Annotated in this window: 48 protein-coding genes and 2 pseudogenes (1 of these 50 cut by a window edge); 33 read left to right on the top strand and 17 right to left on the bottom strand. The window is 65.7% G+C overall.

Features of this window, described 5'->3' with window-relative positions:
• Positions 1–5 precede the first annotated feature (5 nt).
• Together ABD243_RS04600 and ABD243_RS04605 are read left to right on the top strand one after the other, a co-directional pair.
• Positions 6–1,226 (top strand): pyridoxal phosphate-dependent aminotransferase, encoded by a 1,221-nt coding sequence (locus tag ABD243_RS04600; RefSeq protein WP_091248941.1) that lies wholly within the window; start codon positions 6–8, stop codon positions 1,224–1,226.
• A 70-nt stretch (positions 1,227–1,296) separates the two neighbouring features.
• On the top strand, positions 1,297–2,151 hold the full coding sequence (locus ABD243_RS04605; RefSeq protein WP_344362592.1) for a PPK2 family polyphosphate kinase: 855 nt from the start codon (positions 1,297–1,299) through the stop codon (positions 2,149–2,151).
• Between the two features lie 25 nt (positions 2,152–2,176).
• On the opposite strand, the gene ABD243_RS04610 is transcribed toward ABD243_RS04605, so the two are convergent.
• Positions 2,177–2,407 carry an exodeoxyribonuclease VII small subunit gene (locus ABD243_RS04610; protein ID WP_116767306.1) on the bottom strand — a complete coding sequence of 77 codons (231 nt, stop codon included), beginning with the start codon at positions 2,405–2,407 and terminating at the stop codon, positions 2,177–2,179.
• A gap of 158 nt (positions 2,408–2,565) precedes the next feature.
• Positions 2,566–3,852, bottom strand: a complete 1,287-nt coding sequence (gene xseA / locus ABD243_RS04615) for an exodeoxyribonuclease VII large subunit (protein ID WP_344362595.1) — start codon at positions 3,850–3,852, stop codon at positions 2,566–2,568.
• A 246-nt stretch (positions 3,853–4,098) separates the two neighbouring features.
• On the opposite strand from xseA, the gene ABD243_RS04620 reads away from it, so the two are divergent.
• Positions 4,099–4,959, top strand: a complete 861-nt coding sequence (locus tag ABD243_RS04620) for a hypothetical protein (RefSeq protein ID WP_344362597.1) — start codon at positions 4,099–4,101, stop codon at positions 4,957–4,959.
• A 9-nt stretch (positions 4,960–4,968) separates the two neighbouring features.
• Positions 4,969–6,057, top strand: a complete 1,089-nt coding sequence (locus ABD243_RS04625; protein WP_091248953.1) for a 4-hydroxy-3-methylbut-2-enyl diphosphate reductase — start codon at positions 4,969–4,971, stop codon at positions 6,055–6,057.
• 39 nt (positions 6,058–6,096) lie between these two features.
• On the opposite strand, the gene ABD243_RS04630 is transcribed toward ABD243_RS04625, so the two are convergent.
• Positions 6,097–7,335: a DNA recombination protein RmuC gene (locus ABD243_RS04630; RefSeq protein ID WP_116767309.1), complete on the bottom strand. Its 1,239-nt coding sequence runs from the start codon at positions 7,333–7,335 to the stop codon at positions 6,097–6,099.
• A gap of 230 nt (positions 7,336–7,565) precedes the next feature.
• Between ABD243_RS04630 and ychF the strand changes: the two genes are divergently transcribed.
• Complete coding sequence (gene ychF, locus ABD243_RS04635; protein ID WP_091249401.1) at positions 7,566–8,651, top strand: redox-regulated ATPase YchF; 1,086 nt, start codon at positions 7,566–7,568, stop codon at positions 8,649–8,651.
• A gap of 136 nt (positions 8,652–8,787) precedes the next feature.
• Here ychF and ABD243_RS04640 read toward each other — a convergent pair whose 3' ends face one another.
• Genes ABD243_RS04640 through ABD243_RS04650 form a run of 3 tightly spaced genes read right to left on the bottom strand, consistent with a single transcriptional unit; the run spans position 8,788 to position 13,357 of the window.
• The gene (locus ABD243_RS04640; protein WP_344362601.1) at positions 8,788–10,263 is read right to left on the bottom strand and encodes an aldehyde dehydrogenase family protein; all 1,476 of its coding nucleotides are present in this window, start codon (positions 10,261–10,263) and stop codon (positions 8,788–8,790) included.
• Between the two features lie 42 nt (positions 10,264–10,305).
• A complete protein-coding gene (locus ABD243_RS04645; RefSeq protein WP_344362603.1) occupies positions 10,306–11,760 on the bottom strand; it encodes a carotenoid oxygenase family protein in 1,455 nt (484 codons plus the stop codon).
• A 25-nt stretch (positions 11,761–11,785) separates the two neighbouring features.
• Positions 11,786–13,357 carry an FAD-binding oxidoreductase gene (locus tag ABD243_RS04650; RefSeq protein WP_344362605.1) on the bottom strand — a complete coding sequence of 524 codons (1,572 nt, stop codon included), beginning with the start codon at positions 13,355–13,357 and terminating at the stop codon, positions 11,786–11,788.
• 198 nt (positions 13,358–13,555) lie between these two features.
• On the opposite strand from ABD243_RS04650, the gene ABD243_RS04655 reads away from it, so the two are divergent.
• Positions 13,556–14,845, top strand: a complete 1,290-nt coding sequence (locus tag ABD243_RS04655; RefSeq protein WP_344362607.1) for a PucR family transcriptional regulator — start codon at positions 13,556–13,558, stop codon at positions 14,843–14,845.
• A gap of 384 nt (positions 14,846–15,229) precedes the next feature.
• Here the strand turns inward: ABD243_RS04655 and ABD243_RS04660 are convergent, their stop codons facing one another.
• A complete protein-coding gene (locus ABD243_RS04660) occupies positions 15,230–16,144 on the bottom strand; it encodes a DMT family transporter (RefSeq protein WP_344362610.1) in 915 nt (304 codons plus the stop codon).
• Positions 16,145–16,576: 432 nt separating this feature from the next.
• Here ABD243_RS04660 and ABD243_RS04665 point away from each other — a divergent pair.
• The 5 genes and pseudogenes from ABD243_RS04665 to ABD243_RS04685 all read left to right on the top strand — a co-directional run.
• A pseudogene (locus ABD243_RS04665) lies at positions 16,577–16,987 on the top strand (IS110 family transposase); the annotation flags it as partial.
• Positions 16,970–17,336 (top strand): annotated as a pseudogene (locus ABD243_RS04670) (cupin domain-containing protein). The pseudogenes ABD243_RS04665 and ABD243_RS04670, both read left to right, overlap by 18 nt.
• A 483-nt stretch (positions 17,337–17,819) precedes the next feature.
• Positions 17,820–19,601, top strand: a complete 1,782-nt coding sequence (locus ABD243_RS04675) for an ABC transporter family substrate-binding protein (RefSeq protein WP_116767310.1) — start codon at positions 17,820–17,822, stop codon at positions 19,599–19,601.
• Positions 19,602–19,778: 177 nt separating this feature from the next.
• Positions 19,779–21,320 carry an ABC transporter permease gene (locus ABD243_RS04680; RefSeq protein ID WP_116767311.1) on the top strand — a complete coding sequence of 514 codons (1,542 nt, stop codon included), beginning with the start codon at positions 19,779–19,781 and terminating at the stop codon, positions 21,318–21,320.
• Between the two features lie 26 nt (positions 21,321–21,346).
• Entirely contained in the window at positions 21,347–22,477 is a 1,131-nt protein-coding gene (locus ABD243_RS04685) for an ABC transporter permease (protein WP_344363113.1), read from the top strand.
• A gap of 27 nt (positions 22,478–22,504) precedes the next feature.
• Here the strand turns inward: ABD243_RS04685 and ABD243_RS04690 are convergent, their stop codons facing one another.
• Complete coding sequence (locus ABD243_RS04690) at positions 22,505–23,134, bottom strand: PH domain-containing protein (protein WP_116767313.1); 630 nt, start codon at positions 23,132–23,134, stop codon at positions 22,505–22,507.
• A 79-nt stretch (positions 23,135–23,213) separates the two neighbouring features.
• On the opposite strand from ABD243_RS04690, the gene ABD243_RS04695 reads away from it, so the two are divergent.
• From ABD243_RS04695 to ABD243_RS04715, 5 genes are all read left to right on the top strand, one after another.
• Positions 23,214–25,040 (top strand): ABC transporter ATP-binding protein, encoded by a 1,827-nt coding sequence (locus ABD243_RS04695; protein ID WP_344362615.1) that lies wholly within the window; start codon positions 23,214–23,216, stop codon positions 25,038–25,040.
• Positions 25,041–25,332: 292 nt separating this feature from the next.
• Entirely contained in the window at positions 25,333–26,973 is a 1,641-nt protein-coding gene (locus ABD243_RS04700) for a peptide ABC transporter substrate-binding protein (RefSeq protein ID WP_344362619.1), read from the top strand.
• Between the two features lie 224 nt (positions 26,974–27,197).
• Entirely contained in the window at positions 27,198–28,127 is a 930-nt protein-coding gene (locus ABD243_RS04705; RefSeq protein WP_116767316.1) for an ABC transporter permease, read from the top strand.
• Positions 28,117–29,109 (top strand): ABC transporter permease, encoded by a 993-nt coding sequence (locus ABD243_RS04710; RefSeq protein ID WP_344362621.1) that lies wholly within the window; start codon positions 28,117–28,119, stop codon positions 29,107–29,109. Before ABD243_RS04705 ends, ABD243_RS04710 begins: the two co-directional genes overlap by 11 nt.
• Positions 29,110–29,120: 11 nt before the next feature.
• A complete protein-coding gene (locus ABD243_RS04715) occupies positions 29,121–30,836 on the top strand; it encodes an ABC transporter ATP-binding protein (RefSeq protein ID WP_344362623.1) in 1,716 nt (571 codons plus the stop codon).
• Positions 30,837–31,047: 211 nt separating this feature from the next.
• Here ABD243_RS04715 and ABD243_RS04720 read toward each other — a convergent pair whose 3' ends face one another.
• Complete coding sequence (locus ABD243_RS04720; RefSeq protein WP_344362626.1) at positions 31,048–31,938, bottom strand: SGNH/GDSL hydrolase family protein; 891 nt, start codon at positions 31,936–31,938, stop codon at positions 31,048–31,050.
• A 293-nt stretch (positions 31,939–32,231) separates the two neighbouring features.
• Between ABD243_RS04720 and typA the strand changes: the two genes are divergently transcribed.
• The 3 genes from typA (at position 32,232) to ABD243_RS04735 (ending at position 35,681) form a co-directional block, all read left to right on the top strand.
• On the top strand, positions 32,232–34,160 hold the full coding sequence (typA, locus tag ABD243_RS04725; protein WP_116767320.1) for a translational GTPase TypA: 1,929 nt from the start codon (positions 32,232–32,234) through the stop codon (positions 34,158–34,160).
• A gap of 27 nt (positions 34,161–34,187) precedes the next feature.
• The gene (locus ABD243_RS04730) at positions 34,188–34,565 is read left to right on the top strand and encodes a hypothetical protein (RefSeq protein WP_344362630.1); all 378 of its coding nucleotides are present in this window, start codon (positions 34,188–34,190) and stop codon (positions 34,563–34,565) included.
• 306 nt (positions 34,566–34,871) lie between these two features.
• Positions 34,872–35,681, top strand: a complete 810-nt coding sequence (locus ABD243_RS04735) for a type IV toxin-antitoxin system AbiEi family antitoxin domain-containing protein (protein WP_344362633.1) — start codon at positions 34,872–34,874, stop codon at positions 35,679–35,681.
• A 555-nt stretch (positions 35,682–36,236) separates the two neighbouring features.
• Here ABD243_RS04735 and ABD243_RS04740 read toward each other — a convergent pair.
• Positions 36,237–36,485, bottom strand: a complete 249-nt coding sequence (locus ABD243_RS04740; RefSeq protein WP_344362635.1) for a putative acetyltransferase — start codon at positions 36,483–36,485, stop codon at positions 36,237–36,239.
• Positions 36,486–36,638: 153 nt separating this feature from the next.
• Here ABD243_RS04740 and fdxA point away from each other — a divergent pair, with 153 nt between their 5' ends.
• From fdxA to ABD243_RS04755, 3 genes are all read left to right on the top strand, one after another.
• Positions 36,639–36,965, top strand: coding sequence for a ferredoxin (fdxA, locus tag ABD243_RS04745; protein WP_091248992.1), 327 nt, complete (start codon positions 36,639–36,641; stop codon positions 36,963–36,965).
• Between the two features lie 12 nt (positions 36,966–36,977).
• Positions 36,978–38,126 (top strand): succinyldiaminopimelate transaminase, encoded by a 1,149-nt coding sequence (dapC, locus tag ABD243_RS04750; RefSeq protein ID WP_344362639.1) that lies wholly within the window; start codon positions 36,978–36,980, stop codon positions 38,124–38,126.
• 228 nt (positions 38,127–38,354) lie between these two features.
• A complete protein-coding gene (locus ABD243_RS04755; protein ID WP_116767324.1) occupies positions 38,355–39,638 on the top strand; it encodes a citrate synthase in 1,284 nt (427 codons plus the stop codon).
• Positions 39,639–39,735: 97 nt separating this feature from the next.
• Here ABD243_RS04755 and ABD243_RS04760 read toward each other — a convergent pair whose 3' ends face one another.
• Together ABD243_RS04760 and ABD243_RS04765 are read right to left on the bottom strand one after the other, a co-directional pair.
• Entirely contained in the window at positions 39,736–40,944 is a 1,209-nt protein-coding gene (locus ABD243_RS04760) for an IS30 family transposase (RefSeq protein ID WP_344363116.1), read from the bottom strand.
• Between the two features lie 522 nt (positions 40,945–41,466).
• Positions 41,467–42,120 carry a GntR family transcriptional regulator gene (locus ABD243_RS04765; protein WP_344362643.1) on the bottom strand — a complete coding sequence of 218 codons (654 nt, stop codon included), beginning with the start codon at positions 42,118–42,120 and terminating at the stop codon, positions 41,467–41,469.
• Positions 42,121–42,231: 111 nt separating this feature from the next.
• Between ABD243_RS04765 and ABD243_RS04770 the strand changes: the two genes are divergently transcribed.
• The 4 genes from ABD243_RS04770 (at position 42,232) to ABD243_RS04785 (ending at position 45,708) form a co-directional block, all read left to right on the top strand.
• Positions 42,232–43,242 carry a 1-aminocyclopropane-1-carboxylate deaminase gene (locus ABD243_RS04770; RefSeq protein ID WP_116768781.1) on the top strand — a complete coding sequence of 337 codons (1,011 nt, stop codon included), beginning with the start codon at positions 42,232–42,234 and terminating at the stop codon, positions 43,240–43,242.
• Positions 43,243–43,715: 473 nt separating this feature from the next.
• Positions 43,716–44,225, top strand: coding sequence for a hypothetical protein (locus ABD243_RS04775; protein WP_344362645.1), 510 nt, complete (start codon positions 43,716–43,718; stop codon positions 44,223–44,225).
• Positions 44,226–44,350: 125 nt separating this feature from the next.
• Complete coding sequence (locus tag ABD243_RS04780) at positions 44,351–44,899, top strand: RNA polymerase sigma factor (protein WP_344362649.1); 549 nt, start codon at positions 44,351–44,353, stop codon at positions 44,897–44,899.
• Positions 44,896–45,708, top strand: a complete 813-nt coding sequence (locus ABD243_RS04785; protein ID WP_344362652.1) for a serine/threonine-protein kinase — start codon at positions 44,896–44,898, stop codon at positions 45,706–45,708. Before ABD243_RS04780 ends, ABD243_RS04785 begins: the two co-directional genes overlap by 4 nt.
• Positions 45,709–45,804: 96 nt before the next feature.
• On the opposite strand, the gene ABD243_RS04790 is transcribed toward ABD243_RS04785, so the two are convergent.
• Genes ABD243_RS04790 through acs form a run of 4 tightly spaced genes read right to left on the bottom strand, consistent with a single transcriptional unit; the run spans position 45,805 to position 50,861 of the window.
• Positions 45,805–46,302 (bottom strand): CoA-binding protein, encoded by a 498-nt coding sequence (locus ABD243_RS04790; RefSeq protein WP_344362654.1) that lies wholly within the window; start codon positions 46,300–46,302, stop codon positions 45,805–45,807.
• The gene (locus tag ABD243_RS04795) at positions 46,299–47,648 is read right to left on the bottom strand and encodes an O-acetylhomoserine aminocarboxypropyltransferase/cysteine synthase family protein (RefSeq protein ID WP_344362656.1); all 1,350 of its coding nucleotides are present in this window, start codon (positions 47,646–47,648) and stop codon (positions 46,299–46,301) included. Before ABD243_RS04795 ends, ABD243_RS04790 begins: the two co-directional genes overlap by 4 nt.
• A complete protein-coding gene (gene sfnG / locus ABD243_RS04800; protein ID WP_344362658.1) occupies positions 47,648–48,841 on the bottom strand; it encodes a dimethylsulfone monooxygenase SfnG in 1,194 nt (397 codons plus the stop codon). The genes ABD243_RS04795 and sfnG overlap by 1 nt, the downstream gene beginning before the upstream one ends.
• A 10-nt stretch (positions 48,842–48,851) precedes the next feature.
• Positions 48,852–50,861: an acetate--CoA ligase gene (gene acs, locus ABD243_RS04805; RefSeq protein ID WP_344362660.1), complete on the bottom strand. Its 2,010-nt coding sequence runs from the start codon at positions 50,859–50,861 to the stop codon at positions 48,852–48,854.
• Between the two features lie 265 nt (positions 50,862–51,126).
• Between acs and ABD243_RS04810 the strand changes: the two genes are divergently transcribed.
• From ABD243_RS04810 to ABD243_RS04840, 7 genes are all read left to right on the top strand, one after another.
• Entirely contained in the window at positions 51,127–51,552 is a 426-nt protein-coding gene (locus tag ABD243_RS04810) for a CoA-binding protein (protein WP_116767160.1), read from the top strand.
• 95 nt (positions 51,553–51,647) lie between these two features.
• On the top strand, positions 51,648–52,541 hold the full coding sequence (locus ABD243_RS04815; RefSeq protein ID WP_344362664.1) for a polysaccharide deacetylase family protein: 894 nt from the start codon (positions 51,648–51,650) through the stop codon (positions 52,539–52,541).
• 108 nt (positions 52,542–52,649) lie between these two features.
• The gene (locus ABD243_RS04820; protein ID WP_344362667.1) at positions 52,650–53,072 is read left to right on the top strand and encodes an MmcQ/YjbR family DNA-binding protein; all 423 of its coding nucleotides are present in this window, start codon (positions 52,650–52,652) and stop codon (positions 53,070–53,072) included.
• Positions 53,069–53,686 (top strand): DUF1990 domain-containing protein, encoded by a 618-nt coding sequence (locus ABD243_RS04825; protein WP_344362669.1) that lies wholly within the window; start codon positions 53,069–53,071, stop codon positions 53,684–53,686. Before ABD243_RS04820 ends, ABD243_RS04825 begins: the two co-directional genes overlap by 4 nt.
• A 14-nt stretch (positions 53,687–53,700) precedes the next feature.
• Positions 53,701–54,303 (top strand): tetratricopeptide repeat protein, encoded by a 603-nt coding sequence (locus ABD243_RS04830; protein ID WP_344362672.1) that lies wholly within the window; start codon positions 53,701–53,703, stop codon positions 54,301–54,303.
• Between the two features lie 128 nt (positions 54,304–54,431).
• Positions 54,432–54,749: a putative quinol monooxygenase gene (locus ABD243_RS04835; protein ID WP_344362675.1), complete on the top strand. Its 318-nt coding sequence runs from the start codon at positions 54,432–54,434 to the stop codon at positions 54,747–54,749.
• 29 nt (positions 54,750–54,778) lie between these two features.
• On the top strand, positions 54,779–55,072 hold the full coding sequence (locus tag ABD243_RS04840) for a DUF503 domain-containing protein (RefSeq protein WP_091255616.1): 294 nt from the start codon (positions 54,779–54,781) through the stop codon (positions 55,070–55,072).
• Positions 55,073–55,149: 77 nt separating this feature from the next.
• Here ABD243_RS04840 and purL read toward each other — a convergent pair whose 3' ends face one another.
• Positions 55,150–56,961, bottom strand: partial view of a phosphoribosylformylglycinamidine synthase subunit PurL gene (purL, locus tag ABD243_RS04845; protein ID WP_344362677.1) — the 3' portion only. Its footprint extends 522 nt past the window's final position; the window shows 1,812 of its 2,334 coding nt (coding positions 523–2,334); its start codon lies off the right edge, out of view; it ends in the stop codon at positions 55,150–55,152.

A 56,961-nucleotide genomic window follows, 5' to 3' on the forward strand; every position in this document is an offset into this window, starting at 1 on the left:
GATGGATGGCAGAATTCAAGCAGTCCACCAAGCTTCATAATGTCCTTTACGACATCCGTGGACCGATTCTTCAGGCCGCCCAGCAGATGGAGGCAGAGGGTCACCGGATCCTCAAACTGAATATCGGAAACCCGGCCCCGTTCGGGTTTGAAGCGCCGGACGCGATCCTGGTGGACATGATCCGCCACCTGCCGCATGCCCAGGGCTACAGCGATTCCCGCGGCATTTTCTCCGCCCGCACCGCGGTCTCGCAGTACTACCAGACCCGCGGGATCCAGAACATCCACGTTGATGACATCTATTTGGGCAACGGCGTCAGCGAACTCATCACGATGTCGCTCATGGCCCTGCTCGACGACGGCGACGAAGTCCTGATCCCTACCCCGGACTACCCGCTGTGGACTGCCTCGGTCGCCCTGGCCAGCGGCAAGCCCGTGCACTACCTCTGCGACGAGGAGTCCGGCTGGCAGCCCGACCTCGAGGACCTGGAAGCGAAGATCACGCCGCGCACCAAGGGCATCGTGGTCATCAACCCCAACAACCCCACGGGTGCGGTGTATCCGGAGGCGACGCTGAAGAAGATCGTCGCCCTCGCCGAGAAGCACGGGCTGGTTCTCTTTGCCGACGAAATCTACGAGAAGATCCTCTACGAAGACGCCGTGCACGTAAACCTCGCCTCGCTCACGGGCGACGACGTCCTGTGCCTGACCTTCAGCGGGCTCTCCAAGGCCTACCGGGTCTGCGGCTTCCGGGCCGGCTGGATGGCCATCTCCGGGCCGAAGAAGGCCGCGGCGGACTACCTTGAGGGCATCAACCTGCTCGCCAACATGCGCCTCTGTGCGAATGTTCCGGCGCAGCACGCGATCCAGACCGCCCTCGGCGGTTATCAGAGCATCAATGACCTGATCCTGCCCGGCGGGCGGCTCCTGGAGCAGCGAAACAAGGCCTACGACATGCTCAACGCCATCCCGGGCGTCAGCACCCAGCAAGCCCGCGGTGCCATGTACCTGTTCCCGCGGCTGGACCCTGAGGTCTATCACATCCGCGACGACGAGAAATTCGTCCTGGACCTGCTCCGCGAGCAGAAGATCCTCCTCTCCCACGGCAGGGCGTTCAACTGGGTCCGGCCTGACCACTTCCGGATGGTGACGCTGCCCAACGTCAAGGACCTCGAGGAAGCGATTAACCGGATGGCGGACTTCCTGAGCCGGTACAAGGGGAACTAGGCTTCGGTCAGCAGCGCAATGGGGCACTCGCCCCCGCGGCCCGCGCTGCGCCAACCGGAAAGAGGCGTTGATGGCAGGCTCCGCGACATTCGATGACCACCCCTCGAAACTCCTGAAGGTCGGGAAGGGCTTTAGCCTGAAGGCGCTGGACCCCGACTCGACCCCCGGTTACGCCGGCGAGAAGCCCGACGGCGAGGAGCTGCTGGACAGGCTGGACGACAAACTCGCCCGTCTCCAGGAGCAGCTCTTCGCCGAGTCCCGGTTCGGCGGCACCAAACGGATCCTGCTGGTCCTGCAGGCCATGGACACTGCCGGCAAGGGCGGCATCGTCACCCACGTCATGGGCGCCATGAATCCGCACGGCGTCCAGCTGAAGTCCTTCAAGGCACCCACCCAGGCGGAAAAGTCGTACGACTTCTTGTGGCGGATTGAGAAGGAAGTGCCTGCGTCCGGGATGGTAGGGGTCTTCGACCGCTCCCACTATGAGGACGTCCTGATTCACCGCGTCCACCGCTGGGCGAGCCCCGAGGAGCTGGAGCGCCGGTACCGCGCCATCAACGAGTTTGAAGCACGGCAGACGGGGGCCGGGACCAAGATCGTCAAGGTGATGCTGCACATCAGCCGCGACGAGCAGAAGGCGCGCCTCCTGGCCCGTCTGGACGACCCCGCCAAGCTCTGGAAGTACAGCGGCGGGGACCTGAAGGAGCGGGCCTTCTGGGCGGACTACATGGACGCCTACCAGAAGGCCTTCGACAAGACCAGCACCGAGCTGGCCCCGTGGCATGTGGTGCCGGCCAACAAGAAATGGTACGCCCGCATCGCCGTGCAGCAGTTGCTCCTGGAAGCCCTCGAGAGCCTGAAACTTCAGTGGCCGGTTCCGGACCTCGACGTCGACATGGAACGCGAATTGGTGCTGCGGTCCTGAACTGCGGTCTCTCAGGGGCGGATTCCTAGCTCTCCTCCACGGCCTGGTCGCGGGCCGCGGCGAGCCGCTTGCGGGCGCCTTCGAGCCACTGTTCGCAGCGCTTGGCCAGCGCCTCGCCGCGCTCCCACAACGCGAGTGACTCCTCCAAGCTGGCGCCGCCGGCTTCCAGCTTGCCGACCACGCCGACCAGCTGCTCGCGGGCGTCCTCGTAGCTGAGGGCCTCGATGTCGGCGTTGGGGATTGATTCTGCTGCCATGCGGATGGTGCTCCTTGGTTAGTGCGGGGTCTGGTTTTGTGCGAAATCTGGCTAGTGCAATGTCTGATGATTGCCGTGTCTGCTGACAGCAATGTCGGGTTGTTCCGGGGCCCGGGGATGCGCTCTGCAGAGTCGCTCCGCGGAGTCGCTCCGGCGGGTCACTCCTCGGCCGGTACCTGGCCGCCGGTGGACTGTGCGCTGAAGCGGCCCCCGGCCACCCGGACCGTCAGGTCCGTGCCAGCGGGCGCCTGCGAGGGGTGCCGCACGACGTCCCGGCGGGTCCCGGGGGCTGCGCCGGCGTCGGCGAGCTGGACCACCGCGTAGCCGCGATCGAGCGTCTTCTGCGGCGAGAGTGCCCGCACCTGGGCCTTGAGGTGGACCAGCTGGTCCGCGGCCCGGACCACAGCTGTGCTGATGGCCGAGTGCGAGCGGAGTTTGAGCCGTTCGACGTCGTCGTGGCGCTGGGTGATCATGACGTCGGGGGACAGCAGCACCGGGCGGGAGCGCAGGGACGCCAGCCGGTCGCCCTCGCGTTCGACGAGCCGGACGACCCCGCGGCGGAGCTGATCGCGCGCCTGCCGGACCCGGGCAAGCTCCTCGACGACGTCCGGAACGATCCTCTTCGCCGCGTCGGTGGGGGTCGAAGCCCTGAGGTCGGCAACATCGTCGAGGATCGGCCGGTCTGCCTCGTGTCCGATGGCGCTCACCACGGGGGTGGACGCGTCCGCGACCGCCCGGATGAGTTCCTCGTTGCTGAACGGCAACAGGTCTTCGAGGGCGCCTCCGCCGCGGGCAATGACAATGACGTCGACCTCGGGATGGGCATCGAGCTCGCGCAACGCCGCTATCACCTGGGCGACGGCGGTGTTGCCTTGGACCGCGACTTCGCGAATCTCGAATTCAACGGCCGGCCAGCGCAGGGCAGCATTGCGAAGCACATCTTTCTTGGCATCGGAATCACGGCCGGTGATCAGGCCGATCCGGTGCGGGAGCAGCGGGAGCCGCTTCTTGCGGGAATCGGCAAAGAGCCCCTCGGCGGCGAGGGCCTGCCGCAGCCGCTCGATCCGGGCGAGGAGGTCGCCCAGCCCCACAGGCCTGATGTCCTTCACGGACATGTTCAGCCGGCCCGTCTTGAGCCAGAATTCGGCCTTGAGCAAGGCCACCACCCGGGACCCGCGTTCCAGCGGGGCGTCCTGGCGGTCCAGGACCGTGGTCCAGACCGACGCCGGCAACGAGATCTCGGCGTCGATGTCCCGCAGCGTCAGATAGGCATTGCTGCCCCGCCGGTTCAGCTCGATCACCTGCCCCTCAACCCAAGCCGAGGGTGCGCGGTCGATATGCATCTTGAGCTTCTGGGACAGCAACTGCAGCGGCCAGGGATTGTCCGGGCTGGTCTGGGCCGCGGTGGCCGGAAGCGTGGTGGCCGCCGCCGCTTCCTCAGGCATGCGTGGGCTCCGTGGCGGAGAGTGCCTCGTGGAATGCCTTGTGCATATGCGCGCGTGTCCTTTGCCCGGGCGGGACTGCCGGCACCCGCTTCCCGTCGGGGAGCGCCGGCCGGCAGCCGGAAGTTATCGCTTTCAACTCTATCCATAGCCTCACTGTCCATAGCTTTACCAGCGGGGCCTGACTTTATGGTCATGCGCGGGACCGCCATAGGATGGGTGGGACCCCAACGACCTCCTAGGAATCCCTTGCGCACTTTTGTCTCCGCTGCCGCCGCCCTCGTCGGGCTCTTGATGGCCGCCGTCGCCGTTCCTGCCATGTGGGTGGACCGGAACATCGTCCAGGAAGACGGTTTCGTTGCCCTGACCGCGCCGCTGGGCAAGGACCCGGCCTTCCAGCAACGGCTGGCCACGGCCGCCGTCGACGCCCTGGCCTCAGGCGCCAACATCCCCGAAGCCCTCACCCAGCTTGCCCGGCCGGTCCTGGACAACGCGGCACAATCGCTGACCGCGCTGCCCGGCTATTCCGAAGCCTGGGCAGAAACGTTGCGCAAGAGCCACCGCCTGACGTTCGCCGACCCCAGCACGGTGCCACCGGACGCGGACGTGACCTCGTCGCTGACTCTTGATGTGGCACCGCTCGTGGGACTCGTGGCACGTCAGGTTTCTGAGGCAACCACCCTGCCGCTGGAGGGCCCCGGCCAGGTGCTGATCCATATCGGGCAGTCCAACCAGCGCCAGCTCATCGAACGGGTCACCGTCTACGCCCCGATGGGATACGCCGTCGCAGTCGGCGCCTGCATCGCGTTCGTCATCGCGTTCGTTGCGGCCCGACGCCGATGGGCCGTTTTGGCAGGCATGGGCGTCGGGGCGCTGGTGCTCGCCGGGGTATGGAAACTTGCCAGCGACGCTGCCGGTACAGCCGTCGCCGCCACCTCGAGCGGCAACGATGTTGCGGAGCTCTTCAAGAGCGAGTTTGTCGCGGCGTGCTCAGCCGGTTTCGGGCAGTGGATCGTCGCTGCCGCCGTGGCCGGAGCGGCCCTGCTGGCCACGGGAATTGCCGTCCGCGTGACCGGGGCCCGCAAACGGGGCAACTTCGAACACCGGTAGCATGGGAGCATGACCTCCACCGCTGTATCCGTTCCGATGCCATCCGTTCCGCGCCGGCGGCGTTCACCGGAAGACGTTCTGGCAGCGGCCCCTGTCGCCGGCCCCAAAAAGGTTCTCCTGGCAGCCCCGCGCGGCTACTGCGCCGGCGTTGACCGCGCAGTCATCGCGGTGGAAAAAGCCCTTGAGCACTACGGCCCGCCCGTCTACGTGCGCAAGCAGATCGTGCACAACGTCCACGTCGTCAGCTCCCTGGAGGAGAAGGGTGCGATCTTCGTTGACGAAACCGACGAGGTCCCCGAAGGCGCCCTCGTGATCTTTTCGGCGCACGGCGTCTCACCGGCCGTCGTCCAGTCAGCGGAAGACCGCGGCCTTCGGACCATTGACGCGACCTGCCCGCTGGTCACCAAGGTGCACCGCGAAGCCGTCCGGTTCGCCAAAGACGACTTCGACATCCTGCTGATTGGCCACGACGGCCACGAGGAAGTGGAAGGCACCGCCGGCGAGGCGCCCGAGCACATCCAGATCATCAACGGCCCGCACGAGGTCGACAAGGTCACGGTCCGCGATCCGGAAAAGGTCATTTGGCTCTCGCAGACCACTCTCAGCGTTGACGAAACCATGGAGACCGTCCGCCTCCTCAAGGAGCGGTTCCCCACCTTGCAGGATCCGCCCAGCGACGACATCTGCTACGCCACCACCAACCGGCAGGTGGCCATCAAGAAGATCTCCCCCCAAGCGGACCTCGTGATCGTGGTGGGCTCCGCCAACTCGTCCAACTCCGTCCGCCTCGTAGAGGTGGCGCTGGAATACGGCGCCAAGGCCTCCTACCGTGTCGACTTCGCCAACGAGGTCGACGAGGCTTGGTTCGAGGGCGTCGCCACCGTCGGAGTGACGTCGGGGGCCTCCGTCCCCGAAGTGCTTGTCAAGGACGTGCTGCGGCTCTTGGCCGACTACGGCTATGGATCGGTCGAGGAAGTCGTCACGGCCGAGGAAGACCTCCTCTTCTCCCTGCCGAAGGAACTCCGAGCCACCCTGAAGCAGGCCGGCGATGTCTCCCGCGCCCTCGGCGGCCGCGGCACCCGCCCCGAGCAGTCGTAGGGTCCGGGCCCAGAACCCGGGCCCGGAACCCGGCCCGGCTCAGGCCGCTGACTCTTCCGACTCGTCACGGGGCTGCAGCTCGGGTGCTGCGACCGCCCGCGGCGTGACCTCGACGGCCGGGGGAGTGACCAAGCCGGTGGCTTCGAGGGAGTTCAGCTTCCTGGCGGTGGGCAGGACCCGGGCTTCGAGGGTCCCGACCATGGAGTTGTACCGCTCCACCGAGGTCTTCAGCGAGGACCCCAGCTTGGTGACGTTCTCGCCGAGTGTGCCCATGCGGTCGTAGAGCTGCCGGGCGAGCTCGAAGAGTTCCCGGGCGCTGTCCGTCAACACGTCCTGCCGCCACGTGAACGCCACGGCCTTCAGAACAGCCAGCAGGCTCCCGGGCGAGGCCAGGACCACGTTTTTCGACAATGCATAGTCCAGCAGCGCCGGATCCGCCGAAAGGGCGGCGGCCAGAATGGACTCTGCCGGAAGGAAGCAGATCACCAGTTCCGGGGAGTTGCCGGGGATGTCCCAGTACTTCTTGTTGCCCAGCGCGTCGACGTGGGCCTTGAGGGCCTTTGCGTGGGCGGCGAGGTGCGCCTGCTGGCTGCCGGACGGCTGGGCGGCCTGCCGGCCCGCGGGCGCCGCGCCGAGCTCCTGGGCGGCGAGATAGGACGCGAGGGGTACCTTCGCGTCGACGACGAGCTGCTTATCTCCGGGCAGCTGCACGACGAGGTCGGGCCGGAGGCTGCCGTCCGTCCCGGCGCTGTGGGCCTGCCCGCTGTGGACCTGTTCGTGGAAGTCCACGTGGCGCAGCATCCCTGCTGCCTCGACCACCCGACGCAGCTGAACCTCGCCCCACTGGCCGCGTGCGCTGTTGGACCGCAGGGCAGACTCGAGCGCATGCGTGGACCGCAGGAGCTGCTCATCGGACAGGCGGGCCTCCTGCAGCTGCTGGGCGAGCTGGCCGTACTGCTCCAGCCGGTCGCGTTCCAGCAGGGAGACCTGCTGCTGCACGGCCGTGAGTTTTTCCGCCACCGGTGCCAGCGCCCGGAGCACACTTCCGTCCTGGTTCCGGGACTCGCCCAGCTCCCGGTTCTGGGCCGCGAGAAGGCGCCGCTCGGCGTCGGCGGCGGCGAACTGCGCGCTGACCTCCGAAAGCCGGGCCGATACGCCGTCGAAGTCCTGTTCCACGGCGAGGTAGCGCCGGCGGAGCAGAACGAAAACGACGGCGGCGCCGGCAACGGCGCCCGTGAGCAGCATGAGCAGGGCAAGAATCAGTGCAAAAGCATCCATGACTTCACTGTTGCACGCCCCTGTGACAGTTTTAGCGCCGACGCCCGGATGACGCCCCGAACGGGCCCGTAAGACCGCCCGTACGACGCCAGGAAGGCACCCGGCAGGTGCCCGGAAGGCGCCCGGAAACGTTCCGGAACTGCGCTCCTGCCGGTTTCGGCCCGGCCGCCCTGACCCCCTGCCGGACCCGCCACGGCGATCCCCAGCCTGTGCGGGTAGAATATATGCTCGTGGCTCTTACTATTGGCATCGTCGGACTGCCCAACGTCGGCAAATCAACCCTTTTCAACGCACTGACCCGCAACCAGGTCCTCGCGGCGAACTATCCGTTCGCCACGATCGAGCCGAACATCGGCGTCGTGAACCTGCCGGATGCCCGGCTTGAAAAGCTGGCCGGCATCTTCGGCTCCCAGCGCCTGCTGCCTGCCGCCGTGTCCTTCGTGGACATCGCCGGCATCGTCAAGGGCGCATCGGAGGGTGAAGGACTGGGCAACCAGTTCCTCGCCAACATCCGCGAGGCCGAGGCCATCGCGCAGGTCGTCCGCGTGTTCGACGACCCGGACGTCATCCACGTCGACGGCAAGGTCGATCCCCGCTCCGACATGGAGACGATCAACACTGAGCTGATCCTGGCCGATCTGCAGACCATCGAAAAGGCCATCCCGAGGATCGAAAAAGAAGTCAAGATCAAAAAGCGCGAGGCGGCCGAACTGGCAGCCATCCTGGCGGCCCAGGCCGTCCTGGAACGCGGCGACACCATCTTCTCCTCGATCAAGAGCGACAAGCTGGAGATGGAGCACCTCAAGGAGCTCGGCCTCCTGACCGCCAAGCCCTTCATCTACGTCTTCAATGCTGACGAGGGGATTCTGGGCAGCCCGGAGAAGCAGGCCGAACTGCGCGCGCTTGTGGCCCCGGCGGACGCCATCTTCCTGGACGCCAAGCTCGAGTCCGATCTCGTGGAGCTCGACGAGGCAGAAGCCCGCGAGATGCTGGAAATGAACGGTCAGGATGAGTCCGGGCTGGACCAGTTGGCCCGTGTAGGCTTCCACACCCTCGGGCTGCAGACCTACCTCACGGCCGGTCCGAAGGAAACCCGCGCCTGGACCATCCGGCAGGGCGACACCGCCCCGCAGGCGGCCGGCGTGATCCACTCCGATTTCCAGCGCGGTTTCATCAAGGCCGAGGTCGTCTCCTTCGATGACCTGATCGAGGCCGGCTCCATGGCCGAGGCGAAGGCCCGCGGCAAGGTCCGGATCGAAGGCAAGGAATACATCATGGCCGACGGCGACGTCGTCGAATTTAGATTTAATGTATAGTTCCTGACCCGGTGGTGGCGCCTGCCTGAATATGTCCAATTGATTCAGTACCCCTCACCGACGGCTGCGCAGCACGAAAGTAGCCTGCCCGGACATGCTTGTCCCGGCAGGCTACTTTCGTATGTGCCCGCTTGGTTTAGAGGCGGGTGACGCCGATTGTGTGGTCGGTGGTGAACTCCTCAATGGCCCAGTCGCCGTTGAAACGACCCAACCCGGAATTGCGTTGGCCGCCGAATGCCACATGCGCTTCATCCTGGATTGTCATCTCGTTGATGAATGTCATACCGGCTTTGATCTTGTGGGCGAACTGCAGACCGCGGTCGAGGTTCTGGGTAAAGACCGCGCTGGAGAGGCCGAAGACGTGATCGTTGGCGAGCTGAAGGGCGTGAGTCTCGTCCTCGGCTCGCAGAATGGCGACCATGGGACCGAAGATCTCGTCGCGTGCGATCTCCATCTCGGCCGTGACGTCGGCGAAGACGTGTGGGGGCACGACCCTACCGTTGATCTCGCCTTCGACGACGGTGCGGGCGCCGGCCTCCCGGGCCCAGACGATTTTCTGCTTGAGTCCTGCAAGCTGGGAGTCGTTGACCACAGGGCCTACCAGGGTGCCTTCGGCGGCGGGGTCGCCGTATACAACCGACGCGGCAGCCTCGGCGAAGTGGGTGACGAACTCGTCGTAGACCGGGGCTTCGACGATGATCCGGTTGACGGACATGCAGATCTGGCCTGAGTGCAGGAAAGCACCAGGGACGGCGGCGGCTACGGCTGCTTCGAGGTTGGCGTCGTCGAGTACCACCAGTGGGGCGTTGCCGCCCAGCTCCAGAGCTACCCTCTTTAGGTGTTTGCCGCTGGTGGCGACGGTGCCTACGTTCTGTCCCACGGGGGTTGAGCCGGTGAAGGAAATCAGACCTGGGATAGGGTGGGCCACGAAGTCGTCGCCGATATCCGATCCGGCGCCGATAACAGTGGAGAGCACTCCGGCCGGCAGACCTGCTTCCTCGAAAATCCGTGCCAGGATGAGCGCGCCGGTAACAGGAGTGTCGCTGGCCGGTTTGAGGACCACGGCGTTCCCCAAGGCCAGGGCCGGTGCGACGGACCGCTGTGACAGGTGCAGGGGGAAGTTCCAGGGGCTGATGACGCCCACCACACCGATCGGTTTGCGGTAAACGCGCATCTCCCGGTTGGGGGTGTTGGAGTCGAAGATCCTGCCGTGGACGCGGGTGGGAAACGAGGCCGCTTCCTGGGTGATGCCGACGGCGAGTGAGACCTCGATGTTGGCCTTCAGCAGGGTGGAACCTGACTCGCGTACCAGCCAGTCAACTATCTCTTCGCGTCGCTCCTCGAGGATCTGCGCTGCACGGCGCATCACCTTCTGGCGTTCGGCCGGCGGCATGGCGGCCCACCCGGTCTGGGCTGCTTCGGCGGCGCGGTACGCCTCGTCGACGTCGTTGACGGAGGCCTGGCGGATGGTGGTCACTACGCTGTCGTCATAAGGGTTCGTCACGGTGAGTGTCTTCACGGACCGACCCTCACGCCATTGTCCGGCGATGTACTGGAGGGTGGTGTCCTGCCCGGCGAATCTCGCCGGTGCTTTGATGGTGGAGGTGGTCATGGGGTGTCGCTCCTGTTCAGATGTGCGGGACGTGCGGCTGGACTAGTTGGCATGTTCGCTGGCGAGGACCCGGAGGGAGTCTTCGATCTGCTCGCGGTCTGACCAGCTGCCGTGGAAGCCGAAGGGTACGCGGCCGGGCAGCTTCACCCGGGCGAGCGGGGTACGCCCGAATTCTGCTGTGTCATAGATGCACAGTTCGCTCAGCTCGGTCTGGCGGTTCCACCAGATGGAGAGCAGGTAGCCGTCGTCCTCGTTCACGGCCCCGGTCCGTGGGACGAAGATCGGTTCTGAGGGGTTGGTCAGGTCATCCAGCCCCTCGATCACCGTGACCGTTTCCTTAGTGAGGTCCGTCTTGGCCAGGCCGTCGCTCATGGTGTCGGCATCCCGGCCACGAGTGGTGGCGAAGTAGCCGAACTTGTGTTCCAGACCGACCTTGTTCGGGTTGATGGCCGGGAATTCACCCGCGATGTGGCTGGTGGCCTGGTTAGTGACGCGTCCGGTGTCGGTGTTGACGGTCCAGCGCCAGGGAATTGCGTTCATGAACCACTCGTGGGAGTCGACAGGGCGGGTGATGCGGTCCGCCGGCGTGCCAAAGCGCTCCTTGATGCGCGGAGCCTCAATGACGATTTCGTTGCCTCGCTCGTAGGCATTGAAGAAGTGGGTCGGGAAGAACGTCTCGTCGACCCGGTAGGTACGCACTTCATGGGTCGTCCGGTGCATGGTCACGATCTCGACGCCGTTGTTCGTGGCCGCGGGGTCCCACACCAGGCCCGGCTTGCCCTGGCCGATATTGGGTGCCAGGAACAGCCCCGGGGTTACAAAGAAGATCGCGTAGTTCTTGCTCACGGCGAAGTCATGGAACATCGACGGGGCGCTGGTGCTGAAGGCGAAGGTGTCGAGGACCTTTCCGTGCCGGTCTGCCTCGTACCAGGTGATGTTGTTCCCCATGTAGGAGTAGAAGAGCATGTTCCCGGTGTCCGGGTCGAGCTTGTAGTGGGCCGTGCAGGTGAATGGGACATCGCCGTTGAAGTCATATGTTCCGTACGTTTCCAGGGACTGCGGGTTCATCTGGTGCGGCAGTCCGCCCTCGAAGAAGACGAGCAGCCGGTCGGCGAGGACGCCGACGTTGGTGTTGGGAACGTTTTTCATGGGCGGGGCGCCGGCTGGAAGTGACGGGGCCGTGCCGCCGTTGACGAAACCGGAGTAGATAGCTTCTCCCGCCTCCATCTCGACCTTCAGCGCATCGGTCATGACCCATTTATTGCGGTATGCGGCCTTGCCGTCGCGGAGATATGTTGCGTAGACCATGCCGTCACCTTCGAACCAGTGGTAGCGGTCTGTGTTGCGGGGCTTGAACTTGGGGTTGGAGCCGGTTCGGAACAGGGCTCCGTCGAGGTCTTCGGGTATCTTGCCGATGACTTCGAGGTCGAAGGCGTCGGTTTCCTCGTGCCAGGGGGTGAAGGGGCCGTTGAGGAATTTGTTGTCTGTCTCCCACATGGTGGTGCCTTTCGGTGGTGGAGTTCTAGGATTTCTTGGCCGGGGAGGGCCAGATGCCGTGGTTGCCCGGTGAGAGCGTTCCGGCGGGATCCAGCGCGTCCTTGAGGGAGGTGTAGAGGCGGTTCAGGGCGTGGTCGTTGAAGTCGAAGTTCTTTGCCACGTGCCCGATCAGTGAGGGGTGGGCGCGGTATTCGCTCCAGCCCCATTCGGCAGCCTTTTGACACATGAGTTCGACGGCGGCGTGTGCGGCTGCCGCTTCGGCGGGGTTGTTCACGTCGAAGAAGACCATGCAGGCGCCCACGAGGCTGCGGGTGTTGGCGATCCAACCGAAGCCCGCGACCAGTCCGGCTTCTTCGAGGATGGTCCGGACCATGAGCTCGTGTTTGGCGGCGGATTCGCCGTCGAACGGGATCGCGGGCGAGAAGTCGATGTGGCCCACGTTTTCGCCCATGTGCTTCTTCATCATGTCCAGCAGGAACATGTTGGGAATGCCGGCCGGGACCAGGTCCAGGGGGTGAACATCCTCGGGACTGACGTCGCCGCGGTAGGAGCGTAGGTCGACGGTGACTCCGGGCAGGTGGGCCACGGCGTCGGTAACAATGCGGCGTCGCGCCTCCACGATGGCTTCGTGGCCGTAGAAGGCAATGCGGGCGTGCCAGCGTCCCGGCGGCAGCGTCGCGGACAGCTTGGCCGCCTTCGACATGCCGGCAGTGTCCTCCATCGGGTTGGCCCGGCCGTCCGCTGGTTCCGGTGAGCTTGTGATCAGCGGCAGGCCCTGGATGGTGCCATCCAGCACGAGGGGGCGGAGCGCGTCGATGAGCGGGGCGATGTCCTCGTCGTTGTGGCAGATGATTGCCCCGGTGGTGAATACCTCCGGTTCGGGCATGAGCCAGACACCCATTTTGGACACGATGCCGAAGTTGGACTGCATGAACAGGCTGTCCAGGGAGGGGCCGAAGCCGCGTTTGTGCCGCTGCCACATGGGGCTATTGCTGATTGCGCCCAGGCCGGTGCGGACCACTTCGCCGGAGGCGAGGACCACTTCCATGCCGCAGACGGCGCTGGCGTGGTCGCCGTTGACGGTGTAGCCGTAGCCGTGGTCGAGGGTGTTTCCGACGATGCTTCCCCAACCGAGGTCCGGGACGGAAATCCAGAGCTTCAGCCCGCGGGCCTTGATCTCGTTGTAGAGGTCGAAGAAGCTCACGCCGGGCTCGAGCAGGGCGTAGCCGGCAGCTTCGTTGATTTCCAGGATCTTGTTCATCCGGCGCAGGCTCAGGACCACGGAGCCGTTGACCACCGGCGCGGAGCCGCCGTAGCCGTAGTTGCGTCCGGTGGAGGAGGTCCAGAGCTGGATCTGCAGTTCATTGGCAATCCGGACCACAGCCTGGATTTCCTCAACGGTGGAGGGCTGGACCACGAAGGAGGGCTGGTAGTCCCCGGCGTCTGCGCCTTCGTAGGGGTCGTGGAACTCCTTGACCTGTCTCTCATCCAGCAGGACGGCGTCGGCGCCGAGGACGTCGGTCATGCGGGCGATGGCCTGGGTCAGGACCGACGGCGAAGATTTGAGTTCGGTGGATGTTGTCATGTGCTGTGTCACGCTCCGTTGCTTGACGGGTGTTCAACTCCGAACACCGGTTGCTTCAAGTGTGGTGTGGCACACAGGGTTGGCTCTTGGTGCCGGACGGCAAGAAAAGTCGCTTTGTATGGCGCCTGGGAGCAAAGACGTCCCGACGGATCCCTATACTTGGCTTCCGGTGGGCAAGACCAAGGGTGGTTTGTGACAGTGATGCAATGGATGGAAAGTCTCCGCCCGACAGGGGATGGTGCGGTGGATGGCCCGGCGTCGGATCCGGAGATCATTGCCAGCGCCGAGACGGAAATTGGCGCGCCAGCCACGGCATGGGCCGTCGAGGCTGCCGCGGAGATAGTCCGCCAAGTGGATGAGGACTTCAGGCTCGCCGGGACACCCGGCATGATGACCGGTACCGAGCGCGAGGGCTGTGAAGCGTCCCTCCTCACAACCTTGATCGGTTTGCACCGCGGCACCGCGGCAGCTGACATCGTGGCTCCGCGCGGCGCTCAGGAAAATGTGCGTTTGTCCGTGCGGCAAGGCGTCCCGATCGGGTCCGTGCTGCGCACCGTCTGGGCCTGCCACACCCGGGTCCAGGATGCGCTGCTGGCCGTCATCGAGCACGAAGTCCCAGCGGACCGCATGGTCGCTGAAGTGCGGGAGCTCAACGCAGCCCTTTTTTCTTACGTGAACTCCTACGTCAGCGACCTCATGCACGGCTACGAAGACGAACTCTCCCTGTGGCATGGCAGGCTTCCAGCCGAACGGCTGAGGGTTCTCACGGCAATCCTCGACGGCGAAGAGCCCGGCGCGGACGCCGAACGCATTCTCGGCATCCGGCTCGGCAGGCACCATCTGGTCGCCTTGGCCTGGCCCGCCACCAGCGGGCACATCCCGGACCGTGAGGCGGCGCGCCAGCGATTCGGCACCGACGCGGCGCAGGCGCTCGGCGCCGCCGGCTTCCTGACCGTCGAGTACCAAGGCACGACGCTCTTCTGGTGGGGGTTCAACACACGCCCGCATCCCTCAGTGGCGAATGTGCTTCGTGCTGTACCACGTGCCGATTGGATCCACCTCGCAGCCGGACGGCCCGGCTCCGGGCTAGCCGGTCTTCGGGACAGCCACTTTGAGGCACAACAGGCCGCGCGGGTCGCACGGCTTTCGCCGCGGCAGAAATTCTGGGACTACGACGACGCCGGCATGCTGGCCCTGCTCATTGCCGACCCGCAGGGGGCCGCAAGATTCGTGCAGGTCCAGCTCGGTGGCCTGCTGGGCACAGATCAAAAACTAACCGACGTCCGCGACACGCTACGCCACTTCCTGCTGGCTGGCAGCAGCCGCCTCGCCGCAGCCCAAGCCTTGCATTTGGCCACGAACACCGTGGCGTACAGGGTCAAACGAGCCGCCGAGCTACTCGGCCGGCCGATCAGCGAGAACCCAGCGGTGACCCTTGCGGCGCTGGAGATGGCGCATGCGTTCCCGCATCTAATGGACGCCCCGGCGCTTGGGCAGTGACGGAGCGGGCGGAGATACCGAGGTGGATGCCTGCTCGCAAGGTATGCGCCGACATCCACCTGACGTGATGGTTCTCGGCTACGTAACGTGGTGGAATTTAGACTGGCGCTCTAACGTCTGGCGAGACCTCGGCCCCCTCGGCGGTCGAGAGACCGAGTTCACTGCTGCATCTCAGGAGTGTGCGATCCGGCACGGGACGACACTATTAGGAGGCCGCAAAGCGCGCGGCGGCCATGCCCGGTTGCCATTACCTTAGGGTTCCGTTCACGCCCGACGGCGAAACGCACAAGGTGGGTCCGGCTCCGACCGTGGCAGACACCGCACTGATCTGCCCGGCCAGAGGCATCAAAGTCTCCACTCTGAAACAGTTGTGCCGGGTCCGGGCTATTTGGCCGTAGCGCTGGCCGGTGCTTTTTTGACAGTGGCCAGCAGGAGGACTCCGGCGACGGCTGTGGCGCCGGCAAGCAGGAATGCGATGAATGCTTCTGCCGGGGCTGTGTCGGCCTCACCGAGGACGGCAATGCCCAGGGTGACGGCGACGAGCGGATCGATTACTGTCAGGCCTGCGACGACGAGTTCGGATGTCCCTCGGGTGTGGGCGTTTTGGACCAGGAATGTCCCGAACAGGGCGGCGATGATTAGCCCTGCCAGACAGGTCAGGGACAGCCATTCGAAGTCGCCCTGGAAGAGCCGGGCAATGACGGTTTTGGCCAGGGCCGCGACAAACCCGAAGAGGATCCCGGCTCCGGCCGTGAACACGACGGCGCCCCAGCGGTGGCGCCAGAGACCGAAACCCGTCCCGAGCGCGGCGAGGACAGCGCCGAGCAGTATCAGAATAGTGCTGAGGTGCCGGTCGTTGATTTCAACATCCCGCGCGGAAACTGCAGCGACTGCAACGAACACCCCCACACCGGCAATGCACAGGGCCACGGATGTGAGCGCGCGGCGGCCCGGGGACCTCCGGGTCGTTCTGGCGGTAGCCAGGGTGGTGACCACAAGGGCGACCGCCCCGATGGGCTGCACAACGATCAGGGGTGAGAATCTCAGGCTCGTGAGCTGCAGGAGGATTGCCGCTCCCAGCATGGCTGTGCCGGCGAGCCAGGCCGGTTTGCCCAGGAGGGCTTGCAACCGGCCCCCGCCCATGCTCCCGGCTGCGCGCCCCGGTGCGGGCCCCTGCTCGTCTACGGCTTTGTGTTGGAAGAGGGTGCCGAGGGCCAGCAGGATCGCTCCGGCGAGGGCGATCGGGATGCCAAGCCAGTGATACGACGACAAGGTCGGCACGGCGACAGTCTGGATCATGATCCGACCCTACAGGTGGCTTGCCGCGCTGACCGCACCGTCTCAGCGTCTTCCTGTGAACGCGCCCGAAGATCCCGAAGCCCTTCCAGAGTTTCTTGAGCTGGCCGGTTCCCGCGTGAGAACGCCCTCCGCTTTTCTCAAGGGGCAGGAATGGACATGGCCGCCGGTGAGTCGGTTGGGGAAGGGACGGCCGTCCCGGACGGGCTCGAAGTCACGGTGTCTGCCGGCGTGGGCGTTGCAGTTGGCGACGGAGTCGGCCGGGGCGGAAGCGGGATTGGCACGTAGTCCGGCGGGTACTCCGGCAGCGGGACAGCGGACCTGGAGTCGCACTCGGGTACCCATTGGACGTGTCCATGAAGAATGTCGTCATCGATCTGTTCAATATGTATGCGGCCGCGTCGCTGCATTCTGGCCCTTTGGGCCGCTATGTAGGTGCGAGGAGCTTTGCCTGCAGGGATCAGCCACAAAGCCCATAATCGCTGCGTCGTGATCGACGCGGACGGAAACCGGCTGCTCTCGCAGAAAATCCCCAACGACGAACCCGCCCTGCTCGAACTCATCGCCACCGTACTGAAACTCGCCGAAGGCTACGACGTCATCTGGGCGACCGACCTGAACCACGGCGGACCCGCGCTTCTGATCGCCATCCTCGTCGCCCACGGCCAGACCATCCTCTACATCCCCGGCCGGATCGTGCACCACGCCTCCAAGCTCTACCGCGGAGAGGGCAAAACAGACGCGAAAGACGCAGCCGTCATCGCCGACCAGGCCCGGATGCGCAAAGACCTCCAAGCTCTACGGGCCGGGGACGAGATCAGAACGGGCCTGCGGATCCTCACCGCTGGCGACGTGTGGCTGGATCCGATCGCTCTTCCCCACGAGAGCAACCAGACTATGGTCGTCGCAACCGTCCGCTTCGCTCCCGGCGCGCGGACGGCCTGGCACTCCCACTAGCACGGCCAGTACTTGCGCGTCACCCAAGGCGTAGGACGTTTCGGTACCCGGGACGGAAGAATCATCGAAGTCCATCCCGACCAGACGCCTTACACCCCGCCCGGGGGAGGAGCATTGGCACGCCACCGCCCCCGGCTCCTTCATGGAACACATCGCCATGCTGCAAGACGGCGAGGACCCGGCCAAGACCACCACCTGGGGCGAACACATCACAGACGACGAGTACAATGGCCTCTAACCACCTACGCCATTCACGGCCCGAAAAGTTGAGGTCCGCATCTCACGTCGAAACGGCACCCCGCATCTAGGGCAGCTCTCGCATACGACAGTTGAGCAGAGGTTAGTCGGCTACGGAACGTGGCCGAATTCTGCTTCAACGTCTGATGTCCTCCGCCCGGCAGTGCGGTAATTCTGCCAAGTAAAGGCGGATTAACTGGAAGGCCCCGATTTTCGGATCGGGGCTTTTCCTGTGTCGGGATCTATTAATCTTTTCCATCCCGGCCGTCAATGTTTCTGTGGAACGATGGCCCTGCTGAGCCTGTCCAATGTTGCAGCTCGGTAACGAACTTTACAGTGAGTCAACTTTGGTGGCTCTTGGCCGCATTTGGGGTTTACGCTTCATGCCATGTGAGACGGCCCACACTGCCGCTGGGGGAGTGTGGACGTCTGTCCGGCGCTGTAGGCGCCGGTCTCACCCACACCACAGAAACAAGGAGGCGGAATGCGCTTGGGTCGTATTTCCAAAGCAGTGGGCGTGGCGGCAGTAGCTGCCATCGCCCTCAGCGCCTGCGCAGGCAACAGCGGCGGGACAACCCCGTCAACTGCGGCCGCAGCAGGCAAGCAAGGCGGATCGGCAACCGTAGTCGAGGTCAACGCGTTCAACACGTTCAACCCGAACACGGCTGACGGAAACACTGACATCAACTCAAAGATCAGCTACGCCACGCACTCAGGGTTCTTCTACATCGACAACAAGCTCAACGTCGTCCGCAATGAGAAGTTCGGCAAGATGGAAAAGGTCTCGGACGACCCCCTGACGGTCAAGTACACCATCAATGACGGCGTGAAGTGGTCAGACGGCACGCCTGTGACCTCGGCCGACCTCCTGCTGCAGTGGGCCGCCTTCTCCGGCTACTACAACGACGCCAATGCGGACGCCAAGACCGGAACGTCCTACTTCTCCTACGCCGGTGACCCCACCGGCCTGGCGCTTACCGACTTCCCGGAGCTGAGCGACGACGGCAAGTCCATGACGCTGAAGTACTCCAAGCCCTTCGCCGACTGGGAAATCGCCCTCGGCGGCCCCGGCGTCGACATCCCGGCCCACGTCCTCGCCAAGAAGGCGGGCCTGGCCGACGCCAAGGCATTCGTCGACCTCCTCAAGGGCACTCCCCGCGGCGACGCCAAGGCCCCCAAGCCGGCGAACGCTCAGCTCAAGGCCATGGCAGACCTGTGGAACACCGGCTTTGACACCAAGACCCTGCCGGCCGATCCGAGCCTCTACCTCTCCAACGGCCCGTTCATCGTCAAGAGCGTCAACCAGGACCAGTCCCTGACCATGGTCAAGAACCAGGACTACAACTGGGGCCCGACACCCAACCTCGACGAAATCACCGTCCGTTACATCGGTGAGGCCCCCGCCCAGGTCCAGGCCCTCAAGAACGGCGAAGCCGACATCATCGCCCCGCAGGCGTCCGCTGACACCGTGGAGCAGCTCAAGGCGCTTGAGAGCCAGGGCGTGACGGTCGACGTCGGCAACCAGCTCGCGTACGACCACATCGACCTGAACTACTCGGGCCCCTTTGCCGACAAGAACGTCCGTGAGGCGTTCATGAAGGCCGTCCCGCGCGCGGACATCGTCGACAAGATCGTCAAGAAGCTCGACCCGAAGGCTGCTCCGCTTGACTCGCAGCTCTTCGTCCCGGACCAGGCCCCCTATGCCGACTCCGTGAAGAACAACGGATCCTCCGCCTACCAGGGCGTGGACATCGACGGCGCCAAGAAGCTCCTCAACGGTGCCACCCCCACGGTCCGCATCATGTACAACAAGGACAACCCCAACCGTGTCGACGCTTTCTCCCTGATCAGCGAGTCCGCCACCAAGGCCGGCTTCAAGATCGTTGACGGCGGCCTCGGCAAGTCCGACTGGGGCAAGGCCCTCGGTGACGGCACCTACGACGCCACCATCTTCGGCTGGAGCAACTCCGGTGTCGGCGTGTCCGGCGTCCCGCAGATCTTCAAGACCGGCAACGACTCCAACTTCAACAAGTTCAGCGACCCGGCAGCGGACAAACTGATGGACGAACTGATTGTCACCACCGACAAGAGCAAGCAGGACGGCCTCGTAACGCAGATCGACAAGATGATCTGGGACTCGGCCTACGGCCTTCCGCTCTTCCAGTCGGTTGGCGTGGACGCATACAGCGACCGCATCACCGGTGTGAAGTACATGCCGAACCAGACCGGCGTTTGGTGGAACTTCTGGGAATGGGCACAGAAGTAGCCCGCGACCGCAAGTAACACTGCTGGCAAGGCGTCGGGACCACAGCTTTCGGTCCCGGCGCCTTTCTGGCGACCTCCCTGGCGATGCCGTGGTTCCGCCGCCACATCGGCGGGAACCGGCCAAACTCCGCGACCGGCCCGGGCAATCCCCGGGCCCGAACTCCGAGGTTCTATACCAATGGTGACCTACATCTTCCGGCGGCTTGTGACTGCCGCCCTCATACTTCTCGGCGCATCCTACTTCGTGTATCTCCTGACAGCGGCGTCCGGCGATCCCCTGGAGGAGTTCCGTGCCAGCAACTCGCCGCAGAAGCAGCAGCTCATGGACGCGAGAACCGAGCTCCTGCAGCTGGACACCCCCGCCCCGCTGCGGTATTTCAAGTGGTTCGGCGGCGCGGTCCAGTGCCTCGTTCCGTTCGCCAACTCCTGTGACCTCGGAAAGAACATCGCCGGCCAGCCCGTCACCGAGGCTCTCGGCTTCGCGCTCGTGCAGACCCTGACGCTCGTCACCGGGGCCACCGTGCTTGCCATCCTGATCGGCATCACCCTGGGCATCGTCACCGCGCTCCGGCAGTACAGCACGCTGGACTACGGCGTGACCTTCATGGCCTTCCTGTTCTTCTCCCTGCCGATCTTCTGGGTGGCCGTCCTGCTCAAGGAATTCGGCGCCATCGGGTTCAACAACTTCCTGCGAAACCCCGAGGTTCCGCTGCCGACGGCACTCGGCATCGGCGTCGTCGCCGGCGCGCTGACAACGGTCGCGGCGGGCGGGGCCATGAAGCGTCGGCTGCTGACCGGTGCCATCGTCTTCGCCTTCGTCACCGCGGTGCTGATCTACTTCTCCGCCACCGAATGGTTCAAGACCCCGGGCCTCGGTCCAGTGATCATCGCCATCGCCGGTGCGGGCATCGCCTTCGCCGTCACCCTGCTCTCCGCCGGACTGAAAAACCGCAAGGCCCTTCAGTCGGCCCTGATCTCCGTCGGCGTCGGCGTCGTGCTGTACTTCGTCCTGCAGCCGCTGCTCAACGATGCGACGTTCCTCATGATCGTGATCCTGGCGGTCGCCTTTGTCCTGATCGGCATGGGCATCGGCTACGTGGTGGGGGGCTACGACCGGGGGCAGTCCATGCGGGCCGCGGCGATCACCTCCTTCCTGGTCGGCTTCCTGATCCTGCTGGATCGTTACATGCAGGCCTGGCCCAGCTACTTCAACAACAGCCGTGTGCGCGGCCGGCCCATCGCCACTATCGGTGCCAGCACACCGAACATTGAGGGTGACTTCTGGGTCCTGAGCCTTGACTCCTTCACCCACCTGATCCTGCCCACCCTGGCCCTGATCCTCATCTCGCTGGCCAGCTACACGCGGTTCACCCGCGCGTCGATGCTGGAAATCATGAACATGGACTACATCCGCACGGCCCGGGCCAAAGGCCTGAGCGAGCGGACCGTCGTCATGCGCCACGCCTTCCGTAACGCCCTGATCCCGATCGCCACGATCGTCGCCTTCGATATCGGAGCACTGATCGGCGGTGCAGTCATCACCGAAACAGTCTTCTCGGTCCGTGGCATGGGCTTCCTCTTCCTGGACGGGATCGCTCATGTCGACCCCAACCCGGTCATGGGCGTCTTCATCTGCGTCGCCATCACGGCCATGGTCTTCAATCTGATTGCGGACCTGGCCTACTCCGCACTGGATCCGCGCGTAAGGGTAAAATCATGAGCCAGCCAAGTCAGCAGGAAGTAATCATGGCCGAAGACGGCTCGCGGATATCAGCCGCGGCAGGAATTGAGCCGGTCCTCGAGGCAAAGGGCCTCAGCCAGGGCCAGATCGTCCGGAAGCGGTTCCTCGGGCACTCCGGCGCCATCATCGGCCTCGTGGTCTTCGCCCTCATCTTTGTCATGGCCTTCACCTCGGTGGGCTACCTGGGCATTCCGGGCTGGTGGAAGTACACCCACGAGCAAGTCTCCCCGCTGGTCAACGACGGCGCACCGACGTCCTCGCTGTGGCCCCTGGCCTGGGGCGAACATCCGTTTGGCCAGGACAGGATCGGCCGGGACCTGTTCGCCATGACCATGCGGGGCGCACAGCAGTCCATCACCATCATGCTCGTGATCGGCCTCATCGCGGGCCTGATCGGCGCGGTGGTCGGTGCCATCTCCGGCTACTTCAGGGGCTGGGCAGAGGCCATCCTGATGCGCGTGACTGACGTCATCATCATCATTCCGGCCCTGCTGCTAGCCGCCGTCATGGCGCAGCTCGCCGGCCGCCGGGACCAGGGGAGCTGGTTCGCCTCCTTCGCCAGCACCAACGGCGTCCTGGCCCTCGGAATCTTCCTGGGCCTGATCAGCTGGGTGAGCCTGGCCCGCCTGATGCGCGGCGAATTCCTGTCACTGCGAGAACGCGAGTTCGTGGATGCGGCCAGGATTTCCGGCGCCAGCAATGCCAGGATCATCTTCAAGCACATCCTGCCCAACGCCGTCGGCGTGCTGATCGTGAACGTCACCCTGACGATGTCCGCGGCCATCCTCACCGAAACGGCACTGAGCTACCTCGGCGTCGGCGTCAAGGCCCCGGACACTTCCCTGGGCCTGCTCATCTCGCAGAACCAGCAGGCCTTCGCCACCCGGCCCTGGCTCTTCTGGTTCCCGGGCATGTTTATCGTGCTCATCTGCCTCAGCATCAACTTCATCGGCGACGGCCTGCGCGATGCCTTTGACCCGCGGCAGAAGAAGTTCAACGCCAAGAAGGCGGTGGACCACAGGGGGACTGCCGTGCAGGCAAGTGCTGTCACAGCCCCCGACGGTCCCGGGTATGAGCAATCCGGGCCCGAGGGATCACGGTACGACGGACCTGCCGACGGAACACAGGGCAAGTAGATGCCGGCCCCCTGCGGCAGGTCCGCGCTAGCCGGCGGTAACCGCCAGGTAGCTCGCCGCCAGAAGCAGTACGACGGCGCCAATCGCCACCCAGCGGACGGTGACGGTCGCATCGGTGGCGGCAGCGTCGTCTGCGGCGAGCTGTCCGCTTTCCACCAGCTCATGCCACCGTGCCCGCACCAGCATGGCGGCCTGGCCGGAGTCCGTGGTCTTCAGGTCGCCGGGGCGGACCGACCTGCCGGGTCCGTAGGTGGTTGCCGGCAGGCCGTGGAGGTCTTCCGGGCGGCCATTGCGACCGCCCCAGATTCCGGGAGCGGGCGCGGCCCAGGAGACGTAGCTCTTCCGGGCCGTCACCAGGGTGAGTGCAAAGCGGGTATCAACGTGCACCAGCGCGGCCCACGGAACCTCGATCGAGCGGAACGGATTTTCCAGGGTGACGCCGGAATCGTGCACCACCACGGACGGCATCCAGAACAGTTGCCAGCCCATGAACGCAATGAAGGCCAGCGGGGCGACGCCCGCCAGCGCTCCCGGCCCTGCCATGACAACCGTGGCGACGACACCGAACGCGGCCACCGTCCACGACAGCCAGGCGAACCATTTGTTCGTCCGTGCCTTGAAGACTTCAACATTTCCGGCGTGCGGCGCAGTGCTCATGCCCCCAATAATTCAGTATTCCGAGCCGCAGCACTAATTCCCGGTGCACCGGCGGCTCGGGCGGAAGGATGGCCCCATCATGACTGACTTCATTACCCTCGATCCGCCGGCGGCACCCGCGCACGGCAAGGGGGAAATCGTCCTGGAGGTCCGGGACCTCAGCGTGGATTTCGGCGTGGACAAGAAATGGGTCCCGGCTGCGATCGGCCTGAACTACGAGGTGCGGGCCGGCGAAGTGCTCGCCATCGTGGGGGAGTCCGGTTCCGGAAAGAGTGCCAGTTCAATGGCGCTGCTGGGCCTGCTGCCCAGTAACAGCCGTGTGACCGGAAGTGTCAAGCTCGCCGGCCGGGAGCTGCTGGGAACCAATGAGGCCAATATCCGGGCCGTCCGCGGCAAGGACGTCGCGGTGATCTTCCAGGAGCCGATGACGGCCCTGAACCCGGTCTACACCGTGGGGTCGCAGATTGTGGAAACTGTGCGTCTGCACAACGAAGTTTCCCCGGAAGAAGCGCGGCGCAAGGCCCTGCGCATGCTGGAACTTGTCGAACTGCCCGATCCCGAGAAAGCCTTCCGGTCTTACCCGCACCAGCTCTCCGGCGGGCAGCGCCAGCGCGCCATGATCGCGCAGTCGCTCTCCTGCGACCCGAAGCTGCTGATTGCGGACGAGCCCACCACGGCCCTCGACGTGACCGTCCAGGCCGAAATCCTTGACCTCATGCGCAACCTGCGCAACAAGCTGGACAGCGCCATTGTGCTCATCACGCACGACATGGGCGTGGTGGCCGACCTCGCCGACCGGATCGCCGTCATGCGCCGGGGACTCATCGTGGAGACGGGCACCGCGGCGCAGATCTTCCACAACCCGCAGCACGAATACACCCAGGCCCTGCTGGCCGCGGTTCCGCACCTGGGCCAGGGCGGTTCGGATTCGGTGTCGGACGTCGATGTCACTGCCGCCCTCGCCGCCGCCACCCACGCCGAGATCCTCTCCATTCCGGAAGACGAGCTGATCCGGCGGGAGCGGGAGAACGCCGCTGCCCTGGCCGCGGCCGAGGCCGCCAAGCCAAAGGGTGAGCCGGTCCTGGAACTCAACGACGTCGCCATCGAATACCCCAAGCAGGGCCGGGTGCCGGCCTTCCGGGCTGTGGAGGGCGCCAACCTCGTCATCTACCCCGGGCAGGTGGTCGGCCTGGTCGGCGAGTCGGGCTCGGGCAAGACCACCATTGGCCGCGCCGCCGTCGGCCTGCTGCCGGTGGCGGCGGGCACCATGCGCGTCGTCGGGCAGGACATTTCTGCCGCCAAGAGGAACGGCCGGCAGCTCCACGAGATGCGCCGGCATGTCGGCATGGTGTTCCAGGACCCGTCCTCGTCCCTGAACCCCAGGCTTCCCATCGGGGAAAGCATCGGCGAGCCGATGTTCCTCGCGGGGGTCGCGAAGGGCGCCGAGCTGCAGCACCGGATCGAGGCACTCCTGGACCAGGTCGAGCTTCCGCGGGACTACCGCAACCGCTACCCGCACGAACTCTCCGGCGGCCAGAAACAGCGCGTCGGGATCGCGCGCGCACTCTCGCTCAAGCCGAAGCTCATGGTCGCCGACGAGCCCACCTCGGCCCTGGACGTCTCCGTCCAGGCCAAGGTGCTCGATCTCTTCCAGAACCTGCAAAAGGAACTGGGCTTCGCCTGCCTCTTCGTCACCCACGACCTCGCCGTGGTCGACGTGCTCGCGGACCGGATCTGCGTCATGCAACGCGGCAGAATCGTCGAACAGGGGACCCGGGACCAGATCCTGCGCAACCCGCAGGAGCCCTACACCCAGCGGCTTCTGGCCGCGGTTCCGCTGCCGGATCCGGACAAGCAGCGCGAGCGCCGCGAGCTGCGCGCGCAGCTGCTCTCGGGGGCCAGCTAAGGTGTGCCCCCGGGGCTGAAAACCGCCTACTTCGAGTTAATCCGGAGTAACCCGGATCACACTTCGGGCGAATACTACCAGCCGGTAGCGTGTGACTTGAAATACTTTGCGCGTGACGCTAGCAGTCATGAGGTTGTCGGATCACGGTTTGGCAACGGAGTTCCAACATTTGGACATTTTGGGGCTAGGCTACTTCCTTATGTAGGCCACGTCACAGGGGATACCCCTGTGCCTGCCTTCGGGGAAGCACAAGTTTTTCCCTCACGAACTCCCACAACTCATAGGAGGCGGAATGCGTTTTTCGCGCACTTCCAAAGCACTGGGCATGGTGGCTATCGCCGCCCTCGCCCTGACCGGATGCGGTGCCAGCGGCTCCGCAACCGGTAGCGGCAGTAACGGCGGCGACACCAGCAAAGTGATCCTCGCCGACGGCTCCGAACCCCAGCGTCCCCTGATGCCGGCCGACACCAACGAGGTCGGCGGCGGCAAGGTCATCGACATGATCTTCGCGGGTCTGGTCAGCTACGACCCCAGCGGCAAGCCGGTCAACGAGCTCGCCGAGTCCATCGAGGGCAAGGACGGCCAGCACTTCACCATCAAGATCAAGAAGGACCAGAAGTTCACGAACGGCGAGGCCATCACGGCCAAGACCTTCGTCGATTCCTGGAACTTCGGGGCCGCAGCAAAGAACGCACAGCTCAGCGGAGGCTTCTTCGAAAGCATCAAGGGCTACGACGAGGCCAGCGCAGAAGGCTCCACCGTCGACACCATGTCCGGCCTGAAGGTCGTTGACGATCAGACGTTCACCGTCGAACTGAAGCAGCCGGAATCCGACTGGCCGCTTCGCCTGGGCTACACCGCGTTTGTTCCGGTTCCCTCCGGCGCCCTGAAGGACCCGAAGGGCTTTGGCGAGAAGCCGGTCGGCAACGGCCCCTACAAGCTTGCGGACGGCGGCTGGCAGCACAACGTGCAGATCCAGCTCGTTCCGAACCCGGACTACAACGGCCCGCGCAAGGCCAAGAACGCCGGCGTGACCTTCAAGATCTTCCAGAACGACGACGCCGCCTACCAGGACCTGCTGTCCAACAACCTGGACATCCTGCAGACCATCCCGACCAGCGCGCTGAAGAACTTCAAGTCTGACCTCGGCGACCGCACCATCAACAAGCCGTACGCCGGCAACCAGACCATCGCCATCCCGGAATACCTGCCGGAGTGGAGCGGCGACGCCGGAAAGCTCCGCCGCCAGGCGATCTCCATGGCGATCAACCGCGACGAGATCACCAAGGTGATCTTCAACGGTGCACGCCAGCCCGCCAAGGACTTCACCGCTCCCGTGCTTGACGGCTACAGCGACGCGATCCCGGGTGCTGACAACCTGAGGTTTGACGCCACCAAGGCCAAGGAAGCTTGGGCCAAGGCCGACGCCATCCAGAAGTGGGACCCCAACGAGACGTTCACCATCGCCTACAACGCCGACAAGGGCGGACACAAGGCGTGGGTTGAGGCTGTTGTCAACCAGCTCAAGAACACCCTCGGCATCAAGGTTGAAGGCAAGCCGTACTCCACCTTCAAGGAAGCCCGCAACGACGCCACCGCCAAGACCCTCACCGGCTCCATCCGCGCCGGCTGGCAGGCGGACTACCCGTCGCTGTACAACTTCCTCGGCCCGATCTACAAGACCGGAGCCGGCTCCAACGACGCCAACTACGCGAACCCGACGTTCGACAAGGCCGTCTCCGACGGCCTGAACGCCTCGTCCGTCAGCGATGGCAACAAGGCCATGAACAAGGCCCAGGAAATCCTCCTGAACGACCTGCCGGCCATCCCCCTGTGGTACCAGGTTGCCCAGGGCGGCTGGAGCGACAAGGTCACCAACGTTGACTACGGCTGGGACGGCGTCCCGCTGTACTACAACATCACCGGTAAGTAACACCTGAGCGACGGCGGGGGCCGCCCACACTGGGGCCTCCGCCGTCGTCGTGCTTTTCGCACGCCTAATTTTTCTTGGTGCCCGACTCTTCGGGCGAACTTTTCGCAGCCCTGCCGCCGTGAGTGAACCGGCGCCGGTCTGCATCCATAGTGAAAAGGTTCTTTGATGAACAACTCCGCCGCATCCCTGGACAGGATGCCTGCCAACGAGGGTGTGACTCGCTGATGTCGACCTACATCCTCAAGCGTTTCCTGCAACTGATTCCCGTCTTCCTCGGCGCCACACTGCTGGTCTACTTCCTGGTCTTCAGCCTCCCCGGCGACCCCATCGTGGCACTGTTCGGCGACAAGCCGGTCAACGTGGCCGTCGCAGCCAAGCTGCGGGAGCAGTACCACCTGGACCAGCCGTTCTGGATGCAATACCTGCTCTACCTCAAGAGCATCTTCACGTTCGACCTCGGCCAGGACTTCTCCGGACGTCCCATTGCAACAGTGCTTGGCGAGGTCTTCCCCGTCACGGCGCGGCTGGCCATCATGGCGCTGATCTTCGAGGGTGTCTTCGGCATCGTCTTCGGCCTCATCGCCGGACTGCGGAAGGGCAAGTTGTTTGACGCCACGGTTCTGATCGCTTCACTGATCGTGATCGCTATTCCGATCTTCGTCCTGGGATTCCTGCTGCAGTTCACCATCGGCGTCCAGCTGGGCTGGGCCAAGCCCACAGTTAGTTCCGCCGCTACAATCCCGGACCTCATCCTGCCCGCGATCGTGCTGGGACTGGGATCCTTTGCCTATGTGCTGCGTCTGACCCGCACGTCGGTCATCGAAAACATGAACGCCGACTACGTGCGCACCGCCACCGCCAAGGGCTTGTCCCGGTTTCAGGTGGTCCGCGTCCACATCCTGCGCAACTCCCTGATTCCCGTCATTACTTTCCTGGGCGCCGACCTCGGTGCCTTGATGGGCGGCGCGATCGTGACCGAGGGCATTTTCAACGTCCCGGGCGTAGGCAACCGGCTCTACCGGGCCGTCCTGTCGGGCGAAGGCCCCACCGTGGTCTCGATCGTCACCGTCCTGGTGCTGATCTACTGCCTGTCCAACCTGCTCGTTGACCTGCTTTACGGCTGGCTTGACCCGAGGATCCGTTATGACTCCTGAGAACACCACCGCACGCCACGCCGTCGCCACCCGTCCGGCCCGCCGGATGGAGCACTTCGTGGCCGATGTCTCCGAGACTCCGCTCCAGGCAACGGACCGGGTCAAGGACGAAGCCGCACCGCTGAGCCTTTGGGGCGAGGCCTGGAAGAACCTGCGCAAGCAGCCGCTCTTCCTCATCTCCGCATTCCTGATCCTGGTGGTAGTGGCGGTCTCCCTCTTCCCTGCGCTCTTCTCGCCGATCGACCCGACGTCGGAGGCATGCCAGCTGGCCAACTCCGACGCCGGCCCCGTCGCGGGCCACCCCCTGGGCTTCACCCAGCAGGGCTGCGACGTCTATGCCCGCGTCATCTTCGGCACACGCTCCTCGGTGACGGTGGGCCTCTTCACCACCATCGGGGTCCTCCTCATCGGCTGCATCCTGGGTGCTGTGGCCGGCTACTACGGCGGTTGGGTCGACTCCATCCTTGCGCGCATCAATGACATTTTCTTCGCGCTGCCGCTGATCCTGGGCGCAATCGTGCTCATGCAGCTGCCGATGTTCCGGACGAACCGGACGGTCTGGACACTTGTGCTTATCCTGGTGGTCTTCGGCTGGCCGCAGATCGCCCGCATCACCCGCGGCGCCGTCATCGAGGTCCGCAATGCCGACTTCGTCACGGCCGCCCGGTCACTCGGCGTCTCGAAGTTCGGTGCCCTCATGCGCCACGTCCTGCCGAACTCGCTGGCTCCGATCATCGTCGTGGCCACGATCTCTCTGGGCACGTTCATCGTGGCCGAATCCACGCTGTCGTTCCTCGGCATCGGGCTGCCGCCCAGCGTCATGTCCTGGGGCAACGACATCCAGGCGGCGCAGTCCTCGCTCCGGTCCAACCCGATGCCGCTGCTCTACCCGGCCATCGCGTTGTCCATCACCGTCCTGAGCTTCATCATGCTGGGCGATGCCCTGCGTGATGCCCTCGATCCCAAAGCCCGCAAGCGATGAAAGGGGACACCATGAGCGCCTCTGTTGAACTCCAGGAAGCGGAATACGCCACTGAGCTCCCGCTTCTTGAAATCAAAGACCTGGCAATCGGCTTCACCACCAGCAACGGCGAGGTCAACGCTGTCCGCAACGCTCACCTCACCATCATGCCGGGCGAAACCGTCGCGATCGTGGGCGAGTCGGGTTCCGGCAAGTCCACCACCGCCCTGGCCGCAATCGGCCTGCTCCCGGGCAACGGCCGCGTCGCGGCAGGCCAGATCCTCTTCGACGGGGAGGACATCTCCAACGCCAGCGAAAAGCGGATGATCGAACTCCGCGGCAACAGCATCGGCATGGTCCCGCAGGACCCGATGTCCAACCTGAACCCGGTCTGGAAGATCGGCGACCAGGTGCGCGAGACGCTGAAGGCCAACGGGCTGCCCAACGGCCCCGACGACGTCGCGAAGGTCCTGTCCCAGGCCGGGTTGCCGGACGCCGCCAGCCGCGCCAAGCAGTACCCGCACGAGTTCTCCGGCGGCATGCGCCAGCGCGCGCTGATTGCGATCGGGCTCTCCTGCCAGCCGCGGCTGCTCATCGCGGACGAGCCGACGTCGGCGTTGGACGTCACCGTGCAGCGACAGATCCTCGATCACCTGGACAAGATGACCACCGAGCTAGGCACCGCCGTGCTGCTGATCACGCACGACCTCGGCCTCGCCGCCGAGCGCGCCGACCAGGTAGTGGTCATGTACCGCGGCCAGGTCGTCGAATCCGGGCCGTCGCTGGAGCTGCTGCAGAACCCGCAGCACCCGTACACCCAGCGGCTGGTCGCCTCGGCGCCGTCGCTGGCGTCCCGGCGCATCCAGGCCGCCAAGGAACTGGGCGTGGAAACGGACGACATGCTCGCCTCCGCCGAGACCGGCGTGGTTGAACCGTCAAAGACCGACGAGATCCTGCAGATCCAGGACCTCAAGAAGGTGTTCAAGCTGCGTTCGGGCCTGGGTAAGTCCACGGACTTCACCGCCGTTGACAACGTCTCCTTCAGCGTCAAGCGGGGAACCACGACGGCGATTGTGGGGGAGTCGGGGTCCGGCAAGTCCACGGTGGCGCAGATGGTCCTTAACCTCCTGTCGCCGACCTCGGGCAAGATCATCTTCGACGGCGTGGACACCTCCACGCTGAACAGCAAGGAGCTCTTCGCCTTCCGGCGCCGGGTGCAGCCGATCTTCCAGGACCCGTACGGTTCCCTGGACCCGATGTACAACATCTTCAGGACCATCGAGGAGCCGCTTCGGACCCACAAAATCGGGGACAAGGCGAGCCGCGAGAAGAAGGTCCGGGAACTCCTGGACCAGGTGGCGCTGCCGCAGTCCACGATGCAGCGGTACCCGAATGAGCTCTCCGGCGGCCAGCGCCAGCGCGTCGCGATCGCGCGGGCACTGGCACTGGACCCCGAAGTGATCATCTGCGACGAGGCCGTCTCGGCACTGGACGTGCTGGTGCAGGCGCAGGTGCTGAACCTGCTCGCCGAACTGCAGTCCCGGCTGGGCCTGACCTACCTGTTCATCACCCACGACCTCGCGGTGGTCCGGCAGATCGCGGACCACGTGTGCGTCATGCAGAAGGGCAAGCTGGTGGAGACCGGTTCCACGGACGACGTCTTCGATGCGCCGCAGCAGGAATACACCATGGCCCTGCTCAACGCCATCCCCGGTGCCGGCCTCATCCTGCCGCCGGAAGTCGCCTGAGCCTTTAACACAGCTGACAGGTCCGGGCAGCAGATGCGCCTGGTAACAGCAAGCCTGCACCACCAAGTGCGCCTGTACGTCTGTAACAACAAAGGAGCCGGTGTCCGCCCGTAAAGGCGCGCACCGGCTCCTTTGTCGTGCAGGTTCCCTTGGTGCTTGCTGCTTGGTGCTTGCTGCTTGGTGGTCCGGGCCGCCCTGACCCGGGCCGGCGTTAGTGGGCCAAGCCGGAGACAAGGCCGGCGTCCTGGTATTCCAGTCCCATGGACTCAAGCCGCTGGCCGAAGACGGCGCCGAGAGCCGCATGGCCCTGCCTGTTCAGGTGAACCCCGTCCGCCATCGAACCCGTGAGGTTGTAGCGGGTGAGCCAGTCTCCGGCGCTGACGAACGGCAGTCCGTGCCGGCTCGCCACGGTCCCCAGCAGCGTGTCCACCTGGCTCCGGCGTCCTCCGCCGAAGCTGGCGCCGCGCGCGAGCGTGCCGACCATGAGCATCCGCGCCGCAGGATAGCGCTGACGGATGCTGGCGATTAGCCGCTCGGCATTGGCGACGATCTGCGAGTCAGTGGCGCCGCGTGCGGCGTCGTTTCCGCCGCCTTCAATCACCACTAGGGGAGGGGTGCCGTAGGGGAGCTTCCAGTCACCGCGCTGGAGCGCGTCAATGTAGTTGCCGGTCTTGCCGTTCGACGCCACGTAACCGGTGCCGCCCCGGCCGCAGAAGAAGACTTTGTACCCCGCCGCGGCCAGGCCCTGCCTGGGCCAGCCGAAGGACGGCTCCGATTGGGAGTCGCCAATCAATACCGCGGTGTTGCTGGTGTCCTTGACGATCACCTCGTCGCGGCCGTTGGCAGGATTGCGGTAGATCGAACCGCCGGCCAAGTCTGCGGGATTGATTCCGGAACCGACCCGGGTCTTTCCCGGCGAGCCTGCAGCCACCGGCACGCCTGCGCCGTTGGCTGCGCCACCGGCCTGGGCGGCCGCCCGTGGCGCGGCCGAAGTGCCCGCGTCGGACGCAGGTGACGAAGAAGCCTGCCCGCAGCCGCCAAGAACTACGCCTACGGCGATCATCGTTGCGACAAAGCGGGACAGAGCCGAGGCGTTTCGCATGAATGTCTCCGGGCTTGCTTGCTGCTATGAGAGCAATGATGGGGCATGGGAGCGGGAAAATCCAGTGACTTTACTCACAGGTAACAATCGACTTTCGTGTGTCCTTCCGGCGCTGTCCACCTCGGCAGGGTCGGCCGCCGGATCATCGGGCGTTCGCATTTTAGGCCAATAAATAGCCTAGCCCTTAGACTTGTATCAGGTGCCCTGTGTCGAAAGGGCGTATCCGTCGTGCGTTCCGGTTGGAAATGTCGCGATACCACAGCTGACTTCACCACTGAATCGAGCAATAACGCATGTCTGAAACCACCACCAACACCGCGGTAGCCACTGCATCGCGCAGTGACCTGCGCAACGTCGCGATCGTGGCCCACGTTGACCACGGCAAGACCACTCTGGTCGACGCCATGCTCAAGCAGACCAACTCCTTTGCCGAGCACAACCACCTCGAGGACCGTGTCATGGACTCCGGTGACCTCGAGCGTGAAAAGGGCATCACCATCCTGGCCAAGAACACCACGGTGGCCTACAACGGACCGTCCTCCCAGGGCGAGACCATCACCATCAACGTCATCGACACCCCCGGCCACGCCGACTTCGGTGGCGAGGTTGAGCGCGGTCTGTCCATGGTCGACGGCGTCGTCCTCCTCGTCGACGCATCTGAGGGCCCGCTGCCCCAGACCCGCTTCGTGCTGCGCAAGGCGCTGGCCGCGCACCTGCCGGTGATCCTCCTCGTCAACAAGACCGACCGCCCGGACGCGCGGATCGAGGAAGTTGTCCACGAGTCCATGGACCTGCTCCTGGGCCTGGCCTCTGACCTCGCGGACGAAGTTCCGGACCTGGACCTGGACAAGATCCTGAACGTTCCGGTCGTTTACGCCGCCGCCAAGGTCGGCCGCGCTTCCCTCGAGCAGCCCGCCGACGGCACCGCCCCGGAGAACGAGGACCTCGAGCCGCTCTTCAAGGCCATCATCGAGCACATCCCGGCTCCGACCTACAACCCAGACGGTGTCCTGCAGGCGCACGTCACCAACCTGGACGCCTCGCCGTTCCTCGGCCGCCTCGCGCTGCTGCGCATCTACAACGGCACCCTGCGCAAGGGCCAGACCGTGGCCTGGGCCCGTGCCAACGGTGAGCTGAAGAGCGTCAAGATCACCGAACTGCTGGCCACCAAGGCACTGGACCGTGTTCCGGCCGAATCCGCCGGCCCCGGTGAGATCGTCGCCGTCGCCGGTATCGAAGACATCACCATCGGTGAGACCCTGACCGACGTCGACAACCCGCAGCCGCTGCCGCTGATCACTGTTGACGACCCGGCCATCTCCATGACCATCGGTATCAACACCTCCCCGCTGGCCGGCAAGGTCAAGGGCGCCAAGGTCACGGCCCGCCAGGTCAAGGACCGCCTGGATAAGGAACTGATCGGTAACGTCTCCATCAAGGTGCTCCCCACCGAGCGTCCTGACGCCTGGGAAGTCCAGGGCCGTGGCGAGCTCGCGCTGGCCATCCTGGTCGAGCAGATGCGTCGCGAAGGCTTCGAACTGACCGTAGGCAAGCCGCAGGTTGTGACCAAGACGGTCGACGGCAAGATCCACGAGCCGATGGAGCACATGACCATCGACGTGCCGGAAGAGTACCTCGGCGCCGTCACGCAGCTCATGGCAGCCCGCAAGGGCCGCATGACCAACATGGCCAACCACGGCACCGGCTGGTGCCGCATGGAGTTCATCGTTCCGGCGCGTGGCCTGATCGGCTTCCGCACCAAGTTCCTCACGGACACCCGCGGCGCCGGCATCGCGGCCTCCATCTCCGAAGGCTACGAGCCGTGGGCCGGCCCGATCGAGTACCGTACCAACGGTTCGATGATCGCCGACCGCGCCGGTGTTGTGACCCCGTTCGCGATGATCAACCTGCAGGAGCGCGGCTCCTTCTTCGTCAAGCCCACCTCCGAGGTTTACGAAGGCATGATCGTGGGCGAGAACTCCCGCGCCGACGACATGGACGTCAACATCACGAAGGAAAAGAAGCTCACCAACATGCGTGCAGCTTCCTCGGACACCTTCGAGAACCTGACGCCGCCGCGCGACCTGACCCTCGAAGAGTCCCTCGAATTCGCCCGCGAGGACGAGTGCGTGGAGGTTACCCCGGATTCCATCCGTATCCGCAAGGTCATCCTGGACACCAACGAGCGTGCCAAGGCCAACCGCGCCCGCGCCAAGGTCTGATCCCGGTCTCCGGGCTTCGGCTGACACGTGACTAAGAGAGCTGCCGGTATGGCAGGCGGCATTGCCGCCGCCGTGCCGGCAGCTCTTTTTGTTGCCCTGGCCGGCACCGCCCTGCACCGGCACGATCTGCTTCTGGGCGGCCTGCAGGTTCCGTGGGGCGCGGCCGCGGCCCTGCTCCTGCTGGGCTCGGCCGAGGTCTGGCTCGGGGCAGCGTTCCGTTCCATCATTCCGATAGCCGTCTGCGGACTTCTCTGCTACGCACTAACCGGCTGGTGGTCCACCCTGGAAACGGGCAAGCGCCTGGTCATCGGCGACACCGCGGGCAACATCTGGATCTTCGGCATCGCCGGCATCACCGTGGCCATGCTCGCCTGGTGCCGACGCTACCGGCTGCCTACGGGCTAAGCGCGACCCTCCTCGCTCCCTGCAGCCGCTCCATCCACCCGCTTCATCCACCCGCTTCATCCACTGGACATGCTCATTTTTCGCCCGCTCGAGTGGGCACAACGGCATCATGTCCAGCGCAAAGCTGGTTCGCGGGACATGCCTAGTCCTCACCGGTGGACATGCCCTGTGCTACTTCCGGTGCACGGACATGCCCACCGTCACTCCTGGTCGACGTCCTGGCAGCAATGGCTCTGCGGTTCCAAGTTCTCCACATAGCGCTGGATCGGACTTCTCGGGCGCGACGTGCGACTCCACCATGGGTGGATGGCCAACATCATCGAAGTCCTTTCCAAATACGACGGCGTCGCCCGCGCCAAATACATTGCAGCGGCGGGTGTCTCCGATTTCCAGCTCAAGTCCGCGATGGCCTCGGGAGCCGTATCCCGCGTCGCCCGTGGCGTCTATGCGCTGCCCGGGGCGGACGAGCAGCTGATTTCCATCCGCTCCCTTCCGGCAGAACCGGCCTGCACCACAGCGGCCCACTTCGGCGGCCTATGGGTTCTCTCGGCCCCTGCCCAGCCGCACGTAGCCCTCACCCACAGCCGGAGCTACCAGGGCTTCGTCTGTCACAGATCGGCCACACCGCCGACTCTCCTGGACACGGTCATCCAATGCCTACGCTGTTTGCCGGAACCCGAGGGGCTGATCATCGCCGAGTCCGCCGTCGTACTCAAGGGACTTCAGATTGGTGCCCTGCGCCGCCGGCTGGATGGCCGGAACGACGCCCGGGAGCGGCGGTTCGTGTCGGCCATCGTTCCGCAATCGCAGTCGCTGATTGAGTGCTTGGCCCGGTTTCATCTGCGGCGTGCCGGCTTCCACGTCGAATCACAGGTCAACGTTCCGGGCATGGGGCATCTGGACCTGATGGTCGACGGCCGTCTTGGGATCGAGACCGACGGGGCTGGATACCACATGGACAAAGCCAGCTTCGAGGAGGACCGACGGCGCTGGAACGTCACCACTCGCCGAGGAATCCCGACACTGATCGTAAGCTACCCGCTGCTGCGGGACCATCCCGAAGAATTCATCGCGATGGTCCGTGAAACCCTCAACAGGTTGTCCGCAGCCGCTTAGAGCCGGAGGCAATTTCCGCCTTCATGCGTCCTGCAGGGCGCCCTTGAGATACGTCCTTCCATCATGGGACATGTCCTGCGCCGTGCCAGTCCGTCACTGGACATGTCCTGCGCCGTGCCAGTCCGTCACCGGATATGTCCCTGGCTGCCTCGTTCCGCCGTTGGACATGTCCCGCACTGGCCGTCAGTGATGGACATGATGCCGGGATGTCCATGGCTGGCAACAAGGGGAGAGCATGTCCATCGGTTGCGGGCAATCAGAGGGGGCATGTCCGGTGGTCGGAGCGAGGGGAAGACATGTCCACGGGGTGCGGGCAGGTGAGAAGCGCGTGTCCACTGCCAGAGCCCGGGGGAGGGCATGTCCATTGGTAGAGAAGCTATGGCCGGATATGCACGCGGCTGGCAACAAGGGGAGGGCATGTCCATCGGTTGGGGCAATCAGAGAGGGCATGTCCATTGGTTGGAGCGTGGGGGGCACATGTCCATCGGCTGAGGTGTGGGGAGGGCATGTCCATGGGCTGAGGTGTGGGGAGGGCATGTCCACTGGCCGGGCCGGTCAGGGCGCCTGCACCCGCGGGGCGCGGCGTGGCGGGGCCGGGGGGACTTCCTTGGCCGCCACGACGAGGGGGAGCGCAATGACGACGTCGGACCGGCGGGTGCGGACGGTGCACGCGCCGTCGGCCCGTTCCACGAGCTCGCCGAGCGCATCCGTCAGGCCGCCCTCGATCCGGTAGCGGACCACAACCCGGGTGCCGAGCGGGGCGCCGGAGAGGAATTGCTGGGGCAAGGGCAAAGGCGAGCTCATCAGATCATAGTAAGACGCGGACCGTGTATGACGTCCCGCTAGGTTCGCGGGAACAGGCTGGGAGATAATAGGCTCAGAAGTCAGCAGCCCGGCGCTCAGGCCGGGCAAACCATCCGGCCGGTCGCCGGGAACCAACGTGGAGAGGCCAGGGACGTGACGTACGTAATCGCGCAGCCGTGTGTAGATGTCAAAGACAAGGCATGTATTGAGGAGTGCCCCGTCGATTGCATTTACGAGGGTGAGCGTTCCCTGTACATCCACCCGGACGAGTGCGTGGACTGCGGTGCCTGCGAGCCGGTCTGCCCCGTCGAAGCGATCTACTACGAGGACGACACCCCGGACGAGTGGGCCGATTACTACAAGGCCAACGTCGAGTTCTTTGACGAGCTCGGCTCGCCGGGCGGAGCCGCGAAGGTCGGGAACACCCACACGGACCACCCCATGATCGCCGCCCTGCCGCCGCAGAACCAAGACAACTAGGGCGGCGCTGCAGTGGCATCCGCGGTGCGCACTTTCGGCCTGAGCCTGCCCGACTACCCGTGGGAGGCCATGGCGCCCTATCTCGCAACGGCGTCCAGGCACGCGGCAGGAACCGTCAACCTGTCCATCGGCACGCCGGTGGACGCGACGCCGGCCCTCATCCAGGACGCGTTGCGCGCCGCCGCGGACGCCCCCGGTTATCCCACGGTGCACGGAACGCCGGCACTGCGGGAGGCGATCGCCGGCTGGTTTGAGCGCCGGCGCGGCGTGCCCGGGCTGGATCCGCAGAACGTGATGCCGACGGTGGGATCCAAGGAACTCGTCGCGTGGCTGCCGTTCCTGCTCGGCCTGAAGCCGGGCGACGTCGTGGTCCGTCCCACGGTCGCTTACCCCACCTACGACATCGGCGCCACCTTCGCCGGTGCCGAGCACATCGCCGCCGACGACCTCGACGAGCTCGACGCCGGGACCCGCGCCCGCGTGCGGCTGGTCTGGGTCAACTCTCCGGCGAACCCCACCGGCAGCGTCCGGGACATCGCTTCGCTGCGACGGATCGTCCGGCAGGCCCGCGAGCTCGGCGCCGTCGTCGCATCCGACGAATGTTACGCCGAACTCGGCTGGGGGGAGTGGGACGTCCAGCGCGGCGGCACCCCGGTCCCCAGCATCCTGGATCCGCAGGTCGCCGAAGGCTCCCATGATGGTCTGCTCGCCGTCTATTCGCTCAGCAAACAGTCCAACCTTGCCGGTTACCGGGCCGCCTTCGTCGCCGGCGATCCGGCGATCATGGCGAATCTGGTCAACAGCCGCAAGCACGCCGGCATGATCGTCCCCTACCCGGTCCAGGAAGCCATGCGCGTCGCACTGGGCGACGACGCCCACGTCACGGCGCAGAAGGACCTCTACAGGGGCCGGCGGGAGCGGATCGTCCCCGCGTTGGAGAGCTTCGGGCTGACGATTCATGAGTCCCGCGCGGGCCTCTATTTGTGGGGCACCGCCGGCGAAGCGACGTGGGACACCGTGGGCAGGCTCGCGGACCGCGGAATCGTCGTTGGCCCCGGGGTTTTCTACGGCGACGCCGGCAACGGATTCATCCGGGTGGCGCTGACCGCAAGCGACGAGAGGATCGACGCCGCCGCGGCGCGGCTGGCCAGCGGAGCGTAACAATGCTGTGACGCCTACCACATGTGGCGTCTTTTCGGCGCTTTGGAGTCCTCTCGGATTAGTACCACCCGCGAAGTGACGGTACTTTTTAACTGACGATCAATGGTGGCTTTCCACAAGAAGGCAGCGCAGCCTTTGGAAATCCTGTCCGCACAGGATCCGCGGGCAGCTTCACCAGATGTTGGACCAGCTTTCGACAGAGGCCCCGATGCCTCATGAGGAGACTCCATGACTGAAACCACCAGCGCAACCCTGCGCCATGCCGGCGGCGAGCTCGAGCTCCCGCGCATCAAGGTTGTAGAAGGAAACGAAGGCTACGACGTTTCCAAGCTGCTGAAGCAGACCGGCGCCGTCGCCTTCGACCCCGGTTTCATGAACACCGCGGCCACCACCTCGGCCATCACCTACATCGATGGTGACGCCGGCATCCTGCGCTACCGCGGCTACCCGATCGAGCAGCTGGCTCAGCACTCGAGCTTCCTGGAAGTTTCCTATCTGCTGATCTACGGCAACCTTCCGACCCCCACGGAGCTGGAGTCCTTCGACCAGCGGATCCGTCACCACACCCTGCTGCACGAGGAGCTCAAGGGCTTCTTCAGCGGCTTCCCGCGTGACGCCCACCCGATGCCGGTACTGTCCTCGGCCGTGTCCGCGCTCTCGACGTTCTACCAGGACTCGCTGGATCCGTTCAATGCCGAGCAGGTGGAGGTCTCCACCATCCGCCTCATGGCCAAGATGCCGGTCATCGCCGCCTACGCCCACAAGAAGTCGATCGGCCAGCCCATGCTGTACCCGGACAACTCGATGAACCTCGTGGAGAACTTCATGCGCCTCAGCTTCGGCCTGCCGGCCGAGCAGTACGAGGTTGACCCGGTTATCGCCAAGGCCCTGGACCTGCTCCTGATCCTGCACGCCGACCACGAGCAGAACTGTTCCACCTCCACGGTCCGGCTGGTCGGCTCCTCCAACGCCAACCTGTTCGCGTCCGTCTCCGCAGGCATCAACGCCCTCTTCGGACCCGCCCACGGCGGCGCCAACGAGGCCGTGCTGAAGATGCTGCGCCAGATCCAGGCCGACGGCATCAAGCCCGAGGACTACATGGAGAAGGTCAAGAACAAGGAAGACGGCGTCCGCCTCATGGGCTTCGGGCACCGCGTCTACAAGAACTACGACCCCCGCGCCAAGATCATCAAGGCCACCGCCCACGAGGTCCTCAGCAAGCTGGGCGGCAATGACGAGCTCCTCGACATCGCCATGCGCCTTGAAGAGAAGGCCCTGGGCGATGACTACTTCATCCAGCGCAAGCTCTACCCCAACGTGGACTTCTACACCGGCCTGATCTACAAGGCCATGGGGTTCCCCGAGAAGATGTTCACCGTGCTGTTCGCAATCGGACGCCTGCCGGGCTGGATCGCCCAGTGGCGCGAGATGATCAGCGATCCCAACACCAAGATCGGCCGTCCGCGCCAGCTCTACATCGGCGAACCGGAACGGAACTACCCTTCGGTGTAGCGCACCGGCCGGTTACGGCAGCGCCGCACAGCAAAGTACGACGCCGGCCGCGCACCTCTCGCTGGCGGTTTCTAGGGGTCGTTGCAACACCTGTTGGTTAGGTGGTTAGTAGTAAATCACGTAGGCGCTCGGCTGGAGTTTTCCAGCCGAGCGTTTTGCGTGGGCGTCCGTTGAGTTCCTGGGCGACGTGTTCGAGGTCTTCGGGTCCGTAGACGGAGAGGTCGGTGCCTTTGGGGAAGTACTGGCGCAGCAGCCCGTTGGTGTTCTCGTTCGAGCCGCGTTGCCAGGGGCTTCCGGGGTCGCAGAAATAGACCTGCATATCGGTGGCGAGGGTGAAGGATTTATGTCCTGCCATTTCCGCGCCCTGGTCCCACGTCAGGGAGCCTCGCAGGTGCTCCGGCAGGGTGGCCATGGTCTTGATGAGTCCGTCACGGACGGTTTCGGCCGTGTGGTCATGTGGCAGGTGGACGAGCATCACGTAACGGGTGGTGCGTTCGACCAGGGTCGCGATCGCTGACTGGTTGTAGGCGCCGGTAATAAGGTCCCCCTCCCAATGGCCTGGCACGGCGCGGTCCTCGATCTCGGGCGGACGCTCGGAGATCATGACCATGGGGTCCACGAACCGGGGAGTGCGTTGTTCCCCGGTGTTGTGCGGTTTGCGACGTGTCCGGCCGCTGCGCAGGGCTGCCTGTATCTCGCGTTTGAGTCCGCCTCTGGCCTGGACGTAGAGGGCTTGGTAGATCGTCTCTGGGCTCACGCGCATCTCCGGGTTGTCGGGGAACTCCTCGACCAGCGTGTGGCTGATCTGCTCCGGTGACCAGCGTAGGAGCAGTTTGTTCTTCACGTAGTCACGCAGATCCGACTCTCCCGCGAGTTTGGCGGGTTTGGGCCGCGCCCGCCGGGCAGTGGCCTTCCGGTGCGCCGCGTGGGGCAGGTAGCCCATCCGTTGATCGGTATTCCGGCCCAGCTCGCGGCTGATCGTGGAAGGCGATCGTCCCAGGGTATGGGCAATCGCCCTGATCGATGCACCGGAGGCCGTCAGGTCCCGGATCATCTCCCGCTCCTGGACGCTGAGGTATCGCGGATCGATAGGTTTCTCAAGGGCCGGGATCGATACCGGCGGCCGGGCAGGCGGTTTCCCGGCGGGACGGGCAGAAGCAGTCAAAGAGTCCACGTCTTGGTTGTAGTTCATTCCGCGTCCGGTCGGATAAATGCGTCGCCCGCCGGATTTCCTGACACCCAGATCCCATTCCCGGGCCTGGCCACGGGGAACGTCCAGAGCCTTAGCGGCCTCGCGCCGGCTCAGTCCCGTAGCACGCAGCCGCACGTATTCTTCTCGTCGGCGGTGGCTCACGGGCCGGCTGGCAATGCCCGCCTCGCGTGCCCAGCGGGACGCGGTGTCTACGTTCAGGCCGAGCTCGGTGGCAGCAACAGTGGCGCTCCCTTCCCGCTCGAGAACGGAGAAGAACTCCCTTTTCTGTTCAAGCGTGTACTTGGCTCTGACCGCGGAAGTCAGGCCGGCCTTTCGAACCCACTGATAGCAGGTGTTCCGGTTCAATCCGAGCTCTGCCGCGGCGTCCGTCACACTTCCAAGTCGATCAAAGACCCGGAAGAACTCTTCCCTCTGCTGAACAGTCGATCTCGCATACTTCCGGAACTCCGATGAAGCGTCGCTTAAATGCGGCACGGTCGTTGCAACTCCCAAAATCTATGGGTGTTGCAACGACCGCTAGAAACCGCCTGGCAGGGTGGGCCGCCGCCGTCGCTGTTACGGCCCTTGTTAGGGCCGTGCTGAGGTTCACGGCTAAGACGGGCTTACTCCGAGGGCCTACTGCGAGGACGTGAAGCGCAGCGAAAGCCAGTTCTCCCGGCATGCCCTGGCGGTGGCGTCGGCGTCGCGGAGGCCGGCGAGCCGGATGATTTCGGTGTGCTGGGCCACGGATCCCCGGGCGGCAAAGGAGCCGAAGCGCATCCGCTCCACCCGGCGCAGGACCGGGGTGGTTTGTTCCAGGAGGTCCCGGAGCACCGGGTTGCCGCTGACGGCGACAAAGACCGCGTGGAAATCGTCATCGGCCTGCAGTGCCGACTCGACATCGGCGTTTTGCAGGGCCTGTTCGAAGCGCGAGTTGGCCTCGGCCATGGCGGAAATATGGTCCTCCGTCAGGAGCGGGACGGCCAGGCGCGCGGCCAGCTCGTGCAGGCCGCCCACCACCTGCTGCGTGCTCTCGGTCGATGCCTGGTCGTAGGGGGCCACGATGGTCGCCTTGCCCGGCAGTGCGATGACCAGGCCGGCGTGTTCCAGCCGGAGCAGCGCCTCCCGGATGGGGGTCCGGCTGACGCCCAGCCATGCCTCCAGTTCCGTGTCCTTCAGCCGTTCGCCGGGCTCGAAAGTGCCGTCGACGATCGCGTTCCGGATCGATTCGAAGACGTTGTCCCGGAGCAGCGGCCGCTTGTGGACTCCGGAGAGCGAGGGGACGGGCATGCAACATATCGTATATCCCTCTTGTCCTCCCGGAGCCGTTATCGGACAATGCAATATATTGCATGTTGGATGTTTACCATGCCCTTTCCCACCACGAGCGAAGGACCGTCGATGGCCATCACCGATTTTGAGCGTTACCCCCTGATGTTCGGACCGAGCCCCGTCCACCCGCTGCCGCGGCTCAGCGCGCATCTGGGCGGTGCCCGGATCTGGGCGAAACGGGAGGACGTCAACAGCGGCCTCGCATTTGGCGGCAACAAGACCCGCAAGCTGGAGTACTTCGTCCCGGAGGCCCTGGCTCAGGGCGCGGACACCTTGGTGTCGATTGGCGGCTACCAGTCCAACCACACCCGCCAGGTCGCGGCGGTGGCCGCGAAACTCGGCCTCAAAGCCCGCCTCGTCCAGGAAAACTGGGTCGACTGGCCGGATCCGTTGTCCGACCGTGTGGGCAACATCCTGCTGTCGCGCATCATGGGGGCCGATGTCCGGCTGGATAGTGCGGGCTTTGACATCGGCATCCGCAGCAGCTGGGAAAACGCCATCGAAGAGGTCAAGGCCGCCGGCGGCAAGCCGTACGCCATCCCGGCCGGCGGGTCCGACCACAGGCTGGGCGGGCTGGGCTTCGCCAACTGGGCCTACGAGGTGGAACAGCAAGAGCGCGAGCTCGGCATCTTCTTCGACACCATCGTCGTCTGCACGGTCACGGGCTCCACCCACGCCGGCATGATCGCGGGCTTCGCCGGCCAGGACAAACCGCGCCGGGTAATCGGCATCGATGCCTCCGCGACGCTGCAGAAGACCCGTGACCAGGTGGAACGCATCGCCCGGAACACCGCCGAGCTGATCGGCCTGGGACGGGACCTCCGCGACGACGAAATCACCGTCATGGAAGGCTGGGCCGGGGATCTCTATGGCATTCCCGTCGACTCCACCCTGGAGGCCATCCGCCTTGGCGCCTCGCTCGAGGCCATGATCACCGACCCCGTTTACGAGGGCAAGTCCCTTGCCGGGCTGATCGACCTCGTGAAGAGCCGCGATATTCCGGCCGGAAGCAATGTCCTTTACGCCCACCTGGGCGGGCAGATCGCTCTCAACGCCTACAGCGGGCTCTTCCGGTCCTGATTGCTGTTGCGCTATCACTTAGGGTCCTTCTGAGCGCTGAGAACGACCCTAAGTGATAGCGCAACGGTTGGGAGCCCAACGGTTCCGACGGTGGCGGGTCCCCTGAAACCGCCGCCTGGCGAGGAGCCCGCCGTCGTCAATCCGCCGCTAAAATCGCCCGCAGCGCCCGGCCCGAAGAAAGAAATAAAGAAATCTCCGATTGGTGCGTAACCTTTCGGGTCACCCCGACGATTACTCCTTTGTAAGCGCCTCCGGAGCTCGGACCCCCCATCGGGTCTCCGGTCGGCCTTCCACCGTAAGCGCAGGCCGGCGCCTTCCCCCCATTTGGTCTCCGGTCGGCCCTTTACCGTAAGCGCTTGCCGGCGCCTGCCCCCATCGGGCGCCGGCCAGCCTTCCACGGCGAGAGCGGGCCGTCGACGGCCCACGAGGCCTCAGCCCGCCTTCCACCAAAAAACAAAGGATGTATGTCTGTTATGAAGAGTGTTAGCAAGACCACCAAGATTGCTGTCGGCGCCGCCATCCTCGCAGTCGGAGGATTCTCCGGCATCGGACTCGCCAACGCGGCCCAGATGTCCAGCACCCAGCAGTCTGAAGTGACCCACGCTACGCCCGCCACCCCCGCAGTTCCCGCGGTCCCGGCTACCCCGACCCTCCCGGCAAAGCCTGCCGTCCCCGCCACCCCCGCAGTTCCCGCGGCACCGTCGGCCGATGGCTCGGCCAAGGGCCACACCGCCGCCGACGCCGACGTCAAGGGCACCGAGGGTGCAGGCGAAGGCTCCGTCGATGCTGACCAGGACGGCGCCACCGTCAAGGGCGACGCCAGCGTGAAGGGTGCTGCCGCTGAAGCGCGCGCCAACGCCAACGTCAAGGCCGCGGTCCCCGCAGTTCCTGCTGTCCCCGGAGCCAACGGCGTTCCGGCCACCCCGGCCGTTCCCGCCGTGCCGGCAACGCCGTCCGTCGAGCTGCCCCAGCACGACAAGTAATCTCCGGCTCTTGAGCCCGGACCCGGTTGGGTCCGCAAGCAGGAACCCCTCGCTTTGAGGGGCCCGGGGGTGCGGCCGCTAGACTTTTGGGGGCCGCACCCCAGCAGTAACGGAAGGACAGCCTCTTGGCACAGCAGCTAAGCGACGACGACTTGTCAGCCGCTTTAGCTGGCGACCCATCAGGCTTCAGCGCGGTGTACGTGGCTATTTCCCCCGCCGTGCTGGGATATTTCCGGGCCAGGGGAGTGGACGACGCCGAGGCCCTGACCCAAGATGTGTTCGTGGACGTCCTGCCGAAACTGGCCGGCGTCACGGGCGGCCACACGGGTCTGCGGACTTTTATTTTCTCCGTCGCCCACGCCCGGCTGGTGGACTACCGGCGGCGCGAGGAGCGCACGCCGCATCTGGCCGAATACGACCCCCTGAACGACGCGCGGTCCTCGGCATCCGCCGAGGACGAGGCGCTCGGCTCACTGGGCGGTATCTCTGCCACTCTCGCGAGGCTCAACGAGGAGCAACGGGAAGTTCTGGTCCTGCGCATCGTCGCGGACCTTTCCATCGAACAGGTGGCCGGCATCATGGACAAGACACCGGGTGCCATCAAACAGCTTCAGCGGCGCGGGCTCAGTGCCCTGCGCGAACTCGTAACCGAAAAGGACCACGCAGCATCATGACGGGCACCCGCGACCCCCAGCAGGATGGCAGCATCCACGCGATGCTGAGCGACTCCGGCCTCGAAACCGCGGCCGAACTCCGGAGCGCGCTCAAACAGCTCCACGCCCTCGTCCCGGAGGCGGCGCCGGCACCCCGCGCCGACCTCGCGGCACTGCTCGCGTCCGGAACAGCCGGGGTGGTCGGAGCAGCCGGTCCGGGCGCAAGCGCGACGACGGCGATGCCCACCCGCGCGATGCCCACCGCAGCAGCCGGGCCGGACGCCGTCGTCGTCAATCTTGCTGATCGCCGCAGGGCACGGAACCGCCGCCTCGCGATCGTGGGCGGCGCCGTGATCGGTGCCATGAGCCTGGGCGCGGGGGCCGTGGCGGCCTCCAGCGAAGATTTCCGGCACAGCGTCAGCCAAACCGTCGGTGTCATCTTCCAGCCCTCCGGGCGCACGACTCAGGCCCCGGAACATGTCCAGCCGTCGCCGGCTTCCGTCCCGGCCTTCCCCGCGCCTGCCGGCACTGCCCCTTCGGGCACTCCGGGCACTGCGCTGCCGTCCAGCGGCGCACCCGCCGGCGCGGCACCGGACGCCCGCAAGGAGGCGGCCGAGCAGACCGGACACACGCCGCCCGTCTCGCCCCCAGCCGTCGGCCGGGACGGCATCCTGCCGACTCCGGGCCACGGGCCGCAGTCGCCTGGCCTACCCACGATGCCCGGCATTCCCGGTGGTTCCGACGGCGGCGAGGACCTGCCCCGCGTCCCCGGCCACATCACGCCAACCCTGCCCGCGATTGTTCCGACGAAGGCCCCCGACCACTCCTAGTCCGTTAAAGCAGTTGCGCTATCACTTAGGGTCGTTCTCAGCGCTGAGAACAACCCTAAGTGATAGCGCAACGTCGGGGTGGCGGCGGGATGGAGGCTAGGCCAGGATCTGCCGCTTGGAGGAAATGACGCCGGTGTCGAAGCCGGCCAGGTGCAGGCCGCCATGGAAACGGGCATGCTCAATTTTCACGCAGCGGTCCATTACGACGTCGAGCCCGGCGGCCTCGGCCTCTTTCGCCACGTCCTCGTGCCACGAACCCAGCTGCAACCACAGTGTCTTGGCGCCGGCCGCGATGGCCTCCTCCAGGACACCCGGCAGGTCATCGTGCTTGCGGAACACATCCACGATGTCCGGGCTCTCAGGAAGGTCCGCGAGCGACGGGTAGGTCGGCTCGCCCAGGATTTCCTTCACCACGGGGTTCACGAAATAGACCTTGTACCGGGTGGAGGACTGCAGGTAGGTCGCCACGAAATAGCTCGCCCGGGACGGCTTGTCCGAGGCCCCCACAATCGCGATGGATTTCGCCTGCCGCAGCAGGTTCAGCCGTTCCGGCGCCGAGGGCCCGGTCCAGGCTCTGGTTTCTTCCGTGCTCATGCGTTTGCTCCGATCGTGCAGCTGTCCGCCGGCAGGACGCCCGGGACGGATTCTTCGGACTGTTCCGATGCCGCCGTCAGCGCCTGGTCGAGGTCCCACAGGATGTCCTCGAGATCCTCCAGGCCCACCGAAATGCGGACCAGGTCCTCCGGGACGCCGGCAGCTTCCAGCTGTTCCGGGCTCAGCTGCTGGTGCGTGGTGGAGCCCGGGTGGATGACGAGGGTCCGGGAATCGCCCACATTGGCCAGGTGCGAGGCCAGCTGCAGGGCCTCGATGAACTTCTGGCCCGCCGCACGTCCGCCCTTGACCCCGAAGGAGAACACTGAGCCGGGACCCAGCGGCAGGTACTTCCTGGCCCGCTCGAAGTGCGGGTGCGAGGGCAGGCCGGAGAAGTTCACGTAGGCCACGCGCTCGTCAGCTTCAAGCCATTCGGCCACGGCCTGGGCGTTGCTGAGGTGCTCGTCCAGGCGCTGGGGGAGCGTCTCCACGCCCTGCAGGAGTTGGAACGCCGACTGCGGGGACAGCGCCGGGCCGATGTCGCGCAGTTGCTCGCAGCGAAGCTTGGTGAGGAACCCGTATTCGCCGAAGTTCCCCCACCACGAGACGTTGCCGTAGGAGGCGACGGGCTCGGTCATCGTGGGGAACTTGCCGTTGCCCCAGTTGAAGCGGCCGCTTTCCACAATGACGCCGCCCAGGGTGGTGCCGTGGCCGCCGAGGAACTTCGTGGCGGAGTGGATCACGATGTCCGCCCCGTGCTCGATCGGCCGCACGAGATACGGCGTGCTCAAGGTGGCGTCGACGACGAGCGGGATGCCGGCGTCGTGCGCCACCTTCGCCAGGGCCGCAAGGTCCTGGACTTCCGAGGACGGGTTGGCCACCACCTCGACGAAGATCGCCTTGGTGTTTTCCCGGACTACCGCTGCGTAGTCCGCCGGGTCCGTGCCGGGAACGAAGGTGGTGTCCACGCCGAAGCGGCGCAGGGTGACGTCCAGCTGGGTCACGGTGCCGCCGTAGAGCTGGGAGGCGGCCACGATATGGTCCCCCGCCTGGGTCAGCGCGGCGAAGGTGATGAACTCCGCGGCCATGCCCGAGGACGTGGCCACGGCGCCGATCCCGCCTTCGAGGGACGCGATGCGTTCCTCGAAGGCGGCCACGGTGGGGTTGCCGATCCGCGAGTAGATGTTGCCGTACTTTTGCAGGGCGAAGAGGTTCGCGGCGTCCTGGGTGTCCTTGAATACGAAGGACGTGGTCTGGTAGATCGGCACCGCGCGGGCGCCGTGCTCGGCGTCGGGAGTGCCGCCGGCGTGCAGGGCGCGGGTGCGGAAGCCGAAGCTGCGCTCGGCCACTACGCGGCCACCTCAACCTGTGCCACGGGCGTGCCGGACAGGTCCAGTTCGGTGCCGTGCTTGCGGGCGAGGTCGGCCTCGAGTTCGCGGACGATCGGCAGGATCTCCTGACCGAACGCGGCCACCTCCTCCTGGAAGTGCAGGTAGCCGGTGAGGAACAGGTTCACGCCGATCTTCTTGTACTCCACGATCCGCTCGGCGATCTGCTCCGGAGTGCCGATCAGCTGGGTCTTGAAGCCGTCGTTGTACTGGACCAGGTCCTCGAAGCTCGAGTCGGCCCACATGCCCTTGCCATCCTTGGTGGACGGTCCGGCTTCCTGGACAGCGTCGCGGAAACCCTGGACGGCGGGCTTGTGAGCCTTTTCGACGATCTCGCGGAGGGTGTCCCGGGCCTCCTTCTCGGAATCGCGGGCGATGACGAAGCCGTTCAGGCCAAACTTCGGAGAAGGCAACTGGCCCTCGGTGCCGCGGCGGGTCTCGCTGGACGCGGCAACCACGCCGGCGATGTTCTCCTTGAACCCCTCAAGGTCCTTGCCGTTGGAGAAGTACCAGTCCGCCACACGGCCGGCGGTGGCCTGCGCGGCCGTCGAGTTGCCGCCGAAGAAGATCTCGGGGTGGGCCCGGCCTGGCACGTCCACCGGGGCCGGCTGCAGGGTGAAATCGGTGATGTTGTAGTACTTGCCGGACTGGCTGAAGTTCTTTTCGGTCAGCAGTCCGCGGAGCACGCGGATGAATTCCTCGGTGCGGACGTAGCGCTCGTCGTGTTCGAGCCATTCGAGGCCGAAGTTCTCGAACTCCGCCTTGAGCCAGCCGGAGACGATGTTGACGGCGGCCCGGCCGTTGGAGATGTGGTCCGCGGTGATGAGGTACTTCGCCAGCACGCCGGGGTGCCACATGCCGGGGTGGACGGCGGCGATCACCTTGAGCCGCTCCGTCGCGGCCAGCAGCGCCAGGCTGAACGAGGTGGCCTCGTGCTGCTTGTCGGCGCCGTAGGAGGCGGCGTAGCGGGTCTGGGTCAGGGCGTATTCGAAGCCGGAGTTCTCGGCGATCCGGGCCAGCTTCTTGTTGTACTCGAAGTCCCAGCCGGCGCGCTGTTCGATCGTGGAGACCACGAGGCCGCCGGAGACGTTCGGGACCCAGTAGGCGAACTTCAGGGGTTCGGAAAGACGGGCGACGCTGCTGATGTCAGTCATGGGGATTCCTTTACTTCTGGGTGGGGATGGCTGCTGCGGGGACGGCCGCGGCGCGTTCGCGCAGCACGTCCTGGATGCCGGCGATGGCCGGCTCGTTCTGGAGGGAGGTGGTGTCGCCCAGCGTGGTTCCTTCGAACAGCTGGGTCAGCAGCCGGCGCATGATCTTGCCGCTGCGGGTCTTCGGCACATCGGGGACGACGACGACGTCGCGCGGCTTGGCGATGGGGCCGATTGCCTTCGTGACGTGCGCCTTCAGGGCGCCGTGGATGTCGGCGGTGGCCGCCGAATCCTTCAGCACCACGAACGCCACGATGGCATGCCCGGTCTTCGGGTCCGCGACGGGGCATACCCCGGCCTCCACCACATCCGGGTGGGAGACGAGGGCCGATTCGATTTCGATGGTGGAGAGCAGGTGGCCGGAGACGTTGAGCGTGTCGTCCACCCGGCCGAGGATCCAGATGTCGCCGTCGTCGTCATATTTCGCGCCGTCACCGGCGAGGAACCAGCCCTGCGCCGCGTACTGGCGCCAGTACGAATCGAAGTAGCGGCGCGGGTTGCCCCAGACCGTCCGCGCGATGGCGGGGCCGGGCGCGTCCACCACGATGAAGCCCTGGACGCCCGGCGGCACGGTGGCGCCGGCGTCGTCCACGATCCGGGTGCTGACGCCCGGCAGCGGCCGGGCGGCGCAGCCGGGCTTGAACTCGGTGTCGGTCGGGGCGGGGGAGAGGATGGTGGCGCCGGTTTCAGACTGCCACCAGGTGTCCACCACCGGGGCGGTGCCGGCGCCGAGGTTGGCCCGCAGCCAGCGCCAGGCCTCGGGATTGACGGCCTCGCCGACGGTGCCGAGAAGCCGGATGGAGGAGAGGTCGTACGTGTCCGGTACGCCGTCCGGGAACCAGCCCATCAGGGAGCGGACCAGGGTGGGTGCGGTGTAGTACTGCGTGACGCCGTAGCGTTCGATGATCTCGAAGTGCCGGCCCGGGTGCGGGGTGTTGGGGGTGCCCTCGAAAATCACCTGGGTGGCGCCGTTGGAGAGCGGGCCGTAGAGCTCGTAGGTGTGCGCGGTGACCCAGGCGAGGTCGGCTGTGCACCAGTGGACGTCCTGGTCCCGCAGCGCGGGGTCCGGGTTGCTGAAGAGGTGCTCGAAACTCCAGGAGGCCTGCGTGAGGTAGCCGCCGGAGGTGTGGACCAGGCCCTTGGGCTTACCGGTGGTGCCGGAGGTGTACATGATGAACAGCGGCGTCTCGGCGTCGAACGCCTCGGCTTCGTGGATCTCGGAGGCGGTGCCGACGGCGTCGTGCCACCAGACGTCGCGGCCTGCGGTCATCGGGACGGTGTCGAGCAGTTCCGGTGCCGTAGTCCGGTTGACCACCAGGACGTGCTCGATCGCGTTCTTGCCGGCGACGGCGGCATCCGCATTTTCCTTGACCGGCACGGGCACGCCGCGGCGGAACTGGCCGTCCGTGGTGACCAGCAGCTTGGCGCCGGTGTCCTCGACCCGGAAGCGGAGCGCCTCGGCGGAGAACCCGCCGAAAACGAGGGAATGGATGGCGCCGATCCGGGCCGCGGCGAGGGTGATGACCACGGTCTCCGGGATGACCGGAAGGTAGATCACCACACGGTCGCCTTTGGCGATGCCGAGATCCAGCAGGGCGTTGGCGGCCTTGGAGACCTCGCGCTGCAGCTCCGCGTAGGTGATGGTGCGGCGGTCGCCCGGTTCGCCCTCGAAGTGCAGGGCCACCTTGTCCCCGCGTCCCGCGGCCACGTGGCGGTCCACGCAGTTGTAGGCGACGTTGAGTTTGCCGCCGTCGAACCAGCTGATCTGCGGGCCGAGCCCGGCTTCGACGTCGGCAGGAATCAGACGGTGGGCTGTGTGCCAGGGCTTGCCGCCGGAGGCATCGCCGGAAAAGTCCGCCCAGTCGAGCCGGAGGGCGGCTTCCTCCCAGAAGGCGATCCGCTCCGCCCCGGGCATGAGGGCGGGCGTCGTGGTCTCGGGCGCGGACACGGAATAGACAGTCATAGGTGTGCTCCATCGGTCCTGGCGGTAGCACCCTGCTGATGGCCAGGGTTGCTGCGGCTGCATCGATCCAGGTCTCTTGGCCGCTCGGGATGGTTGTACTTCACACTAAACGGATGCGCGTCCCGATGGTGAAATTGCCGTCTTGTGCCACGTAATATTCGGCTCTGCAGAATTTTGCGGCTTTTCGGCGGTCATTTCTTCGACGCCGGTGCCGCGGCTGCCAGCCGACCGGCGCGCCCGCGGGTACTGCGCGTAGGCTTTGCCCATGCCCCATGTCAACGATCCTGCAGTCCTCGAACGGCTGATGCGCACCAAGGGGCGGTGGGCCATCGTCGGCCTCTCCACCAACGAATGGCGCGCCGCCTACGACACCTCCCTGTTCATCCGTGACCGGCTGGGCATGGAGATCATTCCGGTGAACCTGCCGGGAGATCCCGTGCACGGCGAAACGGGCTATGCCAGGCTCGCCGACATCCCGGACAGCAAACTGCCCATCGACGTCGTGGACTGCTTCGTGAATTCGCAGAAGGTGGGCGCCGTCGTGGACCAGGCAATCGCCGTCGGCGCCAAGGCCATCTGGATGCAACTGGGCGTCATTGACGAGGCGGCCGCCGAGCGCGCCAAGGCCGCCGGCCTCGATGTGATCATGAATGCGTGTCCGGCGCAGGACGCCGTGCGCTTTGGCTTATAGCCGCTGTATTCTGCAGCCTCCGTAACTTAACCCTAAAGTGTCATTTTCGCCTGCTACCGTACAGCGGAATCTTCCCCGCGACGCAAGGAGCAGCCATGTGCGAGCACCACCCGACGCTGCCTCCGGCGGCGGCCCCTGAACCTCACTCGGCCCTTGGCCGGCGGGCGCTTCTGGGCCTGCTGGGCGCTTCTGTGGTCGGTGGGTTGGGCGGTTGCGCCGTTCCGGGGGCTACGGCTCCCGGCCCCGAAGCATCGTCCGGTCTTTCGGCCGGCCCGGGGCAGCCGACGCTGTCCGTCCTGACAGTCGACGGACTCGACTCCACTGTCCCCAACGACCTGCGCCGCCCCGGCAGGCGCCCCAAGCGCACCTATGTCTCCGATTTCCGGCTTCCCCCGGTCCAAGGGGGAATGGCGCCGGTCCTGACGCGGGTCCTGACCAAGCAGCCCGTGGTGTTCCTGACCATCGACGACGGCGTGACAAAGATCCCCCGGATGGCCCAGTTGCTGGACGAGTACGACTACCCCGCGAGCCTGTTTCTGACCCGGAACTTCGTGCAGAACGATCCCGGATTCTTCAAACAGTTCGAGGCCCAGGGAAGCCTGGTGGAAAACCACACCGTCAGCCACAACGTGAACATGTCCCGCCAGCTGAGCTACGGGCAACAGCTTGCCGAGATCGCCGGCATGCAGGACTACGCCCAGCAGCAGTTCGGACGCCGGCCCACGCTCTTCCGGCCGCCCGGCGGAGACTACTCCAATGCCATGCGGCAGGCCGTTGCAGCCGCCGGGATGAAGGCCATCGTGACATGGGAAGCCAAAGCCAACGCCGGCCGCATGGATTACCAGTACGGAAATTCACTTCGTCCCGGAGACATCGTGCTCATGCATTTTCGGCCGGAGTTCGCTGCGGACCTTGCCGCCTTCCGCGAGGCCCAGCTTTCTGCCGGGCTCGACGTCGTTCTCCTGGAAAACTTCCTCGGCGTCGCCTGAGCGCGCAGGGGCTGCCGCTATGGTCCGATGGTGCCGGACGGAGCCGGGTCGGCCGGCGGCGAAGTGCCGGGTGGCCACGACGTCGGCGCCTGGCAGTAGGCTCGAAGCATGGACGCAACTGCACTCCGGGCGCTTTGCCTCGGGTTCCCTGGTGCCTTTGAGGACTTTCCCTTCGGGCCCGAGACGTCGGTCTTCAAGGTCCGCTCCGCCGTCTCCGGCGGGCTCCGGCAGGCGGCCAAGATGTTCGCCCTGTCCGCGATGGACGAGGCCGACTTTTCGGTCAGCCTGAAATGTGATCCGGTCTTGGCCCAGCAGCTGCGAGCCGCCCATCCGGAAATCACCGGTGCCTGGCACCTGAACAAGACGCATTGGAACGGTGTCCGGCTGGACGGTTCGCTGCCCGATGCCATGATCCGGGACATGGTGGAGGACTCCTACGACCTCGTGGTGGCTTCGTTGAGCCGGCGCCAGCAGGAGCAGCTCGGCTGGGCCCGGCTGGCGCTGGGTGACGCCGGGCCGGTGGAGAGGTGAACGGCTTCTTGGGCCGGCTCGTGGGCTTGCCGCCGAGCGGACCAGCGAGCGGCCCGGCGAGCGGTCCGGCCGCCGGCAGGATCGCCGGCGGTGCGCTGAACTATGCGGGCATCGGCGCCACGGAACATGGCCCGCCGCCCGAGGGCGTCGAATGCCTTGTCACGCAGGCCCATGTGGGGGAGGGAGTGGCGGCCTACCGGCGTGCGGTCCAGGGCATGCTGACGTGGCAACTCCAGAAGCGGTCAGGGCTGCGGGTCCGGGCGGAGTCCGGCGTCGTGGTCCCCGGAACCCGTGTGGTGAGCGGTTTCGGCGTCGGGCCGTTCCGCATCGACGCCCCCTGCGAAGTGGTCTGGGTGCGGCGGCCGGTTGCGGGCGACGGCCCGCAGTCCGCCGGATTCGGCTACGGCACCCTGCCGGGACATCCGGTCCGCGGCGAAGAGGCGTTCGAGATCTCGATCGATGCGCAGGGGATGGTGACCATCGCGATCACCGCGTTCGGCGGGCCGTCCAACTGGTTCTACGCGGCGGGCGGCGCCGTGACCAGGCGGGCACGGCGGCACGTCACTTCCAGATACATTAGGAGTGCCCAAGAACTGGCCGCAGGTGTGAGCTGAGCAGGAGCCAATGGATGCTTGATCAACAGACCCTTGACCGATTGTGGAATTTCGATGACCCGGCGCTTTCCGAAGCCCGCTTCCGCGAGGCACTTGCCGGGCCCGGCTACGACGCCGATGAACGTGCCGAACTCACCACGCAGCTGGGCCGGGCCATCGGGCTGCAGGGCCGCTTCGAGGAAGCCGACGCGCTTCTGGACGCGGTCGACGGCGACGAGCCCACCGTGGCGGTGCGGGTGCTCCTGGAACGCGGCCGGGTGCTCAATACCAGCGGCCATCCGGAGATGGCCGTGCCGCTCTTTGAACAGGCCGCCGAACTCGCGGACCACCTGGGCGAGGAATTCCTGGCCGTGGATGCGTTGCACATGCTCGCCCTAGCCGACTCGGCGCACGCCGTGACGTGGACCCGAAGCGCCCTGGAGTACGCGTCCACGGTCCACGATGAGCGGACCAAGCGATGGATCGTCTCCCTCCACAACAACCTCGGCTGGACGCTGCACGACGCCGGCCGCTGCACCGAGGCCATGGTGGAGTTCCAGCTCGCCGAACAGTGGGCCGGGAGGATCGGGACCCCGCGGCAGCAGGAACTGGCCCGCGAGGCCATCAAGGCCTGCTGAGCCCGTTCCGTAACACCAACGCGGGGATCCTTCCGGCCCATAAATGCCGGCAATGGGCTGGATGTGACCCCGCGTTGTCTTGTTGCAAGAATGGAACACCGTCCCGCCACACCGAAAGGCACATTCCCGTGATCTTCATTGTCGTCAAATTCAAGGTCAAGCCCGAATGGTCCGAGCGCTGGCTCGGCCTCGTGGACGATTTCACCCAGGCCACCCGTCAGGAGCCGGGCAACCTGTGGTTCGACTGGTCCCGCAGCGTGGAAGACCCCAACGAGTTCGTCCTGGTCGAAGCCTTCAAGGACGACGCCGCAGGTGACCACGTCAACAGCGAGCACTTCAAGAAAGCCATGGCGGACATGCCGCAGGCCCTCGTGGAGACGCCTCGCATCATCAGCCGCCAGTTCGACGGCGAAGGCTGGGACCGGATGGGCGAACTCACCATCTAGGACCTCCAACTCGATGGGAAAATTGGGGCATGTGGATCGGCTGGATTGAATTCGACCTCCTCCTCGGCGATGTCCACAGCCTGAAGGAGAAACGCTCCGTGGTGCGGCCGGTACTTGCCGAGCTGAAGCGGCGCTTTGACGTCTCCGTGACCGAGGCGGACCTGCATGACCAGCACCGGCGCACCGTGATCGGCGTCGGTCTGGTCGCGGCGGACCGGGCCCACCTCGTGGAGGTGCTGGCCGGCGTCGAACGCTTCATGGCCGCCCGGCCGGAAATGGAGCTGCTCAGCGCCCGGCAGCGGGAACTCCGCAGCGACGATTAAAAGCAACGCGGGGTCACTTAGCGCCCGTCCCGAGGGGATTTATGGGCGGCAAGTGACCCCGCGTTGCTTTGTGGGGACTAGCCGAAGTACTTCGGCAGGGTCGCCTCGTGGGCTTCGCGGAGCGCGTCAAGGCTCATGGGTTCGACTCCGTTGATCTCCAGCGTGCCGCCCTCGGCGTCCACCACACCGATCCGGACGTGCGCGAAGCCGCGGGCGGTGCACATGTCCGTGAAGCGGATTTCCTCCGAGCGGGGCACCGAGACGATGGCGCGGCCCTGGGTTTCGGAGAAGAGCGCGGTGAACAGGTCCACGCCGTCGCGGTCCAGGACGTCCTGCAGCGCGATCCGGGCACCCACGCCGTAGCGCAGGGACGATTCCACGAGGGCCGCCGCGAGGCCGCCTTCGGAGAGGTCGTGGGCGGCGTCCACCATGCCGTCGCGGGAGGCGTTGATCAGGATCTCGCCCAGCGCGCGTTCGGCATCGAGGTCAACCTTGGGCGGCAGGCCGCCGAGGTGTCCGCGCAGGTTGGACCATTCCGAACCGTCCAGCTCGGCCGCCGTGGTGCCCAGCAGGTAGATGGCCTGGCCGTCTTCCTTCCAGCCCGACGGCGTGCGGCGCGCGACGTCGTCGAACTTGCCCAGCACAGCCACCACGGGGGAGGGGTGGATGGGGGTGGTGCCGGTCTGGTTGTACAGCGAGACGTTGCCGCCGGTGACCGGGATGCCGAGCACCATGCAGGCGTCGGACAGGCCGCGGATGGCCTCGGCCAGCTGCCACATGACGTCGGGATCCTCGGGGGAGCCGAAGTTCAGGCAGTCGCTGACGGCCATCGGCACGGCGCCGGAGGTGGCGACGTTGCGGTACGCCTCAGCCAGGGCCAGCTGCGCGCCGTGGTACGGATCGAGGTAGGTGTAGCGGCCGTTGGCGTCGGTGGCCAGGGCCACGCCCAGACCGGTTTCCTCGTCCACCCGGACCACACCGGCGTCGTCCGGGAACGCCATGGCAGTGTTGCCGCCGACGTAGCGGTCGTACTGCTTGGTGATCCAGGACTTGTCGCACATGTTCGGCGAGGCCACGAGCTCGGTGATGGCAGCGGCCAGGTCTGCGGGGGCGGAGGGGCGGCCTGCGTCCTGCACGGACCCGGTGAAGGAGTCGGCCTGGACCGCGTCCTGCCATTCGGGGCGGGCATACGGGCGGTCGTAGACCGGGCCGTCGTGCGCGACAGTGCGCGGGTCGACGTCGACGATCACTTCGCCTTCCCACGTGATGATCAGGCGGCCGGTGTCCGTCACCTCGCCCAGCCAGGAGTATTCCACGGCCCACTTGTCCATGACCGCTTCAAACGCGGCGATGTTCTCCGGGGTGACCACGGCCATCATGCGTTCCTGCGATTCGGACATCAGGATTTCGCCCGGGGTCAGGGTGGGATCGCGCAACAGGACGGAGGTCAGCTCGACTTCCATGCCGCCGTCGCCGTTGGAGGCGAGCTCGGACGTGGCGCAGGAAATGCCCGCGGCGCCCAGGTCCTGGATGCCCTCCACCAGGGAACCCTTGAACAGCTCCAGGCAGCACTCGATCAAGACCTTCTCGGCGAAGGGGTCGCCCACCTGGACGGCGGGGCGCTTGGACGGCTTGGTGTCGTCGAAGGACTCCGAGGCCAGCACCGAGGCGCCGCCGATGCCGTCACCGCCGGTGCGTGCACCGAACAGCACCACCTTGTTGCCCTTGCCGGAGGCATTGGCGAGGCGGATGTCCTCGTGGCGCATGACGCCGACGGCCAGCGCGTTGACCAGCGGGTTGCCCTGGTACACGGAATCGAAGACCATTTCGCCGCCGATGTTGGGCAGGCCCAGGGAGTTGCCGTAGCCGCCGATGCCGGCCACGGCGCC

It is taken from the genome of Arthrobacter humicola (assembly GCF_039531445.1).
In the GTDB taxonomy this organism is placed as follows: Bacteria; Actinomycetota; Actinomycetes; order Actinomycetales; family Micrococcaceae; genus Arthrobacter; species Arthrobacter humicola.

What these genes read in the sequence shown, in the direction of transcription:
- ABD243_RS04600 (WP_091248941.1), top strand. Translation starts at nt 6, where the DNA reads ATGGCAGAATTCAAGCAGTCCACCAAGCTTCATAATGTCCTTTACGAC.
- ABD243_RS04605 (WP_344362592.1), top strand. Translation starts at nt 1,297, where the DNA reads ATGGCAGGCTCCGCGACATTCGATGACCACCCCTCGAAACTCCTGAAG.
- ABD243_RS04610 (WP_116767306.1), bottom strand. Translation starts at nt 2,407, where the DNA reads ATGGCAGCAGAATCAATCCCCAACGCCGACATCGAGGCCCTCAGCTAC.
- xseA (WP_344362595.1), bottom strand. Translation starts at nt 3,852, where the DNA reads ATGCCTGAGGAAGCGGCGGCGGCCACCACGCTTCCGGCCACCGCGGCC.
- ABD243_RS04625 (WP_091248953.1), top strand. Translation starts at nt 4,969, where the DNA reads ATGACCTCCACCGCTGTATCCGTTCCGATGCCATCCGTTCCGCGCCGG.
- ABD243_RS04630 (WP_116767309.1), bottom strand. Translation starts at nt 7,335, where the DNA reads ATGGATGCTTTTGCACTGATTCTTGCCCTGCTCATGCTGCTCACGGGC.
- ABD243_RS04640 (WP_344362601.1), bottom strand. Translation starts at nt 10,263, where the DNA reads ATGACCACCTCCACCATCAAAGCACCGGCGAGATTCGCCGGGCAGGAC.
- ABD243_RS04645 (WP_344362603.1), bottom strand. Translation starts at nt 11,760, where the DNA reads ATGTGGGAGACAGACAACAAATTCCTCAACGGCCCCTTCACCCCCTGG.
- ABD243_RS04655 (WP_344362607.1), top strand. Translation starts at nt 13,556, where the DNA reads ATGGAAAGTCTCCGCCCGACAGGGGATGGTGCGGTGGATGGCCCGGCG.
- ABD243_RS04660 (WP_344362610.1), bottom strand. Translation starts at nt 16,144, where the DNA reads ATGATCCAGACTGTCGCCGTGCCGACCTTGTCGTCGTATCACTGGCTT.
- ABD243_RS04675 (WP_116767310.1), top strand. Translation starts at nt 17,820, where the DNA reads ATGCGCTTGGGTCGTATTTCCAAAGCAGTGGGCGTGGCGGCAGTAGCT.
- ABD243_RS04680 (WP_116767311.1), top strand. Translation starts at nt 19,779, where the DNA reads ATGGTGACCTACATCTTCCGGCGGCTTGTGACTGCCGCCCTCATACTT.
- ABD243_RS04685 (WP_344363113.1), top strand. Translation starts at nt 21,347, where the DNA reads ATGGCCGAAGACGGCTCGCGGATATCAGCCGCGGCAGGAATTGAGCCG.
- ABD243_RS04690 (WP_116767313.1), bottom strand. Translation starts at nt 23,134, where the DNA reads ATGAGCACTGCGCCGCACGCCGGAAATGTTGAAGTCTTCAAGGCACGG.
- ABD243_RS04695 (WP_344362615.1), top strand. Translation starts at nt 23,214, where the DNA reads ATGACTGACTTCATTACCCTCGATCCGCCGGCGGCACCCGCGCACGGC.
- ABD243_RS04700 (WP_344362619.1), top strand. Translation starts at nt 25,333, where the DNA reads ATGCGTTTTTCGCGCACTTCCAAAGCACTGGGCATGGTGGCTATCGCC.
- ABD243_RS04705 (WP_116767316.1), top strand. Translation starts at nt 27,198, where the DNA reads ATGTCGACCTACATCCTCAAGCGTTTCCTGCAACTGATTCCCGTCTTC.
- ABD243_RS04710 (WP_344362621.1), top strand. Translation starts at nt 28,117, where the DNA reads ATGACTCCTGAGAACACCACCGCACGCCACGCCGTCGCCACCCGTCCG.
- ABD243_RS04715 (WP_344362623.1), top strand. Translation starts at nt 29,121, where the DNA reads ATGAGCGCCTCTGTTGAACTCCAGGAAGCGGAATACGCCACTGAGCTC.
- ABD243_RS04720 (WP_344362626.1), bottom strand. Translation starts at nt 31,938, where the DNA reads ATGCGAAACGCCTCGGCTCTGTCCCGCTTTGTCGCAACGATGATCGCC.
- typA (WP_116767320.1), top strand. Translation starts at nt 32,232, where the DNA reads ATGTCTGAAACCACCACCAACACCGCGGTAGCCACTGCATCGCGCAGT.
- ABD243_RS04735 (WP_344362633.1), top strand. Translation starts at nt 34,872, where the DNA reads ATGGCCAACATCATCGAAGTCCTTTCCAAATACGACGGCGTCGCCCGC.
- ABD243_RS04740 (WP_344362635.1), bottom strand. Translation starts at nt 36,485, where the DNA reads ATGAGCTCGCCTTTGCCCTTGCCCCAGCAATTCCTCTCCGGCGCCCCG.
- ABD243_RS04755 (WP_116767324.1), top strand. Translation starts at nt 38,355, where the DNA reads ATGACTGAAACCACCAGCGCAACCCTGCGCCATGCCGGCGGCGAGCTC.
- ABD243_RS04765 (WP_344362643.1), bottom strand. Translation starts at nt 42,120, where the DNA reads ATGCCCGTCCCCTCGCTCTCCGGAGTCCACAAGCGGCCGCTGCTCCGG.
- ABD243_RS04770 (WP_116768781.1), top strand. Translation starts at nt 42,232, where the DNA reads ATGGCCATCACCGATTTTGAGCGTTACCCCCTGATGTTCGGACCGAGC.
- ABD243_RS04775 (WP_344362645.1), top strand. Translation starts at nt 43,716, where the DNA reads ATGAAGAGTGTTAGCAAGACCACCAAGATTGCTGTCGGCGCCGCCATC.
- ABD243_RS04785 (WP_344362652.1), top strand. Translation starts at nt 44,896, where the DNA reads ATGACGGGCACCCGCGACCCCCAGCAGGATGGCAGCATCCACGCGATG.
- ABD243_RS04790 (WP_344362654.1), bottom strand. Translation starts at nt 46,302, where the DNA reads ATGAGCACGGAAGAAACCAGAGCCTGGACCGGGCCCTCGGCGCCGGAA.
- sfnG (WP_344362658.1), bottom strand. Translation starts at nt 48,841, where the DNA reads ATGACTGACATCAGCAGCGTCGCCCGTCTTTCCGAACCCCTGAAGTTC.
- acs (WP_344362660.1), bottom strand. Translation starts at nt 50,861, where the DNA reads ATGACTGTCTATTCCGTGTCCGCGCCCGAGACCACGACGCCCGCCCTC.
- ABD243_RS04810 (WP_116767160.1), top strand. Translation starts at nt 51,127, where the DNA reads ATGCCCCATGTCAACGATCCTGCAGTCCTCGAACGGCTGATGCGCACC.
- ABD243_RS04815 (WP_344362664.1), top strand. Translation starts at nt 51,648, where the DNA reads ATGTGCGAGCACCACCCGACGCTGCCTCCGGCGGCGGCCCCTGAACCT.
- ABD243_RS04820 (WP_344362667.1), top strand. Translation starts at nt 52,650, where the DNA reads ATGGACGCAACTGCACTCCGGGCGCTTTGCCTCGGGTTCCCTGGTGCC.
- ABD243_RS04830 (WP_344362672.1), top strand. Translation starts at nt 53,701, where the DNA reads ATGCTTGATCAACAGACCCTTGACCGATTGTGGAATTTCGATGACCCG.
- ABD243_RS04840 (WP_091255616.1), top strand. Translation starts at nt 54,779, where the DNA reads ATGTGGATCGGCTGGATTGAATTCGACCTCCTCCTCGGCGATGTCCAC.